Consider the following 57,671-nt stretch of genomic DNA (forward strand, 5'->3'; position numbering starts at 1 on the left):
GGCCACGAGCCCCGCCCCGCCCGCGCCCGGCCCCGCGCCCGCTGCCGTGTCCCCGGTCGCGCGCCCTTCGCTCGCGGCACTCACCGCCGCCACCGACCCCTCACCCCAGCTCGAGGAGACACCATGAACCGCACGCGCACCACGCTGGTCGCACTCATCGCCGGGGCCGGCCTGGCGCTCGGCGCCTGCGCGCCCGGGAGCTCCAACGACAGCTCCGGGGAGTCCTCGGGACCCGCCCCGGGAGCGGTCAAGACCGACGCCGCCTCGCTCGGTGACGTCACCCTGACGGTCTGGGACCAGGAGGTGCGCGGCGGCCAGGAGAAACAGATGGCGACGCTCAACGCCGACTTCCAGAAGAAGTACCCCAACATCACGATCAAGCGCGTCTCACGCTCGTTCGACGACCTCGTCAAGACGCTGCGGCTCGCGCTCACCGGCGCCGACGCCCCCGACGTCGTCCAGGCCAACAACACCCGGTCGCAGATGGGGGAGTTCGTCAAGGCCGGGCAGCTCGTCAACCTCGACCCGTACGCCGCGGCCTACGGGTGGGACAAGCGCTACCCGCAGTCGGTGCGCAACGTCGCGTCGTACTCGCCAGACGGCAAGACCTTCGGCTCGGGCTCCCTCTTCGGCATGCCGCAGGTCGGCGAGGTCGTCGGCATCTTCTACAACGACGCCAAGCTCAAGACGCTCGGCCTCACCCCGCCGAAGACGTGGGCCGAGTTCGACGCGGCGCTCGCGACCGCGAAGACCAAGGGCGAGGTCCCGCTCGTCCTCGGCAACCTCGAGAAGTGGCCGGCGGGACACGTCTTCGGCGTCGTCCAGGGCCGTTTCACCAAGGCGGACGAGATCCGCAAGCTCGGCTTCGGCCAGCCCGGCGCCAGCTGGGTGACACCCGAGAACACGAAGGCAGCGACGACCCTCGTCTCCTACGTGGACAAGGGGTACTTCAACGCTGGCTTCAACGGGCAGGACTACGACCCGGCGTGGCAGAACTTCAGCAAGGGTCAGGGCCTCTTCCTCATCGCCGGATCGTGGCTGCAGGCCGACCTCTCCGCGGCGATGAAGACGGACGTGAAGTTCATGCTCCCGCCGGCGCCCGAGGCCGGTGGCTCCCCGGTGACGACCGGTGGTTCGGGTCTGCCGTTCGCGATCACGCAGAAGGCGAAGAACAAGGACGCCGCCGCGGCATACGTCAACTTCATCACCAGTCCCGAGGCGATGAAGGTGCTCGCCGACAACGGCAACCTCCCCGTCGTCGAGACCGCCGCGCAGAAGGCCCCGGACGCGCTCGGGACCGACGTGTTCACGGCGTTCGGCGCCGTCTCCGAGGACGACGGGCTCGTGCCCTACCTCGACTGGGCGACCCCGACGATGGGTGACACCCTCGGCGCGACCCTCCAGGACCTCCTCGCCAAGAAGGTCACCCCGGACAAGGCCCTCGAGACGCTGCAGAAGGACTACGGCGACTTCACCGCCCAGTGATGGCCGCCCGCGCCCGGCCCGCCGGCCCGCCGGGGGAGCCCCGGCGCATCGGCTACCTCTACGTCCTGCCGGCCTTCCTCGTGTATGCCGCGTTCGCCCTCTACCCGCTGCTCAAGGCCGTCTACCTGTCCCTCTTCGACTGGGACGGGTTGACGGTCGGCACGTGGGTGGGCCTGTCGAACTACCAGGCGGTGCTCACCGACGAGCGGCTGCGGGGAGCGTTCGCGCACGCCCTCGTCCTCATGGTGTTCTTCGCCGTGATCCCGCTCGTCGTCGGGCTCGTCCTCGCGTCGGTCCTGCACCGGGCGAGCGTGCGGGGACTCGGCTTCTTCCGCACCGTGGTCTTCCTGCCGCAGGTCGTGGCCATGGTCGTCATCGCCGTGGCGTGGCGCCGGATCTACGCGCCTGACGGGACCATCAACTCGGTGCTCACCGCCGTGGGGCTGGAGTCGTGGACGCGGGGATGGCTGGGGGAGTACGCGTTCGCGCTGCCCGCGGTCGGTCTCATCGGCACGTGGTTCGAGAGCGGGCTCGTCACGGTCCTGCTGCTCGCGGGGATGGCACGCATCCCGCGGGACCTCTTCGAGGCGGCGCGGCTCGACGGCGCCGGTGCGGTGCGCGAGTTCTTCGCGGTGACCCTGCCCTCCGTGCGCGGGGAGATCGCCGTTGCCCTGACGCTCACCGTCATCGCGGCGCTCAAGACCTTCGACCTCATCTACATGACGACGTCGGGCGGGCCGGGGTACACGACCACGGTGCCGAGCTACGAGGTCTACCGGCAGGCCTTCGAGCTCGGCCAGGTCGGGCTCGCCTGCACGATCGGCGTCTGCCTCACGGTCGTCATCTTCGCGATCAGCTTCGTCATCACCCGGGTCGGCGACAGGGTGGAGGGCTGATGCGCGTCTCGCGCTCGGAGCGGACGACGAACTACGTCATCCTCACGGCCTTCGCCGTCTTCGCGGTCTACCCCATCCTCAGCATCGTCGTGGCCGGGCTGCAGCCGGACGCCGCGGCGCCGGGTGGGCTGGGCAACCTCGCGCAGGCGTGGGAGATCGGTCGCTTCGGCAGCTACCTGCGCACGAGCGTCCTCGTGTCGGCGTTCGTCGTCTCGGTGAGCACCGTGCTGTCGATCCTCGCGGGGTTCGCGTTCGGCACGATGCGGTTCCGGGGAGCCGACGCGCTCTTCTACCTCATGCTCATCGGGATCATGATGCCCGCGGAGGCGATCGTCGTCCCGTTGTTCTTCGACCTGCGCGCGGTGGGCCTCACCGACACCTTCTGGGCCATCGCCCTGCCGCAGGTGGCCCAGTCGGTGGCCTTCGGCACCTTCTGGCTGCGGGCAGCCTTCCGGTCGAGCTCGCGCTCGGTCGTCGAGGCGGCCCGACTCGACGGCGCCTCGACCGGTCGCATCCTGTGGCAGGTGCTGGTCCCGCTGGCGCGGCCCGCGATCGTCACCCTCGTCGTCCTCACGTTCATGTGGACGTGGAACGAGTTCCTCATCCCGCTCGTCATGGTGCCGACGAACGAGGCGCTGCGCACGGCCCCGCTCGGCCTCGGCTTCTTCTCGGGCCAGTACACCCAGGGCTACGCCCTCCTCGCCGCAGGGGCGACGATCGTCGCCCTCCCCGTGGTCGTCGTCTACCTCTTCCTGCAGCGGCACTTCATCGCGGGGATGCTCGAGGGCGCGGTCAAGGACTGACGCGGCGGCGCCAGTCGGGCCAGCGGCTACGGTGCTGTCTGTGCCCAAGGACCTCAGGCTGCCCTTCGACCCCATCGCCCGCGCGGGTGAGCTGTGGCGGGCGAGATGGGGCGAGTCGAGCCAGTCCGGGGCGATGGTCACCGCGACGTCGATCATGCGGGTCCAGCAGCTGCTCCTCGGCGAGTTCGACGCCATCGCCGGGCGCCACGGGCTGACCTTCGCGCGCTATGAGGCTCTGGTCCTGCTCGCCTTCAGCCGTGAGGGCCGGCTCTCGATGGGGCGGATCGGCGAGCGCCTCATGGTGCACCCCACGAGCGCCACTCACATCGTCCAGCGGCTCGCGGCCCAGGGCTTCGTCGACCGCGTCGCCAACCCCGACGACCGCCGCGGGGCCCTCGCTGTGATCACCGACACCGGCCGGGAGGCGATGGAGGCGACCACGGCCGACCTCGAGGCCGCGCAGTTCGGGCTCGGGATGCTGTCGAGCGAGGACCAGGGGAGGCTGTTCTCCCTGCTCAGGGACGTGCGGGTGGCGGCCGACGACTTCGTCGAGGACCCGGGAACCGGCGGGCGCTGACCCGCGCACAGGTGCGGCTGGCACGCTCGGTCGACCGGGACGCGACGGACCGCGATTTGGCCCCGGCCGCCCTCCTTTGTCATGGTGGAAGCAGTCCGTGACCGAAACGAGACCTTTCGTCACGTCCCCCTGGACCAACAAAAGGACCCCTGCATGCCCACGCTCGCCAAGCGGGTCGTTGGTGCCCTCCTCGCCCTCCTGGGCCTGGTCGTCACCGTCATCGGCCTCTGGTACGCCGTCCACCTCGGTGGCAGCGGAACCGCGACCTTCTCCTCCTCTCCCTCGGGCACCGCCCCGGTGCTCGTCCCCCAGACCGTGCTCAACCGGGTCGACGGCGTCGTCACGGTGACGGCCACGCCGCGCCGTGGCGGGACCGTCTGGCTCGCTGCCACCACCCCGTCCGACGCCGAGGCCGTCCTCGGCGCGACCGCCCACACGACCGTCACCGGTGTCGACACCCGCCCGTGGGAGCTGCTGAGCACGACGGCCGGCACCGGCGCCGCCCCGGCCCTCTCCGGCACCGATGTGTGGCGCAACACCGAGACCGGCACCGGCGCCGTCTCGATGACCATCGAGCAGGCCAACGCACCCGAGTCGGTCATCGCCCAGGCGACCGTCGGCCAGATCGAGACGATCGAGCTCACCTGGGAGCGCAAGTCCTGGTTCGTCCAGTCCGTCATCGCCGCCCTCGTCGGCCTGTTCCTGCTGCTGAGCGGACTCAGCCTGCTCTGGAGCTCGCGTGGCACCCGTCGCCGTGACGGTGACCCCGCCGACGAGGACGCAGCCGAGGTCGAGCCGGAACCCCAGCCGGTCCCGCGCCCGGCGATCCCCGAGCAGGAGAACGCATGAACCGCCGCACCTTCACCACGACCCTCGTCGCGCTGACCGCCGCCGTGAGCCTCACCGGCTGCGGCGTGGGTGACAGCATCGTCGGCCTGCGGGATGCCCCCGCCGAGCGGACCGACACCGCCCCCCTCAACGTCGACGGCGCCGAGAAGGTCGCCGCCCGCGTGCTCGACGCCGCCACCGCGGCCCGCGGCGCCGCGGGTGCAGCGGCCGCCAAGGCCCAGCCGGCCGCGCTTGCCGGTGCCGCGTTGTCCCAGGCGCAGGCGGCCACCAAGCTCGGCGCGGTCAGCGCCTCGGACCCGCTCCAGCGGGCCAGCGACCCCCAGGTCGTCGCGATCTCGCGCGGTAGCGCGTGGCCGCGGGCGATCCTCGTCGGCACGCTCGACCAGGCCAGCAGGACCCAGACCCTGCACGTCCTCATGTCGTCGGCGGCCGCCGACCCGTTCAAGGTCCACGCCTCCGTCCCGATGCTGCCGGGCACGAGCGTTCCGGCCATGGGCGACCTCGCCACGGGTGCACCGCTCGTCTCTGCGACGGACAAGGCAGGGGCGCCGCTGTCCCCGGCGGAGGCCCTCGCCGCGTATGCCGTGGGGCTCAACCACCCCAAGCCGGTCCCCTCCAAGGCCGTCGCCACCACGGATGCCTACGCCACCGCGCTGCGCACGTCCACGGCGGCGCAGGTCAAGGCGCTGGGGAGCCTGGCCTACTTCAGCCAGAGGCACGCCCCGGTGGCCAAGCACACCATCGCCTTCCGCCTGGCGGACGGCGGAACGGTGACCTTCGGGCAGCTCACCCGCCGGGACGTCATCTCGACGAGCCCCGCGGCCCAGTCGCTCACCATCCCGGCGAACTACAGCAAGCTCGTGGGCAAGACGACGGCGACGAACAACATCGTCATCGACAGCCTCGAGAGCGTCGTCATGGTCGTCCCCGCCACGGGGCCCGCCACCACCGTGGGCGCCGACGAGCAGATCGTCGCCGGCTCGGCCACGTAGGCCCTGCCTCCGAGCCCGAGCCCGAGCCCGAGCCCGAGCCGGAGACCGAGCCCGTCCTCGACCCGGCCGCCCGCCCTCCGGCGCGCGGCCGGGTCCGCGTTTGAGAGGATCAGGCCATGAGCTCCACCCCGACACCTCCCGCGGGCATCCGCGGCGCCATCGACCTGTCCGCCCTCAGCGCGAAGCCCGGCCCTGCGGCGAGCGCCCCCGCCCCGACACCCGGTGTCGCGGCGGGTGGCGCCGATGCGTCGCCGCTGCCGCAGGGCCTGCTCGTCGAGGTCACCGACGCGACCTTCTCCGAGGTGATGAACCGCACGCTCCAGGTGCCGGCCGTCCTCGTCCTCTGGTCCTCGGCGCACGAGCAGACCGTGGGGCTCGCCGAGCGGGTGGCCGGTGTCGCCGCCGGGCTCGAGGGCCGGGTCTTCGTCGTCTCCGCCGACGTCCAGACCTCCCCGGGCATCCTCCAGGCGTTCCAGCCGGTCATCGTCCAGGCGTTCGGGCAGCTCACCGTCCCGGTGACGTTCGGCCTCCTCCAGGGCCAGCCCGTGCCGCTCTTCCCGGGGCTGCCGCCGAACGAGGAGATCAAGGCCGTGCTCGACCAGCTCGTCCAGGCCGCCGTGCAGAACGGCGTCACCGGTCGCGTCGAGCTCGGGCCCGCCAGTGCCGCGGGCGCGGACGCTGACGCCGCGATGCCGGCCCTCCCGCCCCTGCACGAGGAGGCCTACGACGCGATCGAGCGCGGGGACTTCGCCGCCGCCGTGACGGCATACGAGAAGGCGCTCGCCGCCGACCCCAAGGACCACGACGCGGAGCTCGGTCTGGCGCAGGTACGGCTGATGCAGCGCACGACCGGTGTCGACCCGCAGGCGGTCCGGGCCGCGGCCGCGGCCGCGCCCGAGGACGTCGACGCCCAGATCGCGGTCGCGGACCTCGACGTGCTCGGCGGTCACGTCGCCGACGCGTTCACGCGTCTCATCGACACCGTCAGGGCGACCGAGGGTGCGGATCGCGACCGGGCCCGCACGCACCTGCTCGAGCTGTTCAGCGTCGTCGGCAACCACGACGAGCGTGTGCGCAAGGGTCGCACCGCTCTCATGAACGCCCTCTTCTGAGGTGCCGCCCAAGCTGCTCGACGACCACGTCCGCTTCCGGTTCACCGGGGCGGGCGACGTCGTCTCCGTCCACCTCGACTGCGACCCCGTCATCCCCGGCGAGCGCGAGCTCACCCGCGTCGAGGGGACGTGGGAGCTCGCGCTCCCGCGACCCGATCTCCAGCGCATCGAGTACCGCTTCACCGTTGCCCGCACCGTCGCCGACGCCGCCGTCACCGAGACCATCCTCGACCCCGACAACCCCGTGACCGTCGAGACCGCGTTCGGCTCGCGTTCCGTGATGGAGATGCCGGGGTATGCCGTCCCGTCCTGGCTGTCGGCACCTGCCGTCCCGGGTGGGTTCACCCCGATGATCCTCGAGGGCGAGACCACGCACGAGGTGCCGGTGACCGTGTGGGAACCGGACGGGACCGCGGGGCAGGCCCTGCCGCTGCTGCTCGTCCACGACGGCCCCGAGTACGACCAGCTGGCCTCGATCACCCAGTTCTCCGCGGCCAAGATCGCGTCGGGTGAGCTGCCTCCCCACCGGGTGGCGCTCGCTCACCCGGTCCTGCGAGACGCGTGGTACTCCGGCTCGCCCAAGTACCTCAGGACCATTGCGCAACAGGGCCTGTGGCGTCTCCACGAGCACGCTCCCATCTCCGGGCCGGTGGTCGTCATGGGCGCCAGCCTCGGTGGGCTGACCGCGCTTCTCGTGGGCATGCTCGACGCCGACGAGATCGGCGGGGTGTTCTCGCAGTCGGGGTCCTTCTTCCAGGCCAGGCACGACGGCCAGGAGAGCTCCTACAAGTACTTCGGGCGGATCTCGCGCCGCGTCCAGGAGATCATCGACACCCGTGAGGCGACCCGCCCACTGCGCATCGGCCTCACCTGCGGGTCACTCGAGGAGAACGCCGCCAACAACCGCGACATGGCTGCCGCGCTGCGGCGCGCGGGTCACCACGTCACTCACGTGGAGGTGCCCGACCTGCACAACTACACCGCGTGGCGCGACGCGCTGGACCCCCATCTCACCCAGGTGTTGCGCGACCTGTGGGGGGACGCGCAAGGATAGGGCGCATGCCGCACGCCGAGGTCAGACTCCCGGTGCCGGGCCACGACGCCGAGCTCACCGTGGTGCGGCACGGCCACTACGGTCGGCCGTTGCTCGCGTTCCCGAGCGAGGGAGGCAGCGCCGCGGACTTCGAGGGCCAGGGAATGCTCGACGCCGTGCGCGACCTCGTCGACGACGGCCGGGTCAGCGTCTTCGCGGTCGACGCGATGGACGGCTTCACCTGGTCCGACACCACGATCCCGACCGACGAGCGGGCGGCGCGTCACGGGACCTACCAGGCCTGGCTCGACCAGGCGGTCGTGCCGTGGATCGCCGAGCAGAGCGGCGGCTCCCTCGACCTGATGACCTTCGGGGTCTCGCTCGGGGCGTACCACGCGGTGCAGTTCGCCTTCCAGCGCGCCGACGTCGCCACCCTGGCCATGGGGTTCTCCGGCAACTACGACCCGACCACGTGGAACTCGTGGGGTGACGTCGGTGACGCGACCTACTTCGCCAACCCGGCGGCATACGTGAGCAACCTGCACGGCGACCACCTCGAGTGGCTCCGATCGCGGCTGTCGGTCCTGCTCGTCGTGGGGGAGGGGCCGTTCGAGGTCTCTCCGACGCAGTCGCTGCCGTCCACCCGTGCGTTCGCGCACCTGTTGGAGCAGAAGGGAATTCGCCACGAGCTCGACGTCTGGGGCCAGGAGAGCGCGCACGACTGGCCGTGGTGGCAGCGACAGCTCGCGCACCACCTCCCCCGTTTCGTCTGACCCGTCCGACCGCTCGCAGCACCCGACGAAGGGATCTTCATGGCAGCGCAGACCGACCACCTCATCGGCCTCCTTCTCGGAGCGGAGGACGACTGGCCCACCGCGTTCGAGGCCCTGGCCCGCCGTCTCGGGGTGATCCGCACACCTGATGGGCTGGACCACCGGGTGAGCACCGAGCGGATGTCGATCGAGCCGTTCAACCTGCGCGACCGGCCGCGCCAGGACCTCGTCATCGACCGGCTCGCGCACTGGTACTACCACCCGCGCGAGTGGCTCAAGAAGGCCTCGCTCATGGACGACGTGTACCTGCTCAACAGCCCGTTCACGTTCCAGTCGATGGAGAAGCACTCCGCCTACTGCGCGCTGATGCGCCTCGGGATGCACGTCCCCGACACCGTGCTCGTGCCCTACAAGAACCCCGTCGACAACGCCCGCTGGGCGTACACGTCGAGCCGCTACAACCGCGGCTTCGACCTTGACGCCATCGCCGACCAGGTCGGGTACCCGATGTTCATGAAGCCGTTCGACGGCGGCGCGTGGCGCGGGGTCTCGATGATCAAGGACCGCGAGGCGCTGCACCGGGCCTACGACGAGTCCGGCGAGATGCTCATGCACCTGCAGAAGGCGGTCGACGGCTTCGAGGTCTTCGCCCGCGCCCTGACGATCGGGCCCGAGACGATGGTGATGAAGTTCCAGCCGGACGAGCCGATGCACAACCGGTATGCCGTCGACCACGGCTTCCTCGCCGAGGAGACCGGGCGCGAGACGATCACCATCGCGCAGACCGTCAACGCCTTCTTCCGGTGGGAGTTCAACTCCTGCGAGATGCTCGTCAAGGACGGGGTCGTCTACCCGATCGACTACGCGAACGCCTGTCCCGACGTCGCGGTCACCTCGCTGCACTACTACTTCCCGTTCGCGATGAAGGCGCTGCTGCGGTGGTCGGTCTTCTGCGCCGTCACCGGCCGCAAGGCCCGCACCCAGGTCGACACCGGGCCGTGGTTCGACGTCGCCGACGACCCCGAGCTCGACTACCAGGGCAAGCTCGCCGCCTACCAGGGCCTGTCGGACGAGTACTTCGACACCGACCGGTACGCGGAGTTCTGCTCCACGTCGCTGCCGCACGTCGACGAGATGGTGCACGAGTGGATCGGGTCCGACGAGTTCCGGACGATGCTGCAGACCACGATCCACCAGACGTACCCGCCGCACGAGTGGGAGAAGTTCGAGGGCCACTTCGGCGGTCTCCTCGGCATGTGGCTCAGCGACGAGCAACACCGGCTCTCGTCGAGCGCGCACGCCTGACCCGAACCCGACCCCGACCCTGACCCCCAACGCGAGCCGGTTTCACGCAGCGGCGAGCAGGCTGCGCACCCTCGCGACCAGCGCGGCGGGCCGGGCGAGGTCGCTCCACGTGACCCGCACGACCCGGAACCCCGCGTCGCGCAGGCGTTCCTCGCGCCGCTTCTCCTCCATGAGGGCGCGTCGTCCGTCCAGACCGTCGTACTTCACGGCCCCGTCGAACTCCACGACGACGCGGTCGCCGACGAGCAGGTCGACCCGACCGATGAAGCCCTCGTCGTCGCTGAGCGAGACCTGCGAGCGGACCTCCAGGCCGGCGGCTCGCAGGATGAGGCGCGTGCGCGTCTCGCCGGGAGACTCGCACGCGGGGTCAACCGCTGTGATCGCCGCCCGTGCCTGCCCCGCGCCGTAGCGCAGCCTGCAGTCCTCGAGCGCCGCCACCAGCGTGGCCGACGACGTGAGTCGACGATGGACGGCCGCGTCCATGGCGACCACGCCCGCCTCGAAGCCGCTGGCGGCGGCGGTGAGGACGCACGCGTCGGCGACGCCCACCGCCCGGACCAGCGGGTCCTCGGCGAGCCGGCGCTGGGCCGGGGTGGCCACGTGCACGTGCAGCCCCGCTCGCCTCTTGCTCGTGCCGACCGGTGCGACGACGTCGACCACGTCCTCGTCGACACCGTGGAGCGGGAGCGCGTGCGTCGCCAGGGCGGCGTGGTGGGAGGCGAGCCAGCGCGGGTGGTCGAGGAGGACGCCGCGGACCTCCAGCGCGTAGCGGTCGTGCCGGGCGGTCGCCGCCCACGTCGCCTCGCGCACGTAGATGCCGGGCCGAAGGCGGCGGAGCGCTCCCGAGCGCAGGGTGGCGTCGAGCACGCTGGGCGCCACGTGAGCGGCCAGGGCGAGCGGGCGCGTGACGAGGCCGCGGTGCTCTGCGGCGATCCGGTCGAGGGGCGGGGGCAGGTCACTCAGCTCGTTCATGGACCGAGGGTGCCGCAGTCGGCGTGCGCCGGCCGCGAGTTCTCCACAGGGCTCGGCTCGCGAGCCGGGTGTGACCTCCCGAGCCTCGTCGATGGGGCTCGGGAGACGAGGAGTGGCTCGCGAGCCGGGGTCAGGCACCGAGGGCGGCGCCGACGACGTCCTTGGCCTCGGCCTGGACCTGCGCGAGGTGCTCGGCACCGCGGAAGGACTCGGCGTAGATCTTGTAGACGTCCTCGGTGCCGCTCGGTCGCGCGGCGAACCAGGCGGACTCGGTGACGACCTTGAGGCCGCCGATCGCGGCGCCGTTGCCGGGTGCCTCGGTGAGCTTGGCCGTGATCGGCTCTCCCGCAAGGCTCTCGGCCGTGACGGCGTCGGGCGTGAGCGCGCCGAGTCGGGCCTTCTGCTCCCGGTCGGCGGGGGCGTCGATCCGCGCGTATGCCGGCGTGCCGTGCTTCGCGGTCAGCTCGCCGTAGTGCTGGCTGGGGCTCTTGCCGGTCGTCGCGAGGATCTCGGAGGCGAGCAGCGCGAGGATGATGCCGTCCTTGTCGGTCGTCCACACCGAGCCGTCCATGCGGAGGAACGACGCTCCGGCCGACTCCTCGCCGCCGAACGGACCGGACCCGTCGAGCAGGCCGGGCACGAACCACTTGAAGCCCACGGGGACCTCGACGAGGCGGCGGCCGAGGTCGGCGGCGACGCGGTCGATCATCGAGCTCGACACGAGGGTCTTGCCGACGAAGCCGTCGTCGCGCCACTGCGGGCGGGCGCCGCCGTAGAGGTACTGGATCGCCACCGCGAGGTAGTGGTTGGGGTTCATCAGGCCCGCGTCGGGGGTGACGATGCCGTGCCGGTCGGAGTCGGCGTCGTTGCCCGTCGCGATGTCGTACTCGTCCTTGCGGCGGATGAGTGAGGCCATCGCCGAGGGGGAGGAGCAGTCCATCCGGATCTTGCCGTCCCAGTCGAGCGTCATGAAGCGCCAGGTGGCGTCGACGAGCGGGTTGACGACGGTGAGGTCGAGGCCGTGGCGGTCGGCGATCGCGCCCCAGTAGTCGACGGCCGCGCCGCCCAGAGGGTCGGCGCCGATCCGGATGCCGGCGTCCCTGATCGCGGCGAGGTCCACCACGGACGGGAGGTCGTCGACGTAGGTCCCCATGAAGTCGTAGGTCTGCACGCCGGCCCGCGCCCGGGCGAACGGGATGCGCTTGACGTCGGTGAGACCGCCGCGGATGAGCTCGTTGGCCCGGGACGCGATCGTCTTCGTCGCGTCCGAGTCCGCCGGGCCTCCGTGCGGCGGGTTGTACTTGAAGCCGCCGTCGCTGGGCGGGTTGTGCGACGGGGTGACGACGATGCCGTCGGCGAGACCGGCACCGGCCGGCATACCGTCGACGCCGGTGACCTTGCCACGGTTGGCGACGAGGATCGCGTGCGACACCGCCGGGGTCGGCGTGTAGCGGTCCGCGGAGTCCACGAGCACGGTGACGTCGTTGGCGACGAGCACCTCGAGGGCCGAGGCCCACGCCGGCTCGGACAGTCCGTGGGTGTCGCGCCCGATGAAGAGGGGACCGTCGAAGCCCTGCGAGCGCCGGTAGTCGACGATCGCCTGGGTCGTCGCGAGGATGTGGTCCTCGTTGAACGCCGTCCGCAGCGACGAGCCCCGGTGACCGGACGTGCCGAAGGCGACCTGCTGGTCGACGTCGTCCGGGTCCGGCTTGTCCGTGTAGTACGCCGTGACGAGGTGCGCCACGTCGACGAGGTCGGTGGGCTGGGCGAGCTGGCCGGCACGTTCGTGGGTCATGACCCGACCTCCTCTTCGCTCACGCTCGCATCGAGTGCACGGTCCTGCGCGGGTGCCAGGTAGACGGCGGTGAGACCGGCGAGCCGGACGGTGACGTGGAACGGCTGGTTGTTCCAGCCCTCCTCGACGGCGTCGAAGACCAGGTCAGCCTGGCTCGGCGTGCTGTGCTGGTCGTACCCACTCGTGTCGAGGATGACCCGCCACTGCCCGCCGAAGGGGACACCGACCCGCAGCCACTCCTTGGAGTCGCCACCGAAGTTCACGACGCACGCGACGACGTCGCCCGACTCCCGGGCGGGGTCCTCGATGCGGACGAACGAGTAGGTGTTGCCGCCGTTGTCGTCGGCGTCGAGCCACTCGAACCCGGCCGGCTCGGAGTCGAGGGTCCACAGCGCCGGATGGGCGCGGTAGACGCGGTTGAGCTCCTTGACGAGGTTGTGGACCCGGTAGTGGGCGGGCTGGTCGAGCAGCCACCAGTCGAGGGACTTCCCGTCGGCCCACTCGCTCGGCTGGGCGAACTCGGAGCCCATGAAGACCAACTGCTTCCCGGGGTGGGCCCACATGTACGCGAGGAACGCCCGGACCGTGGCGAGCTGGTCGGTCCGGTTGCCCGGGGCCTTGTTGACGAGCGATCCCTTGCCGTGGACGACCTCGTCGTGGCTGATCGGCAGGACGTAGTTCTCGCTGAACGCGTACATCAGCGCGAAGGTGAGGAGGTGGTGGTGGTACTGGCGGTCGATGGGCCGCTCGCCGAGGTAGCGCAGCGAGTCGTTCATCCAGCCCATGTTCCACTTCAGCCCGAAGCCGAGGCCTCCCTCGCTCGTCGCCTTGGTGACGCCGGGCCAGGAGGTGGACTCCTCGGCGATCGTGACGATGCCGGGTACCCGCTTGTAGGCCGTGGCGTTGGTCTCCTGGAGCAGCCCGATGGCCTCGAGGTTCTCGCGTCCGCCGTGGACGTTGGGGAGCCACTCGCCGTCCTTGCGCGAGTAGTCGAGGTAGAGCATCGAGGCGACCGCGTCGACGCGCAGCCCGTCGATGTGGAACTCCTCGAGCCAGTACAGCGCGTTGGCGACGAGGAAGTTGCGCACCTCGAGCCGGCCGAAGTCGAAGATGTGGGTGCCCCAGTCGGGCTGGTCGCCGCGGCGCGGGTCCGGGTGCTCGTAGAGCGGCAGCCCGTCGAAGCGGGCCAGCGCCCACTCGTCGCGCGGGAAGTGGCCGGGCACCCAGTCGAGGATGACCCCGACCCCGGCCTGGTGCAGCCGGTCGACGAGGTGCTTGAAGTCGTCGGGGGTGCCGAAGCGCGACGTCGGTGCGTAGTAACCGGTCACCTGGTAGCCCCACGACGGGCCGTAGGGGTGCTCCATGACGGGCATGAGCTCGACGTGGGTGAAACCGAGGTCGACGACGTAGTTGACGAGGTGCTCGGCCATCTCGCGGTAGGTCAGGCCCTGCCGCCACGAGCCGAGGTGGACCTCGTAGACGCTCATCGGGCCGGTGTGCGGGTTGCGTGCGCTGCGACTCTCCATCCACGTGGTGTCGGCCCACGTGTGCTCGGCCTCGTCGACGACCGAGCCGGTGCGGGGCGGGAGCTCGGTGCGGCGGGCCATCGGGTCGGCCTTGGTGCGCACGACGTCGTCGGCGCCGCGGATCTCGTACTTGTAGACGTCGCCGGCACCGAGTCCCGGCACGAACAGCTCCCACACGCCGCTGGCCCCGATGAGCCGCATCGGGTGGACTCGGCCGTCCCAGCCGTTGAAGTCACCGACGACGCGCACCGCCTTGGCGCGGGGCGCCCAGACCGCGAACGAGGTGCCGCGCACCGTGCCCATCGGGCCGGTGTACTCGTGCACGCGGGCGCCGAGGACCTTCCAGAGCTCCTCGTGCCGGCCCTCGTTGACGAGGTGGAGGTCCATCTGGCCGAGCGTCGGGGCGAACCGGTAGGGGTCGTCCTGCAGGTGCTCGATGCCGTCGCCCCAGGCGACGAGCAGCCGGTAGTCCATCGTCGCGGTCGCACCGGCGCGCACCGCGGTCCAGACGCCCTCGGCCTCGTGCTCGAGGGTGAGCTCCTCACCGTCCTCGAAGCGCGCGCGCACCGACGAGGCCATGGGGCGCAGGACGCGCACCCTCAGCCCGTCGTCCTCGAGGTGCTGGCCGAGGAGGTCGTGGGGCTGCTGGTGGCGGCCCTGGATGAGGGCGCTGATCGCGCCGCTGACTTCGTGCGCGGGTGTGGGGCTCACTCTGCGTCCTCCTGTGGTGCGGTCGTCGTGGTCTCGAACCCCGATGCCAGGCGCTCGATGGCGGCCAGCGGGATGTCGACCCACGACGGTCGGTTGCGGACTTCGTAGACGACCTCGTACATCGCCTTGTCGAGCTCGAAGGCGGCGAGGAGCGCGGGGCGGCTGCGCGGGTCCTCACCGGAGGTGGCGGCGTAGCCGTCGAGGAAGGCGGACTGGGCGCTGGTCACCCAGTCCCGCGCGGACACGTCCGGCGCGTCGCTCGCGTGCTCGACCGCGCCGCCGGCGTAGTCGAAGCTGCGGAGCATCCCCGCGATGTCGCGGATCCACTGGTCGGGCTGGGTGCGCTCGGAGAGCGGCCGCAGCGGCTCGCCCTCGAAGTCGAGCAGGACCCACCCGCCGTCGGGCGTGTGGAGCACCTGCCCGAGATGGTAGTCGCCATGGATCCGTTGCAGCGCAGGCCAGTTCACGTGCTCGGCGGCGTCGAAGATCGCCGCGACCGCGTCGTCGTGGTCGTGCAGCGCCGCCACCTCGGACCCGGCCGAGGCATAGCGCTCGCGCATGCCGTCGAGGATTTCGCGGACGGTGTCGGTTCCGACGGGCGTGGTGCCGAGGGCGGTCGCGAGCATCGAGTGGACCTCGGCCGTCGCCTCGCCGAGCGCGCGCGCCGGAGCGGTGAAGTCCTCGCCCGAGCGCAGCGCGGCCAGCGCGACGCGCCAGGCGTCCTCGACGCCGGGCAGGAACTCCTGCGCGAAGGCGAAGTGCCCGTATGCCGTGCGCTCACCCTCCGCGCCCGCCTCACCGTCACCGTCCGGCTCGGGCCACTGCCCGGCGACCGACCCGACGACGGCGGGGACCCGACGGGAGCCGGCCTCGACGAGGGCGGACTGGAGGACGACGTCGGGGTTCTCGCCGGCCGACAGCATCCGGAACACCTTGACGATGACCGGGACCGGCTCGCCGGCGGCGTCGACGCAGTCGAGGATGACCGAGGTGTTGGACTGCTCGCCGGAGAGGACCTTGCTGGAGCGGACCGTCACGGCCCGCGTCCACGTGCGTCCCGGCTGCGCGACGACGGTGTCGTCGAAGGCGTCGCTCGCGGCGGTGGACTCGGCGCGCACCCGGCCCTGGACGAGCTCGAGCAGCTGCGCGGCATAAACGGGGTCGTGGGGTGCGTCGTAGACCCAGCGGCGGCCGAGCACCGAGTGCTCCATCACCCCGACGAGCGCATGCTCGAGCTCGGGCACCGGTGCGCCGCGGTAGGTGAGCGGGACCTGGTAGACGACCGGCGCCGGCCCGGAGTCGTCGGAGACGATGAGCGTCTCGACGCCCACCTCGCCGGCGGGGTCGCCGAGCCTCCACGACGCGAGGCGACGCACCGACGGCGAGGTGCCCTTGCCGGCATACCAACGCTGTGAGGCCATCCACGCCTGGACGAGCTCGGGCTTCGTCGGCGTGAGGGTGGCCCCCTTGTGCAGCTCAGCCACGGGTCTCCGCACCGACCCGCAGCCAGAAGAAGTCGCGGCTGCCCATCGTGAAGGTGACCCGCCCGTCCTCGGCGACCCACGGGAAGCCGGCCCCGCCGAAGAGGTCGAACAGCTCGCGCTGGCCCAGCGCCGCGGGCAGCTCGATGGTGCCGGCCTGGGGCTTGTCGGAGAGGTTGTTGACGCAGAGGAGGGTCTCGCCGGGGTGGTCCCGGTCGCCGCCCCAGGCACGTGTGTAGGCGAGGATCGACTCGTTGTCGGTCGAGGCGATGGTGAGGTCCCCGAGCCCGAACGCCGGGTGCAGCCGCCGGACATTGAGCATGCCGCGCAGCCAGTGCAGCAGCGAGTGGCCGGTCGCCATCTGCGCCTCGACGTTGACGCCGTTGTAGTTGTAGACGAGCGAGGAGATCACCGGCAGGTAGAGCTTGCCCGGGTCGGCCGCGGAGAAGCCGGCGTTGCGGTCGGGGGTCCACTGCATCGGCGTGCGCACGGCGTCACGGTCGTTGAGCCAGATGTTGTCGCCCATGCCGATCTCGTCGCCGTAGTAGAGGCACGGCGATCCCGGCAGCGAGAGCACGAGCGCGTGGATGAGCTCGATCTCGGGGCGGGAGTTGTCGAGCAGGGGAGCGAGCCGGCGCCGGATGCCGACGTTGGCGCGCATGCGCGGGTCGGGGGCGTACCAGCCGTACATCACGGCCCGCTGCTCCGGCGTCACCATCTCGAGGGTGAGCTCGTCGTGGTTGCGCAGGAACGTGCCCCACTGGGTGCCCTTGGGGATGTCCGGGGTCGCGGCGAGGACGTCGATGATCGGCTGCGCGGTCTGCTCGCGCAGGGAGTAGTAGAGCATCGGCATCACGGGGAAGTGGAACGCCATCTGGCACTCCGGCGCCTCCTCGGTGCCGAAGTAGTCGACGACGTCGGTCGGCGGCTGGTTCGCCTCGGCGAGCAGGATGCGGCCGGGGTACTCCTCGTCGACCATCTTGCGCAGCCGGGCGAGGAACTCGTGCGTCCGGGGGTGGTTCTCGCCGTTGTGGCCCTCCTCCTCGTAGAGGTAGGGGACGGCGTCGAGGCGGAACCCGTCGATGCCCATGTCCATCCAGAAGCGGACGACCTCGAACATCGCCTCGTGGACGGCGGGGTTCTCGAAGTTGAGGTCCGGCTGGTGCCCGAAGAAGCGGTGCCAGAAGAACTGGCGCCGGATCGGGTCGAAGGTCCAGTTGGAGGTCTCGGTGTCGATGAAGATGATGCGGGCGTCGGTGTACTTGTCGTCGGTGTCGGACCAGACGTAGAAGTCGCCGTACGGCCCCTCGGGGTCGCTGCGCGAGGCCTGGAACCACGCGTGCTGGTCGCTCGTGTGGTTCATGACGAAGTCCGTGATGATCCGGATGCCGCGGGCGTGCGCCTCGGTGACGAGCTGCTGGAACTCCGGCAGCGTCCCGAACTCCGGCAGCACCTGGGTGTAGTCGGCGATGTCGTAGCCGCCGTCGCGCAGCGGGCTGGCGTAGAACGGGGGGAGCCACAGGCAGTCGACGCCGAGCCACTGGAGGTAGTCCAGGCGGTTGATGACGCCCTGGAAGTCGCCGGCGCCGGAGCCGTTGGAGTCTCCGAAGGCCCGCACGAGCACCTCGTAGAAGACGGCGGTCTTGAACCACTCGGGGTCGTGCTTGAGCCCCGGCTGGTGCAGTCCGAGTCCTTGGGTCGCCGTCACGTTTCTCAGTACCTCTTCAGCTCGATGATGTGGACCGGCTCGTGGTCGGGACCCAGGTGGACCATGCTCTCGCGCAGGAAGTCCCACCACTGGTCGGTGATGAGGTCGTGCGCGCGGAACCCCTCGTCGGGGTGCAGCCCGAGGGCGGGCATGTCGAAGACGACGCGGCTCCAGCGGGTGCTGTGCGGGTCGAGGTTGGCGATGACGATGACGACGTCCTCGTGGGCCGGGGCTCCGGTGCCGGCGTCGGCGGGAACCACCCGGCGCTTGCTGAACGCCATGATGTTCTCGTCGTCGACGTGGTGGAACGTCACGTTGCGCAGCCACTGCAGCGCCGGGTGGGCGCGGCGGATCTCGTTGAGGCGCCGGAGGTACCAGGCGAGGGACTGGCCCTCGCGGGAGCCGCCGGGCTCGAAGTCCTCCCAGTGGCGGTTCTTGTACTGGTACTTCTCGTTGTCGATCTGCTCCTCGGCCCCGGGCCGGGCGACGTGCTCCATGAGCTCGTAGCCGGCGTAGATGCCGTAGGTGGGGACGAGCGTCCCGGCCAGCGCGGCACGGAGCTTCCACGCCGCCGGGCCGCCGAACTGCATGTAGGGCGTGAGGATGTCGTGGGTCGTCGGCCAGAACGACGGGCGCATGTAGTGCGCGGTCTCGGTGGCGAGCTCCTCGACGTACTCCTGCAGCTCGGGCTTGGTGTTGCGCCACGCGTAGTAGGTGTAGCTCTGCTGGAAGCCGACCTTGCCGAGGGTGCGCATCATCGCCGGCTTCGTGAACGCCTCGCTCAGCCAGATGATCTCGGGGTGGTTGCGGGCCACGTCCTGGATGAGCCACTGCCAGAACTCGACCGGCTTGGTGTGCGGGTTGTCGACCCGGAAGAGCGTGACCCCGTGGTCGATCCAGACCTGCACCATGCGGCGCACCTCGGCGTAGGCGCCGGCCGGGTCGTTGTCGAAGTTCATCGGGTAGATGTCCTGGTACTTCTTCGGCGGGTTCTCCGCGAACGCGATGGTCCCGTCGGCGCGCGTGGTGAACCACTCGGGGTGCTCGACGACCCAGGGGTGGTCGGGCGAGCACTGGAGCGCGATGTCCAGGGCGACCTCGAGCCCGAGCCCGCGTGCCTGCTCGACGAAGAAGTCGAAGTCGTCGAAGGTGCCGAGGTCGGGGTGGATGGCGTCGTGGCCGCCGTCGGGGGAGCCGATCGCGTAGGGGCTGCCCGGGTCCTCGGGGCTCGCGTCGAGCGTGTTGTTGGGGCCCTTCTTGGCGGCCTGCCCGATCGGGTGGATCGGGGTGAGGTAGATGACGTCGAAGCCCATGCCCGCCACGGCCTTGAGCCGCTGGGCGGCCGTGCGCAGCGTCCCGGAGCGCCACGTGTGCGTCTCCTCGTCGTAGACGGCGCCCTCGCTGCGGGGGAAGAACTCGTACCAGGCACCGCACAGGGCGAGCTCCCGCTCGACGAGCAGGGGGTATGCCGTGCTCGCGCTCACGAGGTCACGCACCGGGGTGCCCAGCAACTCGTCGTGGACCGGTCCGTGGGTGATGGCCGACAGGCGCACCTGCGGCGGGCGGGTCTCGTCGCGCAGGGCGGCGACCCCCTCGCGCAGGACGGCGGCTCCGGCGGCGCTGCGCTCGGGGGTCGCGGCGGCGCGCTCGAGGAAGAGCGCGCCCTCGGCGAGCATGAGGTCGGTGTCGACGTCGGCACGGACCTTGATCGTGGCGTCGTGCTCCCACGTGCCGAACGGATCGGACCATCCCTCGACGCGGAACGTCCACATGCCGGGACGATCCGCACGGACCGTCGCCTCCCACAGGTCGAGCCCGACGTTGGTGCAGACCATCGTCGCGACGTGGTCGACGCCGTCGGGATCGGTGAGGACGACGGACGCGCCGACGGCGTCGTGGCCCTCGCGCAGGACGGTCGCGGTGACGACGAAATCCTCTCCGACCACGGACTTCGTGGGTCGGGCACCTCCGTCGACGAGGGGCTCGACGTCGAGGACGGGGATCCGGCCGATGGGGGACTGGGGGGCGGTGCTGAGCGGCGTCGCGGTCACAGGGCGACGCTACCGGTCAGCCGCCCTCGCGGACGACTTGTCGGGTTCGCGGAACTCGAGGGGGTAAACGTTTTCGCGGAGACGGCCACGTGACCTTAGGATGCGCGTCGTGAAGGCCATCCGTCGCTTCAGCGTCCGCCCCGTCCTCCCTGCCAGCATCGCCCCGCTCGGCGATCTCGCGATGAACCTGCGCTGGAGCTGGCACCCGCCCCTGCGCGACATCTTCGAGAGCATCGACCCCGAGCGCTGGCTGTCCGTCGGGGCCGACCCCGTCGCGATGCTCTCCGCCACCCCGGTGGAGGAGCTCGACGCCCTCGCCGCCGACGAGGGCTTCGTCGCCCGCGTCGCCGAGGCCGAGCAGGGCCTCGAGCGCTACCTCGCCGAGGACCGCTGGTACCAGCAGTGGGCCTCGGAGCAGGGTGAGGACGGTGCGCCTGCGGCGATCGCCTACTTCAGCCCGGAGTACGGCATCGCCGCCGCGCTGCCCCAGTACTCCGGTGGCCTCGGCATCCTCGCCGGCGACCACCTCAAGGCGGCCTCGGACATCGGCGTGCCGATCGTCGGCGTCGGACTGTTCTACAAGACCGGCTACTTCCGGCAGAGCCTCAACCACGACGGCTGGCAGACCGAGACCTACCCGGTGCTCGACCCCGACGGCCTGCCCCTCTCGCTGCTGCGCGAGGAGGACGGCACGGCGAGCGTCGTCGTCATCGACCTGCCGGGCGGCCGTGAGCTGCGCGCCCAGGTGTGGCGCGCCCAGGTCGGCCGCGTCCCGCTGCTCCTGCTCGACTCCGACATCCCCGGCAACGACGACGGCGCCCGCGCCGTCACCGAGCGCCTCTACGGCGGCGGCGGCGAGCAGCGCCTCCAGCAGGAGATGCTCCTCGGCATCGGCGGCGTGCGCGCCCTGCGCCTCTGGTCGCGACTCACTGGTGCCCCGACGCCGGACGTCTACCACTCCAACGAGGGCCACGCCGGCTTCCTCGCCGTCGAACGGATCAGCGAGCTCGTCACCGGCGAGGGACTGTCCTTCGACGCGGCCCTCGAGGCCGTGCGCGCCGCGACCGTCTTCACGACGCACACGCCCGTGCCCGCCGGCATCGACCGCTTCGAGCGCCGCCTCATCGAGATCTACTTCGGCGGCGACCTCGCTCCCGCCGGTGTGCCGATCGACAGCCTGCTCGAGCTCGGCAAGGAGACCTACGAGGGCGGCGATTCGTCCATGTTCAACATGGCCGTCCTGGGCCTGCGGATCGCCCAGCGCGCCAACGGCGTCTCCAAGCTCCACGGGGTCGTCAGCCGCGACATGTTCGACGGGCTCTTCCCCGGGTTCGACGCCGACGAGGTGCCGATCACGAGCATCACGAACGGCGTCCACGGGCCGACCTGGGTGGACCGCAAGGTCTACGAGATGGCCCGCCGGCACAGCGACATCACCGACCTCGACTCACGCGAGTCGTGGGAGGCCATGGCCGAGATCCCGCGCGACGAGGTGTGGGCGACCAAGCGCGAGCTGCGCCAGCAGCTCGTCACCGAGGCCCGGGCCCGCGTGCGCGCCTCGTGGATCGAGCGCGGTGCGTCCCCGGCCGAGCTCGGCTGGACCAACGAGATCCTCGACCCCGACGTCCTCACGATCGGCTTCGCCCGTCGCGTCCCGACCTACAAGCGGCTCACGCTCATGCTGAGCGACCCGGCCCGTCTCAAGAAGCTGCTGCTCGACCCGGAGCGCCCGGTCCAGATCGTCATCGCCGGCAAGTCGCACCCCGCCGACGAGACCGGCAAGCAGCTCATCCAGCAGATGGTGAAGTTCACCGACGACCCCGAGGTGCGTCACCGCATCGCGTTCCTGCCCAACTACGACATCGCGATGGCGCAGCACCTCTACCCGGGCTGCGACGTCTGGCTCAACAACCCCCTGCGCCCGTTCGAGGCGTCGGGCACGTCCGGCATGAAGGCCGCCCTCAACGGCGCCCTCAACCTCTCGATCCTCGACGGCTGGTGGGACGAGTGGTTCGACGGCAACAACGGCTGGGCCATCCCGACCGCCGACGGCGTCGAGGACCCGGACCGTCGTGACGACATCGAGGCCAACGCGCTCTACGACCTCATCGAGAACCAGGTCGCGCCGCGCTTCTACGACGTCGACGACGCGAAGCTGCCGCAGAACTGGCTCGCGATGGTCATGCACACGGTCTCGACCCTCGGCCCCAAGGTCCGGGCCAGCCGCATGGTGCGCGAGTACACCGAGCGCCTCTACGTCCCCGCGGCGCGGTCCGGCTGGGCCCTGCGCGACGGCGACTTCGCCGGCGCACGTGACCTCGCGGCATACAAGTCGAAGGTGCGCGCGGGCTGGGACCAGGTGCACGTCGACCACGTCGAGTCCTCGGGCGTCGGTGACAGTCCCGAGATCGGCGAGACGCTGCACGTCGGCGCCTATGTCTCGCTCGGCGCCCTGTCGCCCGACGACGTCGAGGTGCAGGTCGCGCACGGCCGCACCAACCACCGCGGCGACGACCTCCACGACGTCACCACGCTCGCGCTCGAGCACACCGAGACCTACGAGCAGGGGCGCCACAAGTTCGCCGGCGACCTCAAGCTCAAGACCAGCGGAGCGTTCGGCTACACGGTGCGCGTCCTCCCCAAGCACCCCGGGCTGGCCTCGCCCGCCTCGCTCGGCCTCGTCGCCAACGCCTGACCCCCCACTGATTGCGCATTCCGGTCGGAAAGACGCGACTGATTGCGCATTCCGGTCACGCCAGCGGGCTGTCAGCCCGCCGCGTCCGACCGGAATGCGCAATCAGTCGCACCTGGTGGCGCGTGGGGGTGCTCAGCATCGGGTGGCTGCCGTGCGCGCTCCGGTCGAAGGACGGCTCGCGTCAGCCCAAGCACCCCGGGCTGGCCTCGCCCGCCTCGCTCGGCCTCGTCGCCAACGCCTGACTCCCCACTGATTGCGCCTTCCGGTCGGAAAGACGCGACTGATTGCGCATTCCGGTCACGCCAGCGGGCTGTCAGCCCGCCGCGTCCGACCGGAATGCGCCATCAGTCGCACACCTGGTGGCGCGTGGGGGGTGGTCAGCATCGGGTGGCGCACTGCGCGCCGCGGCGACGGTCCACGTTCGGCGGGCCCCAGGAAATGGGCAATTCGCCCAGAGACACGGGCGCGGACCGTGGCTATCGTGGCGTGATCACGGGCTCGGGGGCCTGTGGACAACTCGATGGCGACGAGTGCGGCTTCTGCTTCCATGAAGGCGGCGGGTGCCCCTGCGAGACGGTGGCGTGCGACGGGGCGCGTCGCACGGAGGAGGTCACATGGACGCGGTCCGGACGGTCGAGGCCGAGGTTCGTGAGCTGATACGCCGCTCCGGGCTGGACCCGGCCCGGGAGCCGACTGCGGTGCAGCGGCTGGTGCGTGATGCCGTGGCCGACTACGACCAGCGCTCGATGCACGGCGGCATGCCCGTCCTCGGTGACGTGGCCGGGGCCGAGAAGTCGGTCTGGGACACGGTCGCCGGCTTCGGTCCGTTGCAGCAGTACTTCGACGACCCCACCGTCGAGGAGCTGTGGATCAACGAGCCGACCCGTGTGTTCATCGCGCGCGGGGGAGTCGCCGAGCTGACGACGACCCTGCTGACCCACGACGAGGTCCGCGACCTGGTCGAACGCATGCTCAAGTCATCCGGTCGGCGGGTGGACCTTTCCAGCCCGTTCGTCGATGCCGTGCTGCCCGACGGCTCCCGCCTGCACGTCGTCATCCCGGACATCACCAGGGAGCACTGGCACGTCAACGTGCGCAAGTTCATCGTCAAGGCCGACAGTCTCGAGGACCTCGTGCGGCTCGGGACGCTCACCCGCCAGGCGGCGACGTTCCTCGAGGCCGCCGTCGCGTCGGGGCTCAACGTGCTCGTCGCCGGCGGAACCCAGGCCGGGAAGACGACGATGCTCAACTGCCTGGCGGCGGCCATCCCCGCCCGGGAGCGGGTCGTGACCTGCGAGGAGGTCTTCGAGCTGAAGATCCCGCTGCGCGACGTCGCCTCGATGCAGTGCCGACAGCCGTCGCTCGAAGGGACGGGTGAGGTGCCGCTGCGCCGGCTGGTCAAGGAGGCCCTGCGGATGAGGCCGTCCCGGATCATCGTCGGTGAGGTCCGCCAGGCGGAGAGTCTCGACCTCCTCATCGCCCTCAACTCGGGCCTACCGGGCATGTGCACGATCCACGCCAACAGCGCCCGTGAGGCGATCACCAAGATGTGTACGTTGCCGCTGCTCGCGGGTGAGAACGTCGGCAGTCGGTTCGTCGTCCCCACCGTCGCCGGGTCGATCGACATCGTCGTCCACGAGGCGCTGGAGCGCGACGGCACCCGACGGGTGCGGGAGATCGCCGCCGTACCCGGTCGGGTGGAGGGCGACGTGGTCGAGATCGCCGACCTGTTCGTCCACCGTGGTGGTGAGCTCGCGAGGGCGGACGGCTACCCGCCGCACCGCGAACGGTTCGAGCGGGCGGGTTACGACCTGCCGGCGCTGTTGGCCCAGGGAGCGGCGTGACCGGCGTGGTCCCGGGCCTCATGTTCGGCACCGGTCTCTTCCTCATCTGGTGGAGCTTCTGGGAGCGCGAGCCACCTCCGCAGCGACCCAGCCAGCCGCCGAGGCTCGTCCGTCTCCTGCGAGACGACCTGGTGCAGGCCGGATACCCGTCGGTCACACCGCGGGCGCTTCTCGTGGGCTGCCTCACGGCGTTCCTCCTCGTCTTCCTCTTCGTGTACGCCGTCGTGGGCGTTCCCGCGATCGGCTTCTGCTTCGCCACGATGGCGGCGTGGGCCCCGTACGCGTGGGTCCGGATGCGCGCCCGTCGGCGGCGAGGGCGGCTGCGTGACCTCTGGCCGGATGCCGTCGACAACATCACGTCGGCGGTTCGGGCCGGGATGTCGTTGCCCGAGGCGGTGTCGCAGCTCGGTCATCGCGGACCCGAGGAGCTGCGTCCGGCCTTCGCCGCGTTCGCCCAGGACTACCGCATCACCGGGCGGTTCCACGACTGCCTCGACCGGCTCAAGGAGAGGCTCAGCGACCCCGTCGCGGACCGCCTCGTCGAGTCGCTGCGGATCGCTCGCGAGGTGGGTGGGAGCGACCTCGGCAGGCTGCTGCGCACCCTGTCGCTGTTCCTGCGGGAGGACTCGCGCACCCGTTCCGAGCTCGAGACCCGTCAGGCGTGGACGGTCAACGCGGCGCGGCTCGCGGTCGCCGCCCCGTGGATCGTCCTCGCCATGTTGTCGAGCAGACCCGAGTCCGTGCAGGCGTACTCCTCGACCACCGGCGCCCTCGTGCTCCTGTCCGGGGCGGTCCTCACGGGCATCGCCTACTGGCTCATGGTCCGGATCGGACGGCTCCCCGAGGACGAACGGGTGCTCCGATGACCGACCTCGCGCGGTCGGGCGCCATCCTCGGCTTCCTCGTCGGCGCAGGTCTCCTGCTGGTGTGGGTCGGTCTGCCCCGCCACCGCCGACCCGGTCTGGCCGACCGGGTCCTGCCCTACCTCGCGGACACGCCGCGACCGTCGAGCCTCCTCGCCGGCGATCGCCCCAGCACCGGGATCGTCGCGACCCTGTTGGCGCCCGTCGTCCGGGAGCTGTCCGGCCACGTCGAACGTCTCATGGGCGGCAGCGCGTCGGTGCGACGCCGGCTGCTGCGTGCCGGCCTGTCGCAGGACGTGGACCGTTTCCGCGCGCAGCAGGTGGTGTGGGGTGTGAGCGGCGGCCTCGTCCTGCTGGGCGTCGGCACCGTCTCCGCCGTCACCCGAGGGTCCAGCCCCTTCCTCGTCGTGCTCCTCACCGGCATCGGTGTGATCGCCGGTGTCACCGGTGCCGACTGGTTCCTCACCCACCGGGCCGCGAGGCGTGAGCAGCGCATGCTCGCCGAGTTCCCCACCGTCGCAGAGCTGCTCGCACTGGCGGTCGGCGCCGGCGAGGGTGCCGTGGGCGCACTCGAGCGCGTCTGCCGTCTCTCTCGCGGTGCCCTGTCCGACGAGCTCCGCCGCTGCCTGGCCGACGCGCGGGCCGGGGCCAACCTCCCCATGGCCCTCCAGGGACTGGCCGACCGCACCGGGCTGATCAGCCTGACGCGGTTCGTCGACGGGATCGTCATCGCCGTCGAGCGTGGCACCCCGCTGGCCGACGTCCTCCGCGCCCAGGCGCAGGACGTCCGGGAGGAAGGTCGCCGCTCGATCATGGAGGCGGGGGGCAGGAAGGAGATCGCGATGATGGTCCCGGTCGTCTTCCTCGTGCTCCCGGTCACCGTCCTCTTCGCCGTCTACCCGGGCTTCTCGTTCCTCAACTTCACGATGTGACACCACGGAAAGGGCCACCGCCATGCACCTCCTCCATCGCTCCCTCCTCCGGGCGCAGCTCGCGGCCGCGGGCCTCATCGTCGACGCGGGTCGCCGCCGGGAGCGCGGCGACGTCCCCGGGTGGGTCCTCATCACGCTCATGACCGCCGGTCTCGTCGCGGTGCTCTGGACAGTGGCCGAGGACCAGCTGCAGGCGATGTTCCAGCGCGCCATGAACAGCGTCAGCCGCTGACGTGGCCCGGCTCGTCCGCCGGGACGAGCGCGGGTCGGCCGTGGCGGAGTACGTCATGGTCTCGGGGCTCGTCGTGCTCCTGTTCATGGCGGTGTTCCAGCTCGGGCTCGTCCTGCACGTCCGCAACACCCTCATCTCTTGCGCGAGCGAGGGTGCCCGCCTGGGGGCCCGGGCCGACGCAGAGCCCGGACTGGGTGCCGCCCGGGCGCGCGAGCTCATCGAGGCGTCGCTGTCCGACGGCTACGCCGACGACGTCACCGTCGGCACCGGTGTCGTCGGGGGAGTCCAGGTGGTCGAGGTCCGCGTGCGCTCTCCCTTCCCGGTGGTCGGCCTGCTCGGGCCCGACGGGCAGCTCGACGTCACCGGCCGTGCGTTCCTGGAGCGCCAGTGACCGTGCGGCGGCAGTGGCTGCGGTCGCGCGGCGAGGAGGGGAGCGCCATCGTCGAGTTCGTCTTCCTCGGCGTCCTCCTGCTCGTCCCGATGGTCTACCTCGTCATGTCCGTGGGTCGCGTCCAGGCCGGTTCGTATGCCGTGACCACCGCCGCGCGCGAGGCCGGGCGGGCGTTCGTGACGGCGGAGTCCGGCGAGGACGCCGCCGGTCGTGCCGAGTCCGCAGCGGCGATCGCGTTCGCTGACCAGGGGTTCGCCGGACTGGGGTCGCTGCAGGTCTCCTGCGGAGCCTCGCCGTGCCTCACCCCGGACGCCCGGGTCGAGACCACGGCCCGGGTCAGGGTGCCGCTGCCCCTCGTCCCCGCCTTCGCCCGGGACGTCGTGCCCCTGGAGATCCCGCTGTCGGCAAGCCACCTGTCCACGGTCGACCGGTTCCGAGCCGCTTCATGACCGGCGTCCGCGGCGCAGCACGAAACCGGTTGTGGGGCAACGGCTCCCGCCTCGACGAGGAGGGGCGCGTTGCACTGCTCGTCCTCGTCTTCTCGATGATCTGCGTCCTCCTCGTCAGTGGGGTCGTCGCCGTGACGTCGGTCCACCTGTCCCGGATGAAGCTGCTCGACGTGGCCGACGGCGCAGCCCTGGCGGCTGCGAACGCCCTGGACGACACGGCATACCGAGGCGGTGTCGGTGAGGCGGTCCCGCTGAGCGACGCCACGGTGGCGCAGGCGGCCCGCGACTACGTCGGGAGCCGGCCGATGCCCTCCGGCATGACGCGGTGGGGGCTCGCGGCGGGCACCGGCACTCCCGACGGCGAGCTCGCCGTCGTGCACATGACGTGCGTCGCCGACGTCCCGCTCGTCGGCTGGCTGCTCGGCGACGGCGTGACGATCGACGTCGTCTCCCGGGCCCGCTCGAACCTCGAGTGACCAGGCGAGTGCAGGTCGCGCACCACCGCGACCCACCACCGCGGAGACGACCTCCACGCCGTCGCCGGCCCCGCACCCGGGGCTGGCCCCAGCCGGCTCGCTCGGCCACGTCGCCCACGCCTGGCCGGACCGGGACCGAGACCCCGGCAGTGCTGAGGGACGGCCCCTGTCCCGAGTGCGGGCACCGGCTCGGTGTCCACGAGGACGGCCAGGCTCGACGGATCGCGTCGGCCCTGAGCCCCGGTGCCACCATCTCGCGGGGACAGCCGCCCGCAGGCAGCGCACTCGCGAAGCTGCTGGACAGGCTCGGGTGACCCTCGACCCCCTCGACCCCCTCGACCCCCTCGACCCCCTCGACCCTCGGACCTACGCCAGCGCGCGGTCAGGAACGGGCGCGACGGGCGACGGCGTGCTGGACGCAGGTGCGTGCCGTCGGTCGTGCCTCGAGCCGTGGCGCACCGATCGGTTCGTGGCAGACCTCGCACACGCCGTACGTCCCCGACTGAACCCGCGCGATGGCGGCGTCGATCTCCGCCAGGTGCTCGCGGGCCTGGTCGGTCAGCGCCTGGAGCTGGGAGCGCTCGTAGGCGATCGTCTGCCCCTCGGGGTCGTGCTCGTCGTCGGCGTTGGAGTCGCGTGACGCCGCGACGAGGGCGTCCATGTCCTCGGCCATGCGGGCGATCCGGTCCTGCAGGGCGGTTCGCTCCTCGTCGAGGCGCGCCCCGGTGTCGTCCGGGGGAGTCGATGACGTCATGGCCCAGTCAAGCAGAGATCGCGCGGACTCAGGTCGCGTCGGTCACGGCATACGTGCGCAGGCTGAGAGGGGCCATGGTGACGACCTCCCCGGCACCGATGGTCCCACCGTGCTGCGGTCGCTCCCACACGCTGTCCCAGAGCAGCCGGTAGGCGGACAGGCCGGGCGCCGTGGGGAGGCGCACCTGCCGTTCGTACAGGTCGCCGTGGAGCACGACGAGCACGGACTCGTGCCCGAGCCAGGCGCCGTTGACGAGCATCTGGAGCGTGCGGTTCTCGGGCGAGGACCAGTCGTGCATCGGGTGCCCGTTGGCGCCGAACCAGGCCAGGTCGATCGAACCGTCCTCGTGGACCTCGCGTCCCTCTGCCCAGGTGCGTTGGCGCAGGGCGGGGTGCTCGCGCCGGATCCCGATGAGGTGCCTCGTCGTCGCGAGCAGGTCCTCCTGCCACGGCTCGAGGTCCCAGTCGAACCACGTCGTCTCGTTGTTCTGGTTGTAGGGGTTGTTGTTGCCGCCCTGGCTGCGGCCGAGCTCGTCACCGGCGTTGATCATCGGGATGCCGGACGAGAGGAGCAGCGTGCCGAGGAGGTTGCGCATGGAGCGTCGCCGCAGCGCCAGCACCCGCTCGTCGTCGGTCGGTCCCTCGACCCCGTGGTTCCACGAGCGGTTCCCGTCCGAGCCGTCGCGGTTGTCCTCGCCGTTGCGCTCGTTGTGCTTCGAGTCGTATGCCGTGAGGTCCGCGAGCGTGAACCCGTCGTGCGCGGCCACGAAGTTCACCGACGCCGTCGGGCCCCGGTCCCGCGTGCCGAACAGGTCGCGCGAGCCGGCGAGCCGGGTGGCGAGGTCCTGCACGCCGTGCGAGACCTGCCCCGGCGTCGACGGCCGGTGGTCGCCGAGCCAGAAGTCGCGCACGGAGTCGCGGAACCGGTCGTTCCACTCCGAGAACGGTGGCGGGAACTGGCCGGTGCGCCAGCCGTGCAGGCCGACGTCCCACGGCTCGACGATGAGCTTGGTGCGCGAGAGGAGGGGGTCGGTGCGCAGCCCGACGAGGAACGGGTGGTCGGGGTCGAACTCGTCGGTGCGCCCGCGCCCGAGGGCGACCGCGAGGTCGAACCGGAAGCCGTCGACGTGGCACTCCTGGACCCAGTAGCGCAGCGAGTCCAGGGCGAGCCGAACCATCACCGGGTGGCGCAGGTCGAGCGTGTTGCCCGTACCCGTGACGTCGATGTCGCGCCCGCGCTCGTCGAGGCGGTAGTAGGCACGGTTGTCCAGGCCCCGGAACGACAGGGTGGGGCCGGTGACGTCCTGCTCGGCGGTGTGGTTGTAGACGACGTCGAGGATGACCTCGAGGCCGGCGGCGTGGAGCAGCTTGACCATGCCCTTGAACTCGTCGACGGCGCCCTGCGGGTCGTCGGCGGCGGCGTAGCCGGCGTGCGGGGCGAAGAAGCCGAGCGTGTTGTAGCCCCAGTGGTTGGTCAGGCCCCTCTGCACCAAGGACGGCTCCGAGGTGAACGAGTGCACGGGGAGCAGCTCGACGGCGGTGACGCCGAGCCCGGTGAGGTGGGCGAGGGTCGCGGGGTGGGCCATGCCGGCATACGTCCCGCGCAGCTCCTCCGGCACAGCAGGGAGTTGCTGGGTGAGGTTGCGGACATGGGTCTCGTAGATCACGGACTCGCTGCGCGTCACGGCCGGGGGGGCGTCGTCGCCCCAGTCGAAGGAGTCGTCGATGACGACCGATCGCGGCATGTCGGCGGCGGAGTCGGAGTCGGACGGCGCGGAGCCGTCACCACGCCAGCCGTGCTCGTCCACGACGTGGCCGTAGACGCTGGGTCCCCATCGGACCTCGCCCTCGATGGCCTTGGCGTAGGGGTCCATGAGCAGCTGCGCGGGGTTGTGCCGCAGGCCCCGCTCGGGGTCCCAGGCGCCGCCGACGCGGAACCCGTAGCGCTGGCCGACGCCCACGTCGGGCACGAACCCGAACCACCACCCGAAGGCGTGGTCGAGCAGGGGCACGCGACGCTCGGTCGTCCCGGCGTCGTCGCCCTCGTCGAACAGGCAGAGCTCGACCGAGCCGGCGTGGCCGGCATAGACGCAGACCTCGATCCCGCCGTCGAGGACGGTGACGCCGGGCGGGGGCGGAAGGTCCGGCGCGACCCGCAGGGAGGGCGCGGTGGTGGCGGACGTCGACGGCGGCATGGGCGCAGCCTATTGACGCGTGCGCGCTGGTGCGCACGGTGACCGGCTCCCGCGCGCGTCGGATCGCTCGCATGACAAGGTGGTGGCATGAGTGATCCCACCTCCCTCCCCAGCTTCCCGCCGCCCGCAGACGAGCACCCGCTGCGCGGTCGCGTCCTCGACGTCCTCGTCGACATGGGCGCCCAGCCCAACCTCGACACCGACGGCGACGTGGCCTACCAGGCCAACGAGCAGACGATCTTCGTGCGCGTCACCGAGGGCGAGCTCCCCGTCATGCGCATCTTCGGCCAGTGGACCCTCCCCGACGAGGTCGCCAGCGACACCGCCAAGGTCTCGGCCACGTGCAACGAGGTCAACCTGTCGCTCAACTGCGTCAAGACCGGGGTCGCCAACAACACCCTCGTCGTCACGAGCGAGCACCTCGTCGTCCCCGGTGCCGAGGTCGCGACGCTCGTCCAGGTGAGCACCTCGATCATCCTCTCCGCGGTCCAGCTGTGGCACGAGCGCGCCCTCGGCCTCGAGCCCGGCCAGGGCCAGTCCGACCAGTCCGGCCCGCCCCAGGACGAGGCCGGCCCGGAGGCCAACGGCTCCACCCCGGGCCAGGGCAGCTGATGTCCCAGGTCGTGCGGTTGGAGGTCGAGGACGGGATCGGCGTCATCCGCCTCGACCGCCCGCCGATGAACGCGCTCAACGACGAGATGCAGCACGGTCTCATCGCCGCCTCCCAGGAGGCCACCGAGCGCAAGGACGTCGCCGCGGTCATCGTCTACGGCGGCGCCAAGGTCTTCGCCGCCGGCGCCGACATCAAGCAGATGGTCGACATGTCCTACACCGACATGGCCGACCACTCGCTGCTGCTCCAGGACTTCACCCGCGCGCTGGCCCGCATCCCCAAGCCGACGGTGGCCGCCATCACCGGCTACGCCCTGGGCGGCGGGTGCGAGGTCGCCCTCGCGTGCGACTTCCGGATCGCCGCCCGCGGCGCCAGGCTGGGCCAGCCGGAAATCCTCCTCGGCATCATTCCGGGGGCCGGCGGCACGCAGCGCCTGGCCCGCCTCGTCGGTCCAGCCCGGGCCAAGGACATCATCTTCACGGGTCGCTTCGTCGATGCCGACGAGGCGCTCGCGATCGGCCTCGTCGACCAGGTGGTCGACCTCGAGGACGGGCCGCACGACGGGGCCGACCCGGTGCTCGCCGCCGCCAGGCGGATGATGAAGCGGTATGCCGGTGGGCCGGCCTACGCGGTCCGCGCGGCCAAGGAGGCCATCGACTCGGGGCTCGAGGTCGACCTCCAGAGCGGGCTCGAGATCGAGCGGATGCTCTTCACCTCGCTGTTCGCCACGAGGGACCGCGAGACCGGGATGCGCTCCTTCGTCGAGAACGGTCCCGGCAAGGCGACGTTCGAGGGAGCCTGACCGGGCGGCTCAACCCGTGAGGACCTCGTCGACGAACGTGCTCAGACCCTCGACGTCCTCGTAGAGGTGCGAGGTGATCCCGAGGATCTCGGCGGTCGCGATGTTCTGGCGGGAGGCGTCGACGTAGGCGATCTCGCTGAACATCAGGTGGTGGCGCAGCGCCGCCCGGCTGAACGCGTCGGGGTCTGGCTTGGCGAGGCCGAGGTCGGCGCTGCTCACGACCCCGTCCACCTCGTCGACGAGGCCGAGCCGCTCGAGGTCGTCGTGGAGCCGGCTCGTGGCGTTGGTGAGCAGGATGACGCGGGCCATCGTGCGGGCCCGTCGCACCACCTCGAGGACGTCGGGGTCGACGCGCCCCGCGGGGAGCATCCACTCGGTCACCGCGTCCCGGGCCACGTCGCCGTGCTCGACCGCGAGCGCCGCGACGACGGAGTCCCGCCACGTCCGGTCGTCGACCGCCCCGGTCAGGGCGGGGACGAAGCGGGCCGGGTCGTAGGCGGCCCGGGTGAGCACCCCCGGCGGCAGGCCGTAGGTCGTCTCGACCGTCGCGGCGTGGGACGCGTCCCAGTGGCGCAGCACCCCGTCGAGGTCGAGCAGCAGGACCTTGATCACGCGGCCGGTCTCCTCACCTCGGGTGCTCGGGTGTTCCCTCGATGTTCTCTCACTGGCGGATCGGTGTGGGGCTGGGCGTCAGGGCGGTTTCTGTGCCCACCGTCACGCCCGCACGATTCTCCGGAGCGCAGGCACCCGGCATACGCTCGGGTGCAGTCGTGAGACCCCATGGATCCACCCCCCGAGAGATGAGGACGAGGCACGCATGAACATCGTCGTCTGCGTCAAGTACGTGCCTGACGCACAGTCCGACCGTTCCTTCAACGAGGCCGACAGCACCACGGACCGCGCCGGCGTCGAGGGGCTCCTGTCCGAGCTCGACGAGTACGCCGTCGAGGAGGCGCTCAAGCTCGCGGAGGCCGGCGAGGGTGAGGTCACCGTCCTCACCGTCGGGCCGGAGAAGGCGGTCGACGCCCTCAAGAAGGCGCTGCAGATGGGCGCCGACAAGGCCGTCCACGTCAGCGACGAGGCCATCCACGGCTCCGACGCGCCGGCCACCTCGCTGGTGCTCGCCGAGGCGATCAAGAAGGCCTCCGGCGGCGGTGCCCCCGACCTCGTCATCACCGGCATGTCCTCGACCGACGGCGTCATGGGCGTCGTGCCCGCGATGGTCGCCGAGCGCCTCGGCCTCCCGCAGGTCACCTACGCCTCGGAGCTGACCATCGACGGTCAGACGGTGCGGATCCGTCGCGACGGCGACGTCGCGTCCGAGACGATCGAGTCGGCGCTCCCGGCGCTGGTCTCGGTCACCGACCAGATCAACGAGCCGCGCTACCCCTCGTTCAAGGGGATCATGGCCGCGAAGAAGAAGCCGGTCGAGACGTGGACCCTCGCGGACCTCGGCATCGAGCCCGGGCGCGTCGGCCTGGATGCCGCGTGGACGAGGGTCACCTCCTTCACCAAGCGCCCGCCGCGTGAGCAGGGCCAGCTCGTCACCGACGAGGGCGACGGTGGCACCAAGCTCGCCGAGTTCCTGTCCGCCCAGAAGTTCCTCTGAGGAGAATCACCCATGGCTGAAGTTCTCGTCCTCGTCGACCACGCCGGCGGCAAGGTTCGCAAGTCGACCGCCGAGCTGCTGACCCTGGCCCGTCGCCTCGGCGAGCCCTCCGCGGTGCACATCGGCCCCGGCGCCGAGACCGCGCAGGTCACCCTCGCCAAGTACGGCGCCGCCAAGGTCTACGTCTACGACGCCCCCGACGCCCTCGAGTACCTCGTCGCCCCGCAGGCCGAGATCCTCGCGTCGCTCGTCGAGAGGACCTCTCCCGTCGCGGTGCTCATCCCGAGCAACGCCGCCGGCAAGGAGATCGCCGCCCGGCTCGCCATCCGCACCGAGTCGGGTCTCATCACCGACGCCGTCGACGTCCGCGCCGGTGGCGAGGGTGTCGAGACGACGCAGTCGGTCTTCGCCGGCTCGTACTCCGTCACCTCCACCATCACGAAGGGCTCGGCCATCGTCGCCGTCAAGCCCAACTCCGCCCCGATCGAGGCCTCGCCCGCGGCCGGCACCATCGAGAAGGTCGAGCTGACCCTCTCCGACGCCGCCAAGGCGGTCAGGGTCGTCGAGTCCAGCCCCAAGGCGGCGACCGGTCGCCCGGAGCTCACCGAGGCGGCGATCGTCGTCTCCGGCGGCCGTGGCACCGGTGGTGACTTCGGCCCCGTCGAGGCGTTCGCCGACAGCCTCGGAGCGGCGGTGGGTGCGAGCCGCGCCGCCGTCGACGCCGGCTGGTACCCGCACAGCAACCAGGTCGGCCAGACCGGCAAGCAGGTCTCGCCGCAGCTCTACGTCGCGGCCGGCATCTCCGGGGCGATCCAGCACCGCGCCGGCATGCAGACGTCCAAGACGATCGTCGCGGTCAACAAGGACGAGGAGGCCCCGATCTTCGAGCTCGTCGACTTCGGTGTCGTCGGTGACCTCTTCACCGTCCTTCCGCAGGCGACCGAGGCCGTGAAGAAGGCCAAGGGCTGAGCACGCCCCTCCGAGCGGAGGTGACGCGAGGGTCCGGAGGCTTCTGAAGCCTCCGGACCCTCACGTTTCGCCCATGGGGAGCAAAGGCCGGGGCGAACGTAGAATTCGCGGGTGAGCGCGTACCTGGACCATGCCGCGACGACCCCCATGCGGGCGTCGGCACGCGACGCGTGGCTCGAGCAGTCCGAGCGGGGCGGCAACCCGTCGTCGCTGCACACCTCCGGCCGGGCCGCCCGTGCCGTCGTCGAGGAGTCCCGCGAGGAGATCGCCGGCGCCCTCGGCGCGCGGCCCTCGGAGGTCGTCTTCACCTCCGGCGGCACCGAGGCCGACAACCTCGCCATCAAGGGCACGTATGCCGCCCGCAGCCACTCCGCGGACGCGCACCGCATCGTCGTCAGCGGCATCGAGCACCATGCCGTCCTCGACCCCGTCCAGCACCTCGTCAGGCGTGGGGGCGCCGAGGTCACCTGGCTCGAGCCGGACCGGTGCGGGCACATCGCGGTCGACGACCTGCGTGCCGCGCTCGCCCCCGGTTCCGGTGCCGCACCCGCGCTGGCGAGCGTCATGTGGGCCAACAACGAGGTGGGGACCGTCCAGCCGGTCGCCGACCTCGCCGCCGTCGCCCGCGAGGCCGGCGTGCCGTTCCACACCGACGCCGTCCAGGCGGTCGGCCAGCTGCCCGTCGACTTCTCGGCCAGCGGCGCCGACCTCATGACCGTCTCGGCCCACAAGGTCGGCGGCCCCGTCGGCGTCGGCGCCCTCCTGGCCCGTCGCGACGCCCGGATGGTCCCCCTCGTCCACGGCGGCGGGCAGGAGCGGCAGGTGCGCTCGGGCACCCTGGACGCGGCCGGCATACGCGCGTTCGCGGTGGCGCTCACCGAAGCCGTCGCGCAGCAGGAGGCCTCCGCGGCCCGGCTCGCCGGCCTGCGCGACCGACTCGTCGCCGGGGCGCTCGGGCTCGACCTCGGTGTCACGGTGAGCGGCTGCTGGACCGAGGGCGAGCTGCTCGACCGGCTGCCCGGCAACGCCCACCTCCTCGTGCCCGGGTGCGAGGGCGACTCGCTGCTCTACCTGCTCGACGCCGCCGGGGTCGAGTGCTCCACCGGGTCCGCGTGCCAGGCCGGTGTCCCGCAGCCGAGCCACGTGCTGCTCGCCATGGGCTACGCCGAGGCGGAGGCGCGCGGTGCACTGCGGCTCTCGCTCGGCCACACGTCCACCGAGGCGGACGTCGACGCGTTCCTCGCCGCCCTGCCGGCGGTCGTCGAGCGCGCCCGACGTGCGAGCGGAGCAGCCTGATGCGCGTCGTCGCCGCGATGAGCGGGGGGGTCGACTCCGCGGTCGCCGCGGCCCGGATGCTCGACGCCGGGCACGAGGTCGTCGGCGTCCACCTGGCCCTCTCGCGCTCGGCCGCGACCCTGCGGGAGTCCGCGCGCGGGTGCTGCACCATCGAGGACGCGGGCGACGCGCGCCGGGTCGCCGACCGGCTCGGCATCCCGTTCTACGTGTGGGACATGGCCGAGCGGTTCCAGCGCGACGTCATGGACGACTTCGTCGCGGAGTACGCCGCCGGTCGCACGCCCAACCCGTGCCTGCGCTGCAACGAGTCGATCAAGTTCGCGGCCCTGCTCGACCGCGCCGTCGCCCTCGGCTTCGACGCGGTCGCGACCGGGCACTACGCCCAGGTCGTCGAGCGGGCCGGTGCCGACGGGTCGGTGGTGCGCGAGCTGCACCGCGCGGTCGACCCGGCCAAGGACCAGTCGTACGTGCTCGGGGTGCTCGACGCCGACCAGCTGGCGCGGGCGTTCTTCCCGCTCGGCGACACCGCCAAGCCGCAGATCCGCGAGGAGGCTGCGGCGAGGGGGTTCTCCGTGGCGAAGAAGCCGGACTCCTACGACATCTGCTTCATCCCCGACGGCGACACCCGCGGGTGGCTGACCTCCCGGCTCGGCGAGCAGCCCGGCGACCTCGTCGACGTCGCGAGCGGCGAGGTCGTGGGGGCGCATGCGGGGGCGTACGGGTTCACGGTCGGGCAGCGACGCGCCCTCGGGCTCGACCGCTCGGCGCTCGACGGGGACCCCCGCTACGTCGTCGGCGTCGACGCCCCGACCAACCGCGTCCTCATCGGCACCCAGGACCTGCTCGGGGTCGACGTCATCCGGGCCGACCACGCCCGGTGGTGCGGCCCGGCGCCGACCGGCGAGGTCCGGCTGGGGGCGCAGGTGCGTGCGCACGGTGAGGAGTACGCCGCGTCGGTCCACGTCGATGTGGACCTCGCGGAGGTCGTGCACGTCCGGCTCGACGAGCGCGTCCGGGGGGTCGCGCCCGGCCAGTCGGTCGTCCTCTACGACGGGACCCGGGTCGTCGGGTCGGCGACCATCGCGTCGACCGACCAGTCGGGCCGGGAGCACTCCGTGGCCGTCCGTCCCGGCGGAACAGTTGAGCATTCAAGCACGTTGGTACCAGGTGGATAGTCCCGCACCGGGGACACGAGCGAAGGAGCCGTCATGCCTGCTGTGACCGTCGACAACATCCTCACCCTCCCGCGTGTCGGCGTGCCGGAGGCCGCGGCGCCGAGCCGGCCCGTGCTCGGGGTGACGACGGCGCCGCAGGGTTTCGAGGGCGAGGGCTTCCCCGTGCGCCGGGCGTTCGCGGGAGTCGACCTCGCGGCGCTCGACCCGTTCATCCACATGGACCAGATGGGCGAGGTGGAGTACGCACCGGGCGAGCCCAAGGGCACCTCGTGGCACCCGCACCGCGGCTTCGAGACGGTGACCTACATCATCGACGGCAGCTTCGTGCACCGTGACTCGCACGGGGGTGGTGGGCGCATCACCGACGGCGACACCCAGTGGATGACCGCGGGGTCCGGCCTGCTCCACATCGAGACCCCGCCGGAGTCGCTCGTCGTCAGTGGTGGCCTCTTCCACGGCCTCCAGCTGTGGGTCAACCTGCCGAGGACGATGAAGATGTCGCCGCCCCGCTACCAGGACATCCGTGGTGGCGAGGTCGCGCTGCTCTCGAGCCCGGACGGTGGCGCGCTCCTCCGCGTCATCGCCGGTGACCTCGACGGCCACGCGGGCCCGGGCATCACCCACACGCCGATCAGCATCGTCCACGCGACCGTGGCGCCCGGCGCCCGCGTCCGGCTGCCCTGGAACCCGGGCTACAACGCCCTCGTCTACGCCCTCAGCGGTCGCGGCACCGTGGGCGCCGAACGCCGGCCGCTGCGCATGGGCCAGTTGGCCGTCCTCGGGGCCGGGGACGTCATCGAGGTCGGTGCGGATGACAGCCAGGAGAGCCGCAGCCCCAGCCTCGACCTCTACGTCATGGGAGGGCGACCCATCCGCGAACCGGTCGCCGCCTACGGCCCGTTCGTCATGAACACCCGCGCCGAGCTGGTGCAGGCGTTCGAGGACTTCCAGGCCGGGCGTCTCGGGACCATCCCGTCCGAGCCGCACCCCGGCCACGACGTCCTCTGACCGCCCTCCCGCCCGTGGGGGGGCGGGTGCGTGCGTCCGCAGAGGTGGTCGCGTTCTCGACCAGGGTTGCGGACGCAGCCCGTATGCCGGGTGCGCGCGTCCGCAGAGGTGGTCGCGTTCTCGACCAGGGGTGCGGACGCTGGGGAAGCGGAGGGGGAGCGAGGGCGGGTGGGGGCTACGTGAGGAGGACGTGGGCGAGCGCGCGGACGGCGGCGTCGGCGTGGGTCTCGGGCAGGCCGGCGTAGCCGATGACGAGCCCGCGTCGCGTCGCCTCGACGCAGTAGGCCGAGAGCGGGTTGACGAGGACGCCGCGGCCCAGCAGCGCCGTCGACACCTCGTGGTCGTCGACGTCGTCGGGCAGGAGCAGCACGAGGTGGAGGCCCGCGTCGACGCCGCTGAGCCGGTGCTCGGGGAGGTGGCGGGCCAGGGCGGCGACGACGCGGCTGCGGCGGCCGGCATACGTCCGCGCCGCCCGGGCGTGGTGCGCGGACAGGGCGCCGCTGGCGATGAACTCGGCCACCGCGGCGCCGGTCATCTCGTTGACGAGGAGGCTGCGCCGGTCGAGCTCGCCCCGGATCGCCTCGTGGAGGTGGCGGGGTGGCAGCAGCCACGAGACGCGCAGGGTGGGTACGAGGATCTTCGAGGCCGTGCCGACGTAGAGGACGTGGTCGTCGGCACCCTCGAGCGACCGGAGCGCCGGCAGCGGGGAGACGTCGTAGCGGAACTCCCCGTCGTAGTCGTCCTCGATGACGAGCCCGCCGTCGCGCCGGGCCCAGTCGAGGAGGGCGGTGCGGCGGGCGACCGGCATCCGCGCCCCCAGCGGGTACTGGTGCGACGGCGTGACGTACACCGCGGCGTCGGTGCGGCCGAGCAGGGCGGGGTCGAGGCCGTCATCGTCCACGGCCACCGCCCGGATGCGCACACCGCCGTCCGAGAACGCCGTCCACGCCTCGACGTACCCCGGGTCCTCGAGGGCGACGGTGCGCCCGATGAGCCCCAGGGCGGCGGGCAGCGCCTGCAGGGTCGCGCTCACCCCGGGCGTGACGAGCAGCTCCTCGGGGTCGACCGCGATCCCGCGGCTGCGGCGGATGTGGTCGGCGAGGACGTGTCGCAGCCGGGCGTGGTCCGGCGCCTGGCTGAGGTCGATGGTCGGGACCTTCGAGGCGGCGACCCGCCACGCCCGCCGCCACGCGGCCCGGTCGAGGAAGCCGATGTCGGGAAGCCCGGGCCGCAGGTCGAAGCGGGCCTCGCGCGGCGGGGGTCGCCGCCGTGGTGTCGGGCACGGCTCCATGGGCTCGACGGAGGAGAGGGCGCCCGCCCGGGCCGCCCGGTCGGCGAGCGGCGCGACCACCGCGCCCGAACCCGGCCGCGTCTCGATGAAGCCGGCCGCCGACAGCTCGTCGTAGGCCGCGACGACGGGTCCGCGCGAGATCGTCAGCGCGGTCGCGAGCACCCGGGTCGAGGGGAGCGGGTCTCCCGGGCGGAGCCGGCCCTCGCGCAGCTCGGTGACGACCGCGTCGGCGATGCGGTGTCGCAGCGGACGGTCGGAGGGCTCGAGCCGCAGCGGGAGGCCGGCGGCACGCGGGACCCGGGGCATCCGACCAGAATACCGGTCCTGGCGATCGGCCCATAGTGGATCTCGGCAATGATCCAGTTGCGCACCGACGATGGACGCGTGACCGACCTCAGCCTGCACCGACACCAGGAGCGCGGCTCCACCGAGCGCGCCGCCCTCGACGCCCTCCTCGACGACGTCCTCGCGGGGACGCTGAGCACCGTCGTCGACGGGAAGCCGTGGGTGGTGCCCATGATCTTCGCCCGCGACGGGGACCGCATCCTCCTGCACGGCTCGACCGGCGCCGGGGCGCTGCGCCACGTCGCCGCCGGTGCGCCCGCGGCCTTGGCCGTCATCGCGGTCGACGCGCTCGTCGTCGGTCCGACGACCTTCGACTCGTCCGCGAACTACCGCTCGGCGGTCGTGCACGGCCACCTCACGCCCCTTCGGGACGTGGACCGGACCATCGCCCTCGACGTGCTCTCGGAGCGGATCCTGCCCGGGCGCACGGCCGAGGTCCGCCCCATGACGCGGCAGGAGCAGTCCAGGACCCTGGCCATGGCGCTGCCCATCGCCGAGGGTGGCTTCATGGTCAAGACCCGCACCGGCACGGCGAGCGCCCCCACCGAGCCCACCGACGCCTGGCACGGCCTCGTCGAGCTGCGGACCGTCGCCCTCGAGCCCGAGCCCGCCCCCACCTCGACCGCTCAGGAGGTGCCGCGGTCGGTGAGGGACTTCGCGGGTGCGAGAGTTCTCGCGTGACCCATGTCTCCGGAGTCGGATCCTGGCCGGGCGAGTCGACCCGGGAGGCCGTCGTCGCCGTGCGCGACCTCCTCGGCGACGCCGACGGGCTCGGGGTGCCACACCTCCCGGAGCTGCCCGCCCGCGGTCCCGGTACCGACCTCATCGGCCGGTCCGCGGCCCTGCTCGCCGACCTCTCCGTCGACCTCCAGCCCTCCGGCTGGCGCTTCACCGACCGACCCGGTCGCGACCTCGCGCGGGCCCGCTCGTTCCTGCGCCGTGACCTCGACGAGCTGGCCGAGGCCTACGACGGGTATGCCGGCCCGCTCAAGATCCAGGTCGCCGGCCCGTGGACCCTCGCGGGCTCGATCGAGCTCAACCGCGGCGAGCGCTCCCTCTCCGACGCGGGCGCCCGCCGTGACGTCGTCGCCTCGCTCGCCGAGGGCGTCCGCCGCCACGTGCTCGAGGTGCAGCGGCTCGTCCCCGGCGCGGTGCTGACCGTCCAGCTCGACGAGCCCTCGGTGGTCGCCGTCCTGCGCGGCGACCTCCCCACCGCGTCCGGCTACGGTCGCGTGCGGCCGGTCGGCCGCGTCGAGGTGGCACGCGGCATACGCGAGGTGCGGGAGGCCCACGAGGGCGACGTCGTCCTGCACTCCTGCCACCCCGACGCCCCCGTTCAGGTGCTCGCCGCCACCGGCGCCAGCGCGCTCTCCCTCGACCTCACCGCGGCGTCGCCGCCACGCTGGGAGGCCATCGCGGCGGCCGTCGAGTCCGGTGTGGGGCTCTGGGCCGGCGTCGTGCCGGTCGCGGCGGTCACGGACTCCGCCGGTGCGGTGCGCGACGCGACGGCGCGGGTCGTCGACGGCTTCGCCCGGGTGGGACTCCCGGTCTCCTCGCTCGCCGACGTCACGATCACTCCGGCCTGCGGGATGCCCGCGCTCACACCGCAGGGGGCCGTCGGCGTTCTCCGGGTGGCCATCGACACCGCGCGCGAGCTGACGGAGAAGGAGCTGGGCTGATGTCACCCGTTCCCCGCATCCCCTGGCAGGCGAAGTACCTCGCCCTCGTCTTCATCTGGGGGTCGAGCTTCCTGCTCATGAAGGTCGGGCTCGAGTCGCTGTCGGCGGTCCAGATCGCCGCCCTGCGGCTGGTCACCGGAGCCGTGACGATCCTCGCCCTGCTGTTCCTGCGCGGCGGGTCGCTGCCGCGGGAGCGTTGGGTGTGGGGGCACCTCGTCGTCACCGGGCTGCTGCTCGGCACCATCCCGTTCACCCTGTTCGCGCTGTCCGAGACCCGGGTGAGCTCCGCGCTCGCCGGCATCGGCAACGCGACCACGCCCATCGCCACGGTGCTCGCGACGATGGCGTTCCTGCCCGGGGCCCGCGCGACCCGCTCGAAGGTCGTGGCCGTGGTCGTCGGGTTCGTCGGCGTCGTGACGATCATGCAGCCGTGGACGAGCGCCCGGCCCGACCTCGCCGGCTTCGGGATGGCCCTGCTCGGCGGTGCCTGCTACGGCGTCGGGTGGACCTACAACCGGCGCTTCCTCGCCCGCGCCGACCTCGGCGGGCTGAGCCAGCCCGCGGCGACCCTGCTCATGGGGACCGTGGCCATGGTCCCGGTGACCCTCGTGTGGGGCGCGGTCCAGCCCGGGGGGCTCGCGTCGATCTGGGCCTACGACCGGGCCCGGCTCGGCACGTCGCAGATCGAGGCCGGGAGCGCCGGTGGCGGCTGGGTCTGGCTGCCGCTGCTGTGCATCCTCGCGCTCGGGGTGGTCGGCACCGGCGCGGCCTACATCCTCCAGTTCGACGTCGTCCGTGGCGCCGGACCCATCATCGGCTCGACGATCACCTACCTCATCCCCATCGTCTCGGTGCTCCTCGGCGTCCTCGTCCTCGGGGAGGCGCTCGGACTGTTCGAGGTCGTCGGCTTCGTCATCGTCCTGGCCGCGGCCGCCGTGATCAACGCCCCGTCGCGGCGGCTGGCCGCACCGGCTCCCGAGGCGGCGCCGGCGGTGCCTCGCACCTGACGCCGCCCGCCGCGTGCGGTGTCGGCTATCCGGGGTCCTCCACCTCGCCGTGGCCCCGGATCCCCGACACCCGGCGCGTTCCGGGACGGTCGGGGACGGGCGTCAGCCCGCTGCCGGGGGTCGCACCTCGCGGCGCAGGATCTTGCCGGTGGGGCCCTTGGGGAGCTCGTCGAGCAGCCACACCGTGCGGGGGTACTTGTAGGCGGCGATGCGCTCCTTCGTGAACTCGATGATGTCCTCGGCCGTGGCCGTCGACCCCTCGCGCAGCGCCACGCCGGCGCCCACCTGCTCGCCGTAGAGCTCGTCGGGGACGGCCACGACGGCCACCTCGAGGACGTCGGGGTGCTGGTAGATGACCTCCTCGACCTCGCGCGGGTACACGTTCATGCCGCCACGCAGGATCATGTCCTTCTTGCGGTCGACGATCGTGTAGTAGCCCTCCTCGTCGCGGGTGGCCATGTCGCCGGTGCGGAACCACCCGTCGGGGATCGCCTCCGCCGTCGCCTCCGGGTTCTGCCAGTAGCCCTTCATGACGTTGTCGCCGCGGATGGCGATCTCGCCGACGGTGCCGTCCGGGACCTCCTTGCCGTCCTCGTCGATGACGCGCATCTCGCATCCGGGGATGGCCAGACCGATGGTGCCCGGCTTGCGCTCGCGGGTGGGCATGTTGAAGGACGCGACCGGTGAGGTCTCGGACAGGCCGTAGCCCTCGAGGATGACGCACCCGAACTTCTCCTCGAACGCCTTCATCACCTCGAGCGGCATGGCCGACCCACCCGAGGCGCAGGTGCGCAGCGACGACGCGTCGAGGCTGTCGGCGTCCGGGTGGTTGAGGATCGCGGCATACATCGTCGGCACCCCCTGCATGATCGTCACCTTCTCGTCGCCGATGACCTTGATCGCGGCGGCCGGGTCGAACCTGGGGATGAGCGCGAGCGAGGCGCCGACCCGCACGGCGGCGTTGAGCCCGACGACCAGTCCGAAGACGTGGAAGAGCGGCAGGCAGCCCATGATGACGTCGTCCGGGGTGACCTCCTGGATGTCCTCGGCGCAGCGCTTCGCGTTGAGGTTGACGTTGTCGTGGGTGAGCTCGGCACCCTTCGGGCGGCCGGTCGTGCCCGAGGTGTAGAGGATGATCGCGGTGTCGTCGCCCTCGCGCTCGGTGGGCTCGGCGATGGGTTCGCCCCCGTCGAAGCTGCCCTCGACCGGACCCATGGGCCCGCACTCGACGATCCGTGTCCCCGAGTTCTCGGCGCCCTTGGTGGCCTCGCTGACGAAGTCGGGCCAGACGAAGGCGACCTTGGCGCCCGAGTTGGTGAAGAAGAAGTCGATCTCCCCGGCCTTGAGCAGCGGGTTCATCGGGACGACGACGCCGCCCGCGAGCAGCGTCCCGAAGAACGCGACGGGGAACGCGGGGACGTTGGGGAGGATGAGCGCGACGCGGTCACCCGGCTCGATCCCGTTGGCGCGCAGGGCTCCGGCGAGCTTGGCCGCCATGCCGTGGAGCTGCTGGTAGGTGATGTCCTGCCCGGCCACCTTGAGCGCCGGGCGGTCCGGCATCGACGTGGCGGTGCGGACGAGGTTCGAGGCGAGGTTGGACTCTGCGCTGCCCATGGTGACTGGCTCCTTTGCCGTGGCGGGGTCGCCGCCATTCTGGTCCGTGGGACGGCTCCGTGGGGGGCGGTCACCCTGAAAGACTCCTGTACGTGCTCACCATCGACTCCTACCTCACCTTCTGCGACGAGGCCCTCGATGCGTATGCCGGCATCGTGCGTCAGCTCGGTGACCCTCTCGTCAACGCGACGGTCCCGGGCGTCGAGGGGTCCAACTCGGCGTTCGCCCTCGTCTCGCACGTCGTCGGCGTCATGGGCCGGTGGGGCCGCACGGTCAACCGTGGGATCGTCGTCCCCCGCGACCGGGACGAGGAGTTCACGGCGACCGGGACCGTCGACGCGGCGCTCGCGCTCCTGGACTTCGGCCGCGCCCGGCTGCACGAGGATGCCCTCGCGGCCGTCGTCGACGCGCCGCCCGCCAACCCGCCGGCCGGGCGCGACGACGGGTACGCCACGCAGGGCGAGGTCCTCATGCACGTCCACCAGGAGCTCGTCCAGCACCTCGGTCAGCTCGAGGTCACCCGCGACGTCCTCCTTGCCGCCGCGCGCCAGGACTGATCCGCCCTAGGATCGACGATCATGACGAGGATGTCGCCCGCGGCGGCCACGACGGCCTTCCTGACCGTCAACGGGGTGAGCGTGCCCCTCGGGGACTCCGCCACCCCGCACACGACGACGCTCGACTGGCTGCGCGACCGGGGTCTCACCGGCAGCAAGGAGGGCTGCGCCGAGGGGGAGTGCGGCGCCTGCGCGGTCATGGTGGCCCGGGCCGGCACCGACGGGACCGCGACCGAGTGGGTGGCCGTGAACTCCTGCCTCGTGCCCGTCGCTGCCCTGGACGGTCAGGAGGTCGTCACGGTCGAAGGGCTCGGCGCCCCCGACCGGCTGCACCCCGTGCAGCAGGAGCTCGCCGACCGCGGAGGGTCGCAGTGCGGCTACTGCACCCCGGGCTTCGTCTGCTCGATGGCGGCGGAGTTCTACCGGGCCGGCCGCACGGCCGCCGGGCCGGAGCACGCGTCCGAGCCGGACGTCACTGCCGACCACGAGCACGGCCCGAACGGGTTCGACCTGGCCGCACTGTCGGGCAACCTGTGCCGGTGCACGGGGTACCGGCCCATCCGCGACGCGGCATACGCCCTCGGCCTGCCGGAGGAGTCCGACCCCTTCGCGAAGCGGCGCCTCTCCGCCCCGACCCCGGCACGGCCCACCCGGCTCGTGGCCGACGGTGCCGAGTTCGTGCGCCCGTCCACCCTCGCGGAGACGGTGCAGCTCCTCGCCGACCACCCCGACGCGGTGGTCCTGGCCGGCTCCACCGACGTCGGCGTGGAGCTCAACCTCAAGGGGTCCCGCCCCCCGCTGCTCGTCGCCGTCGACCGGCTGCCCGAGCTGCGCGACCTCCGGGTCGCCGACGACGAGGTCCGGATCGGCGCCGCCCTCACCCTCACCGAGATCGAGCGGGGGCTGGGCGGGCGGGTGCCGCTCCTCGCGCGGCTGTTCCCCCAGTTCGCCTCCCCCCTCATCCGCAACGGCGCCACGCTCGGCGGCAACGTGGGCACCGCGTCGCCGATCGGCGACTGCGCGCCGGCGCTGCTGGCGCTCGACGCCTCTCTCGTGCTGTCCGGCCCGGGCGGCGAGCGCGTCGTGGCGCTGGCCGACTACTTCACCGGCTACCGCGAGAGCATCCGGCAACCCGGCGAGCTCATCCGCGAGGTCCGGGTCCCCCTGCCCCTCTCCGCGCTCGTCGCCTTCCACAAGGTCGCCAAACGGCGCTTCGACGACATCTCCAGCGTCGCCGTCGCCTTCGCCCTCGACGTCGTGGACGGCACCGTGACCCGGGCGAGGATTGGTCTCGGCGGTGTCGCGGCGACGCCGATCCGCGCTCTGCGCACCGAGGCGGCGCTCGAGGGCGCTCGCTGGACGCCCGAGACCGTGACCGCGGCCGCGAGCGTCCTTGCGACAGAGGGCACACCGCTGTCCGACCACCGGGCCAGCGACCGCTACCGCAGCGCCATGCTCGGCCAGTCGCTCCACAGGCTGTACGCCGAGCAGGGCACCATCTCGCGGGTCGCGCCGTGAGCCGGCTGTCCGAGCGTCCCGCCGCCGCCGTCGTCGGGCAGGCCGTGCGCCACGAGTCGGCGGCGCTGCACGTCACCGGCCGCGCCCTCTACACCGACGACCTGCACCCGCGCACGAAGGACGTGCTGCACGCGTGGCCGGTGCAGGCGCCCCACGCGCGAGCCCGCGTCACCGGGCTGCGGGTGCGGCCGGCATACGCCGTGCCGGGTGTCGTGCGGGTGCTCACGGCCGAGGACGTGCCCGGCATCAACGACGCGGGCGTCAAGCACGACGAGCCGCTCTTCCCGAGCGAGGTCTGCTTCCACGGCCACGCCGTCTGCTGGGTGCTCGGCGAGAGCCTGGAGGCCGCCCGCCGCGGCGCCGTCGCCGTCGAGGTCGACTACGAGCCGCTCCCGTCGATCATCACGCTGGCCGAGGCGATCGCAGCGGAGAGCTTCCAGGGGGCGCAGCCCACGGTCCAGCGGGGAGACGCGGAGGCAGCGCTCGCGCGGTCCTCGCACGTCTTCCACGGCGAGCTCGAGCTCGCCGGGCAGGAGCACTTCTACCTGGAGACGCACGCTGCCCTGGCGACGGTCGAGGACGACGGTCGCCTCTTCGTGCAGAGCAGCACGCAGCACCCGACCGAGACCCAGGAGATCGTGGCCCACGTCCTGGGGCTGCGCAACCACGAGGTCACCGTCCAGTGCCTGCGCATGGGCGGCGGCTTCGGCGGCAAGGAGATGCAGCCGCACGGGTATGCCGCGGTCGCGGCCCTGGGCGCCACGCTCACCGGGCGGCCGGTCCGGCTGAGGCTCAACCGCACCCAGGACCTCACGATGTCCGGCAAGCGGCACGGGTTCCATGCGCGGTGGCGTGTCGGCTTCGACGACGCGGGCCTGTTGCAGGCGCTCGAGGCGACCCTGACCTCCGACGGCGGCTGGAGCCTGGACCTCTCCGAGCCGGTGCTCGCCCGGGCCCTGTGCCACGTCGACAACAACTACTGGATCCCCGACGTGAGGGTGACGGGCAGGGTCGCCCGCACCCACAAGACGTCCCAGACCGCGTTCCGCGGCTTCGGCGGCCCGCAGGGGATGCTCGTCATCGAGGACATCCTCGGCCGGTGTGCCCCCCTGCTGGGCATCGAGCCGCACGAGCTCCGTCGCCGCAACTTCTACGAGGACGGCCAGACCACGCCGTACGGGCAGGTCATCACACAGGCCGAGCGCGTCCAGCGCGCCTGGGACCAGGTGGCCGAGGACGGGGACCTCGCCCGGCGCCGGGCCGAGATCGCCGAGTTCAACGCGACCCACGAGCACCTCAAGCGCTCGGTCGCCGTCACGCCGGTGAAGTTCGGGATCTCCTTCAACCTCACCGCGTTCAACCAGGCCGGTGCGCTGGTGCACGTCTACAAGGACGGGTCCGTCCTCGTCAACCACGGCGGCACCGAGATGGGACAGGGACTGCACACCAAGATGCTGCAGGTCGCGGCGACCACGTTGGGCGTCCTCCCGGAGATCGTCCGGCTCGCACCGACCCGCACCGACAAGGTCCCCAACACCTCGGCGACCGCGGCGTCGTCGGGCGCCGACCTCAACGGCGGGGCGGTCAAGGACGCGTGCGAACAGATCCGCGAGCGCCTCGCCCACGTGGCCGCCCAGCGGCTGGGGGTGCCCGCCCCGGACGTGCGCTTCTCGGGCGGGGTCGTCTCCGGTCTCGGCACCGAGCACACGCTGCCGTGGGCGGACCTCGTGCACTCGGCCTACTTCGCCCGGACCCAGCTCTTCGCCGCCGGTTACTACCGGACCGAGGGGCTGCACTGGAACTCCACGGTGATGCGGGGGAGCCCGTTCAAGTACTTCGCGCACGGGGTTGCCGCGACGGAGGTCGAGGTCGACGGGTTCACCGGTGCTCACCGCACCCTGCGCGTCGACATCGTGCACGACGTCGGCGACAGCCTCTCGCCGCTCGTCGACGTCGGGCAGATCGAGGGAGCCTACGTCCAGGGTGCCGGCTGGCTCACCCTCGAGGACCTGCGCTGGGACACCGGCGACGGTGAGCACCGTGGCCGCCTGGCCACCGCATCCGCCAGCACGTACAAGCTGCCGAGCTTCTCCGAGATGCCGCCGGTCCTCAACGTCACGCTGCTCGAGCGGGCACACGAGGAGGGCGCCGTGTACGGGTCCAAGGCAGTCGGTGAACCGCCACTCATGCTGGCCTTCGCGGTGCGCGAGGCGCTGCGTCAGGCGTGTGCGGCCTTCGGGCCCGAGGGCACCAGCGTCGACCTCGCGAGCCCGGCGACCCCCGAGGCGGTGTACTGGGCGCTGCAGGAGGCCCGGGCCGGGCACGACCCCGAGGTCGAGGCCGGACCCGGACCCACCCCCCCGGAGGCCGACCCGGCAGCGCCCACCCGGCACCCGGAGTCGGAGTCCGCACTGCAGCACCTGTCGGAGGCCTGAGCCGTGCGCTGGCTGCGAGCCGTCGAGCGGCTCCGCACGGACGGGGAACCAGGGGTGCTGGTGACCCTGACGGAGGTGCGGGGCCACGCACCTCGCGAGGCGGGCGCCAAGATGGTCGTGGGTCGGACGGGGACCTGGGACACGATCGGAGGGGGCAACCTCGAGGCCGCCGCCGTCGAACGGTCCCGGCAGATGCTCGACGAGGGACGCGCGACCCCGGAGACCTTCACGTCGTCGCTGTCCGACAAGGCACCGTTCCAGCACGGCATGCAGTGCTGCGGCGGGGAGGTGAGCGTGCTCCTCGAGCCGCTTCCGGTGGCACCGGTCGTCGCCATTTTCGGCATGGGCCACGTCGGCCACGAGCTCGCCCGCATCCTGGCCCGTCACGACCTCGACCTGCACCTCGTCGACACCCGGCCCGAGGCCCTGCGCGAGGACGTGCTCGCCCCTCTCGCCGATGCCGACGCGCGGGTTCACCCCCACCCCGTCCCGGTCCTGCCCGAGCTCGTCCTCGGGGAGCTCCCCTCGGGTACGCACGTGCTCGTCATGACGCACGACCACGCCGAGGACGCGGCGATCCTCGACGCGGCCCTGCGCACCGACGGTCTCGCCTCCGTCGGGCTCATCGGCTCCAGCGCCAAGTGGGCGCGGCTGCGGCGCCGGCTCCTCACGGAGGGAGGCCTCGCCGAGAGCGACGTCGCGCGGGTCACCACCCCGATCGGGCTCCCACAGCTCGCCGGCAAGGACCCGGCGACGATCGCGGTGGGCGTGGCCGCCGACCTGCTCATCCGGTTCACGGCCGCGTCGTCGGGGCCCTCTCGGGAGGGCGAGAGCCCGGCAGACGGGAGAACCACGGCAGATGTCTAGGGTTTGTCCAAGGTGTGGCCCTATCATGGGAGGGTGAACCACACCCTTGCCACGCCGACGATGGGGATGCTCGATGCGGTCCGGACCGCACCCTCGCTCCTGGCGGCGATCGACTTCATCGACCCGCTCGTGGCCTCCGTGCGCGACGACGGCGACGCGGCGACGGCGACCCTGCGCGATGCCATCGACGACGACACCGACCAGCTGACGGCGATCGCGGCGGTGCACGCAGCCGCAGCCGGGGGAGTTGACCTGGCTGGGGCGCTCGTGGTGCCGCTGCTGACCTCCCGGATGCCCTTCCTCCGCGAGCACGCGGCATGGGCACTGCGCCTGTCCACGCCGATGGCGGCGGCCGTCGCCCCGCTGCGCGCGGCGATGGAGGACGGCGGTTTCGTCGGGATGCTCGCCGAGGCCACGCTCGAGACGTGGGGACTGCCCGAGCCCGAGGCCGACGACGTCGTGAGTCCTCCTCGAGCGCGTCGCACCGACTCGGGCCGGGACGGCCTGACGGTCGCCCAGCTCTTCCTCCACGCCGACATCGACGGGAGCCTGCGCAACGCCGGGAAGGGCGACACGGGCGGGATCGCGACCCTGCTCGTCCACCTCGGGGACGCCCTCGTCGCGGAGCCCGGCGTCTCGCGGGTGCTGACGCTGTCGCGCAGCCACCACCAGGGTGAGCGGAGCCCCGACGACGCAGGGGCTCCCGGTCACCACTACCTCGGCGTTCCCCTGCCTGGCCCGGCGCTGCCGTCCGCCGACACCTGGCCCCTGCGGCTCGGGATCCGGCGCGGTCTCCGGCGAGCGCTCGTCGCGGCTGCGCCGGTCGACGTCCTGCACCTGCGGATGGCGGACGTGGGCTCGTGGGCGGCGTCCGAGGTGGCCCACGAGCTGGGCATCCCCACGGTGCTGACCCTGGCTCCGGACCCGCACGCGCTCATCGCCGCACGCGAGGCCTCCGGCGCGCTCACCCGGGCCACCTTCGGCGCGGCGGACCAGACGGAGCACCTCGTCTTCCGGGTGCGGCTCCTGCGCGACCTCGCGGACCAGGCGGCCCATCTCGTCGCCTTCCCCCGGCCACGGCTAGACCGCGACCTGCGCGAGCTCCTCCACCTCGACCCGGACGCGGGCGACCGGTCGCTCACGGTGGTCCCCGAGGGCATCGACCTCGCGCCGCTCGACCGCGCGGTCCGTGAGGTGGCGGACGCCGCTCGAGGTGATGCCGTCCCGGTGGCCACGGGTCGGGCACTCGCCGAGCTGGACGCACTGCTCGCGACCCTTCCCCCGGAACGCCGGCACCTGCCGCTCGCGATCACGGTCGGGCGGCTGCACCGGGTCAAGGGCATGGCCACCCTCGTGGAGGCGTGGGCGTCCGATCCTGCATCCGTCGAGGGCTGCAACCTGCTCGTCGTCGGAGGTGACCTGGACGACCCGACCACCGACGAGGCGGAGGAGCTCGCCCGCATCTGCGCGTCGGTCGCCCGCGTCGACGCCGCCGACCGTGGCCTGCTGCTGGCCGGTCACCGCCCGAACGGCGTGGTCGCCACCTGGCTGGCGGCGGTGCGGCTGGGACGGCCCGGGCTGAGCGCGCCGGGTGGGGTGTACGTCTCCGCCAGCCTCAAGGAGGAGTTCGGCATCGCCATCCTCGAGGCGATGGCCTCGGGGCTCGTCGTCGTCACCCCCCGGGAGGGCGGGCCGGCGACGTATGTCGAGCAGGGGGTGACCGGCCTGCTCGTCGACACGACCTCACCGACCGCCCTCGCGGGTGCGGTGGTCTCCGCGCTCGAGCTGGCTGCCGCTCCGGACGCCGCGGCACGCGCAGACCACGTCCGGAACCGGGTGGCCGAGGAGTTCGGCGTTGCCACGATGGCCTCGTCCCTCGCCGCGATCTACTCGGAGGTCTCCCGTGACGCTGCTCGTCATCAGCCCTGACTACGCCTCACACCTGCTTCCCCTCGCCACGTTGGGCACGGCGTGGAGCGCTGCCGGCGAACGGGTCGTCGTGGCCACCGGCCCCGCGACGGACGGCATCGTCCGCCGGTTCGGCTTCGAGCGTGAGGACCTCCAGCTGGGACGCGGGTCCAACCCCGGGGTGATCCGTGCCGAGGACCAGCCCCGCGGCGAGGACGAGGCCCTGCGCGGGTTCTTCGCCGCGACGAGGCTCGGGGCGGTCCCCACCCTGGCGTTCCAGGCGGACGCCCGCGGAGACGACCTGCTGTGGGAGCCGCTGCGGGTTGCGCGGGAGGTGCACCGCGTCGTGGAGCGGGTGCGACCCGACCACGTCATCGTCGACCACCTCGCCTTCAGTGCCCGGCTGGGGCTGACCGGGACGGGCGTGCGTCACGCCGACGTGGTCCTGGGCCACCCCTCGGCCCTGACCGTGGGCGACGAGGTGTACGGCCACCCGCCCGCGTGGCCGCGTCGCCTGCAGCCCGACCCGGACGCCCTCGCCGACCTGCGCCGCCGGTGCGAGCGCGTGCGCGACGCGTTCACCGAGCAGTGGAACGACGTGATGGCCCTCCTCGACCCGGCGGCACCGGCCAGCGAGGACGCCTTCGCCGAGACGGGTGACGTCCTCATGCTCAACTACCCCGGCGAGCTCCACCCGCCCGAGCGGACCGCGCTGCTGGGCCGGCACGCCTTCCTCGGCTCCGCGGTCCGCGCCGAACAGCCCGATCCGGAGGTGGACGCCTGGCTGGCCCGCGGGGGAGGGCCGGTCGTCTACGTCAGCCTCGGCAGCTTCCTCTCGGTGCGCTCGGACGTGCTGGCCCGGGTCGCCGAGGCGCTGCGCGGCATGGACGTCCGCGTGGCGCTGGCCGCCGGTTCCACGTCCCCCGACGCGCTGGGCCCGGTCCCCCGGTCCTGGCTGGTTCGTGCGGAGCTCCCGCAGGTCACGCTGCTGGGGCACGCCGTGCTGGCGGTCTCCCACGGGGGCAACAACACCGTCACGGAGGCGCTGACCGCCGGCGTCCCCCTGCTCCTCCTGCCGCTGTCGACCGACCAGTTCGCCGGCGCCGCGGCGCTCGAGACAGCCGGCCTGGGCGAGGCCCTCGACCCCAACGCCGCCACGGCGGAGGAGCTCCGGGCCGCGGCTGTCCGTCTGCTCGCGCTCGCGCCCGAGGCGTCGCACCGCCTCGCCCGGCTGTCCGAGGACCTCACGTGCACGCCGGGCGCCCATCGTGCACGCGCGGCGCTGGTCACCGAGGACGACGCGTCCACCGAGCACGCGCAGCAGGGCACCGGGGGCGCCCCCTGACCGCGGTCGCTCACCCCGCGCGGCACGGATCACCGGGGCCACGGTGTCGGTGGCGTGCGGCAGGATGAACGCGTGAGCGAGAGCGAGCTGATGACCGAGGGTGCGCCGGCCCCCGAGGAGGTCCGTCACGAGTGGACCGACCTCGCCGAGCAGGCGGCCACCCACCAGTTCGCCTACCACGTCAAGGACGCGCCGACGATCAGCGACGGTGAGTACGACGCGTTGATGAAGCGCCTCAACGCGCTCGAGGACGAGTGGCCCTCGCTGCGCACCCCCGACAGCCCGACCCAGAGCGTGGGCGGTGCGGTCTTCTCGACCGACTTCACCGCCGTCGACCACCTCGAGCGCATGCTCAGCCTCGACAACGCCTTCTCGCGCGAGGAGATGCTCGAGTGGGCCGCGCGGGTCGAGCGCGAGGCGGGTCAGGCCTTCCACTACCTGTGCGAGCTCAAGATCGACGGGCTCGCGATCAACCTGCTCTACGAGAAGGGCCGCCTCACCCGCGCCCTCACCCGCGGTGACGGCCGCACCGGTGAGGACGTGACCCTCAACGTCCGCACGATTCACGGCATACCGACCGAGCTGGAGGCGAGCCCGGGCCATCCCGTTCCGGACCTCGTCGAGGTGCGCGGCGAGGTCTTCTTCCCGATCGAGGCGTTCGCCGACCTCAATGCGTCGCTCGTCGAGGCGGGCAAGGCGCCGTTCGCCAACCCCCGCAACGCGGCGGCGGGGTCGCTGCGGATGAAGGACCCCCGCGTGACGGCGACGCGCCCGCTGCGGATGCTCGTCCACGGCATCGGCAAGCGCGAGGGCTTCGCCCTCACCCGGCAGAGTGCCGCCTACGAGTCGCTCAAGGCGTGGGGTATGCCGGTCTCGAGCCACTACCGGGTCGTCGACACGATCGAGGAGGTCAACGCGTTCATCGTCTCGACCGGGGAGCACCGGCACGACGTCGAGCACGAGATCGACGGTGTCGTCGTCAAGGTCGACGAGGTCTCGGTGCAGCGCCAGCTCGGCGCCACGTCCCGCGCCCCCCGTTGGGCCATCGCGTTCAAGTACCCGCCGGAGGAGGTCAACACCACGCTCCTCGACATCCAGGTCAACGTCGGTCGCACGGGCAGGGTGACGCCCTTCGGCGTCATGAAGCCCGTCGTCGTCGCGGGATCGACCGTCGAGCGGGCCACGCTGCACAACGCGACCGAGGTCGTGCGCAAGGGGCTGCTCATCGGTGACACCGTCGTGCTGCGCAAGGCGGGTGACGTCATCCCCGAGATCCTCGGGCCGGTGGTGGACCTGCGTGACGGCACCGAGCGCGCCTTCGTCATGCCCACCGAGTGCCCGTCGTGCGGCACGACGCTGGCGCCGGCGAGGGAGGGGGACAAGGACATCCGCTGCCCCAATTCGCGGTTCTGCCCGTCGCAGCTCGCCGAGCGGTTGTCCGGGCTCGCGGGCCGCGGGGCCTTCGACATCGAGGCCCTGGGGTGGGAGGGCGCCGTCGCGCTGCTCGAGTCGGGCGTGCTGTCCGACGAGTCGACACTCTTCGGGCTCACCGCCGCCGACATCGCCAGGGTCCCGCTCTACACCCGCGCGGCGAAGAAGACCGACCCTCCCGAGTCGGTCGTCGACGGCAGGGTCCTGTCCGCCAACGGCGCCAAGCTCGTCGCCAACCTCGAGTCGGCCAAGAGCAAGCCGCTCTGGCGTGTGCTCGTCGCCCTCTCGATCCGGCACGTCGGGCCGACGGCGGCCCGCGCCCTCGCCCAGCACTTCGGGTCGATGGCGGCGATCCGGGCCGCGAGCATCGAGGAGCTGTCCGGCGTCGAGGGCGTTGGCGGGGTCATCGCCGAGTCCGTCCGCGACTGGTTCGACCGCGAGGGCAACGAGTGGCACACCGACATCGTCGACCGCTGGGCCGCCGACGGCGTCGTCATGGAGGACGAGCGTGACGCGTCCGTCGAGCAGACCCTGGCCGGCCTGACCGTCGTCGTCACCGGGTCCCTCGACGGCTTCAGCCGCGACGAGGCGAAGGAGGCCATCCTCGCCCGGGGCGGCAAGGCCTCCGGGTCGGTCTCCAAGAAGACCGACTACGTCGTCGTCGGGCCCGGAGCGGGGTCCAAGGAGGACAAGGCCCGCGAGCTCGGTCTCACCATCCTCGACGAGGCCGGGTTCGCCACTCTGCTCGAGACCGGGGTCGCCCCTGCCGGCACGAGTGACGACGAGAGTGACGACGGCTGACCAGCCCGGTCGTGGGGGAGGGCTCCGTGGCCCGGGCCCAGGCCGCCTCTGAGGGGTCCGTTCAGCGCCGCGGGGGGCCCTGGCCCCAGTCCACCGAGTCCCCGAAGTCGGTCTCGATGAGCCCGGCCGGGCGGCCGAAGCGCTGCTGCGTCCCGTGGGCCACCGTTGCTGCCTGGTCGGAGTCCTCCCCGAACGTCGCGGCACTCGAGGACCGGATCTTGCCGGCGAGGTCCTCGTGGGCGGCGTGCACCGCCGCGATGACGAGTCCACCGAGAGCCTCGCCGCCGTCCGTGCAGGCAGCGTCGGTGATGGCGAGGTCGGCGACCGCGCCGCCGCCGGTCACGCTGACCCGCACTCCGTCGAGGTCGGCCTCCCCGGTGAGCCGGTCGATCGCTGCGCGCCACTCGAAGGCTGCCTTCGCCTGGGCCATGAGGCGGTGCAGGTCGCCGGCGGCCAGGGGCGTGTCCTCGAAGAGGTGCGGGTCGAGGTTGGTCATGGTCACCACGTCCCTTCCGGGCGCTCGGAGGTCGCAGGGGGCCCGTCGTCCGGGTCGTGCAGCAACGGGTTGTCGGCGACGACCTCGGCGTTGAGGGCCCCCGTGGTCGACGAGTCGGCGCCCCACATCTGGGCGGAGGACTGCGCCACCCGGCTCCGCACGTCCTCGTGGGCGGCGGTGACCGCGGCCAGGATCGCCCGAGCCGCCTCGCGTCCGCCGCGCTGGGCGACGACGTCGCTCACGGCGAGCCCCGTGAGGACCCCCTGCAGGTCCACCTCGGCCACGACGCGCCCGGCAGCGGAGGTTCCCCGTCCTCGCGTGCCGAGCACCTCGTCGCGCCAGGCGCCGACGCGGGCCGGGCGCTGCTCGGCCTCGCGGGTCTGGGCCTCGACCCGGGCGAGGATCTCTCGTTCGACGTCGTCGGTGGCGCTCATGGCATCATCCTGACATCCGTGCGGCCGATGGTCGCCGCCCGCCGTCCTGACGAATGAGGTTGACCCATGGCACCGGCCCCCGGTGGCTCGAACGACATCTACTTCGTCTCCCTGGCGTTGTTCGGTGTGGTCTGGGCGCTCTTCGCGATCCCGTTCGCGTACCACTGCGTGCGCGCGGCCGGATCCGGGAACGCGTGGCTCCCGTTCGAGCAGAAGCCCGGTGGGGGCTACACGTTCATGGCCCAGAACCGGTGGTTCGCCGCCTTCCGGGCGCCCACCCCGGAGCGGCGCACGACGACCGGACTCCTGGTCCGCTACGGCATCTGGCTCGCGGTCGTCGTCGCCCTCGCCGTGAGGCCGATCAACAACCTCACCCACATCCTCACGACCTGAGGACCCGAGGACCCGAGCCGGGTCGGTCAGTCGTCGGGGTCCTGGGTCGAGCTCTGGCCCGACTGGGTCCCCGCGTTGACGACGGAGTCACGCCACGGCAGGTCACCGGGGATGTCCCGCAGGCCGTCGAGCGGGCTCTGGGCATGGCTCGGGTTCGGTGGGGTCCACCCCTGCGGTGGCCGCCAGGGACCGATCGGCGTCGGAGCACCCGGCCCGCGCGAATGGAGCGGCTGGTAGAGGTTCGGGTTGGGGGTGATCCTGTCGAGGAAGCGCAGGATGTCGTCGCCGAAGCCCTTGAGGGCCCTGAGCAGGCTGGCGAGCTTGGTGCCCGACGTCGTCAGTGCGGAGATGTAGCGGGAGCACTTTCCGACGACGGAGGCGATGCGGGTCCCGATCTGCGCGACCACCCAGGGGATGAGCGTGCCGAGCGAGAGCACGGTCTGCGCCACCCAGCTGAGGATCGCGCCGACGAGCGAGGAGAGGACGTCGCGCAGGAAGCTGTGCACGAAGGAGACGATGGCGCCGACGACGACCATGGCCTCCTGGGCGCTCTCGCTGCTGCCCTTGAGCTGGCGCAGGGTCTCGATGCGCGCATCGGCCTGTGCCTTGTAGGACGAGATCGCGTCTCCGGACATCCACCCGATGAGGCTGTCGAGCGAGGACTGCCACGACTCGGCGAGCGGGTCCATCCCGGCGGCGATGTTGCCCCAGCTCTCACCCTTGGCGGCGACGGCCTCGGGGTTGCCCGTGACGTCGTCGAACCAGTCCTTGATGGGGTTGAGGTGGTCGATGGCCCAGCCGATCCCCGCGGCGAGCAGCGAGCCGAGCGGGTCGGCCACCGTGGCCGCGGCGTCGAGCGCCGTGGACACCCCGGAGAGGGCCGCGTCGACCCAGTTCCCTTGGCACAGTGCGGTGATCGTCGACGAGCCGCTGTCGAGGATCCCCGCTCCCGCGAGGATGCTGCGTTCGGACGGCGACGCGGCGTAGCTCGGACCGATGCCGGCCCCGCCGGCGCCGCCCCCTCCGGAGCCCCCGCTCGGCCCGGCGACCGGGATCGTCGGCTTGAGCAGGAACGCGGCCATGTCGTCGTCGGCGTCGTAGCGGTCGGCCATGTGGTCCAGGCCGTTCTCGACCTGGCCGGTGCCGGTGTGGGCTGCGGAGATCGCCTCCCAGACCGAG

Annotated in this window: 50 protein-coding genes (1 of these 50 running past the window's edge); 36 read left to right on the forward strand and 14 right to left on the reverse strand. The window is 72.1% G+C overall.

The features are described 5' to 3' along the window. The first annotated feature begins 123 nt into the window (after positions 1-123). The 10 genes from N801_RS02230 to N801_RS02275 all read left to right on the forward strand — a co-directional run bounded on the left by N801_RS02230 (position 124) and on the right by N801_RS02275 (position 9,825). Complete coding sequence (locus N801_RS02230) at positions 124-1,485, forward strand: extracellular solute-binding protein (protein ID WP_035932416.1); 1,362 nt, start codon at positions 124-126, stop codon at positions 1,483-1,485. Next, positions 1,485-2,381, forward strand: a complete 897-nt coding sequence (locus N801_RS02235; RefSeq protein WP_035932417.1) for a carbohydrate ABC transporter permease — start codon at positions 1,485-1,487, stop codon at positions 2,379-2,381. The genes N801_RS02230 and N801_RS02235 overlap by 1 nt, the downstream gene beginning before the upstream one ends. Next, the gene (locus N801_RS02240; protein WP_035932418.1) at positions 2,381-3,184 is read left to right on the forward strand and encodes a carbohydrate ABC transporter permease; all 804 of its coding nucleotides are present in this window, start codon (positions 2,381-2,383) and stop codon (positions 3,182-3,184) included. Before N801_RS02235 ends, N801_RS02240 begins: the two co-directional genes overlap by 1 nt. 40 nt (positions 3,185-3,224) lie before the next feature. Then, positions 3,225-3,761 (forward strand): MarR family winged helix-turn-helix transcriptional regulator, encoded by a 537-nt coding sequence (locus tag N801_RS02245; protein ID WP_035932588.1) that lies wholly within the window; start codon positions 3,225-3,227, stop codon positions 3,759-3,761. A gap of 153 nt (positions 3,762-3,914) precedes the next feature. Continuing rightward, positions 3,915-4,610: a hypothetical protein gene (locus N801_RS02250; RefSeq protein ID WP_035932420.1), complete on the forward strand. Its 696-nt coding sequence runs from the start codon at positions 3,915-3,917 to the stop codon at positions 4,608-4,610. Continuing rightward, positions 4,607-5,602, forward strand: coding sequence for a DUF8094 domain-containing protein (locus tag N801_RS02255; protein WP_035932422.1), 996 nt, complete (start codon positions 4,607-4,609; stop codon positions 5,600-5,602). The genes N801_RS02250 and N801_RS02255 overlap by 4 nt, the downstream gene beginning before the upstream one ends. A gap of 116 nt (positions 5,603-5,718) precedes the next feature. Beyond that, positions 5,719-6,714, forward strand: a complete 996-nt coding sequence (locus N801_RS02260) for a tetratricopeptide repeat protein (protein ID WP_035932425.1) — start codon at positions 5,719-5,721, stop codon at positions 6,712-6,714. A 1-nt stretch (position 6,715) separates the two neighbouring features. After that, a complete protein-coding gene (locus N801_RS19500) occupies positions 6,716-7,768 on the forward strand; it encodes an alpha/beta hydrolase (protein WP_052112515.1) in 1,053 nt (350 codons plus the stop codon). A 5-nt stretch (positions 7,769-7,773) separates the two neighbouring features. Then, positions 7,774-8,520 (forward strand): esterase family protein, encoded by a 747-nt coding sequence (locus N801_RS02270; RefSeq protein WP_035932427.1) that lies wholly within the window; start codon positions 7,774-7,776, stop codon positions 8,518-8,520. 39 nt (positions 8,521-8,559) lie between these two features. Continuing rightward, positions 8,560-9,825 carry an ATP-grasp domain-containing protein gene (locus N801_RS02275; protein WP_035932429.1) on the forward strand — a complete coding sequence of 422 codons (1,266 nt, stop codon included), beginning with the start codon at positions 8,560-8,562 and terminating at the stop codon, positions 9,823-9,825. A gap of 42 nt (positions 9,826-9,867) precedes the next feature. Here the strand turns inward: N801_RS02275 and N801_RS19505 are convergent, their stop codons facing one another. The 6 genes from N801_RS19505 to N801_RS02305 all read right to left on the reverse strand — a co-directional run bounded on the left by N801_RS19505 (position 9,868) and on the right by N801_RS02305 (position 20,069). Continuing rightward, on the reverse strand, positions 9,868-10,797 hold the full coding sequence (locus tag N801_RS19505; protein WP_052112516.1) for a putative endonuclease domain-containing protein: 930 nt from the start codon (positions 10,795-10,797) through the stop codon (positions 9,868-9,870). A gap of 130 nt (positions 10,798-10,927) precedes the next feature. Then, the gene (pgm, locus tag N801_RS02285; RefSeq protein WP_035932431.1) at positions 10,928-12,592 is read right to left on the reverse strand and encodes a phosphoglucomutase (alpha-D-glucose-1,6-bisphosphate-dependent); all 1,665 of its coding nucleotides are present in this window, start codon (positions 12,590-12,592) and stop codon (positions 10,928-10,930) included. Further along, on the reverse strand, positions 12,589-14,829 hold the full coding sequence (gene glgB, locus N801_RS02290) for a 1,4-alpha-glucan branching protein GlgB (protein WP_052112517.1): 2,241 nt from the start codon (positions 14,827-14,829) through the stop codon (positions 12,589-12,591). The genes pgm and glgB overlap by 4 nt, the downstream gene beginning before the upstream one ends. Further along, the gene (locus tag N801_RS02295; RefSeq protein WP_052112518.1) at positions 14,826-16,313 is read right to left on the reverse strand and encodes a maltokinase N-terminal cap-like domain-containing protein; all 1,488 of its coding nucleotides are present in this window, start codon (positions 16,311-16,313) and stop codon (positions 14,826-14,828) included. Before N801_RS02295 ends, glgB begins: the two co-directional genes overlap by 4 nt. Then, entirely contained in the window at positions 16,306-18,018 is a 1,713-nt protein-coding gene (gene treS / locus N801_RS02300; RefSeq protein ID WP_035932433.1) for a maltose alpha-D-glucosyltransferase, read from the reverse strand. Before treS ends, N801_RS02295 begins: the two co-directional genes overlap by 8 nt. 5 nt (positions 18,019-18,023) lie before the next feature. Further along, positions 18,024-20,069, reverse strand: a complete 2,046-nt coding sequence (locus N801_RS02305) for an alpha-1,4-glucan--maltose-1-phosphate maltosyltransferase (protein ID WP_035932435.1) — start codon at positions 20,067-20,069, stop codon at positions 18,024-18,026. A 109-nt stretch (positions 20,070-20,178) separates the two neighbouring features. On the opposite strand from N801_RS02305, the gene glgP reads away from it, so the two are divergent. From glgP to N801_RS02345, 8 genes are all read left to right on the forward strand, one after another. Then, positions 20,179-22,764, forward strand: a complete 2,586-nt coding sequence (gene glgP, locus N801_RS02310; RefSeq protein WP_035932600.1) for an alpha-glucan family phosphorylase — start codon at positions 20,179-20,181, stop codon at positions 22,762-22,764. Positions 22,765-23,378: 614 nt separating this feature from the next. Next, positions 23,379-24,608 (forward strand): TadA family conjugal transfer-associated ATPase, encoded by a 1,230-nt coding sequence (locus N801_RS02315; protein ID WP_035932438.1) that lies wholly within the window; start codon positions 23,379-23,381, stop codon positions 24,606-24,608. Further along, positions 24,605-25,474 (forward strand): type II secretion system F family protein, encoded by an 870-nt coding sequence (locus N801_RS02320; protein WP_035932440.1) that lies wholly within the window; start codon positions 24,605-24,607, stop codon positions 25,472-25,474. The genes N801_RS02315 and N801_RS02320 overlap by 4 nt, the downstream gene beginning before the upstream one ends. Then, entirely contained in the window at positions 25,471-26,403 is a 933-nt protein-coding gene (locus N801_RS02325; protein WP_035932443.1) for a type II secretion system F family protein, read from the forward strand. Before N801_RS02320 ends, N801_RS02325 begins: the two co-directional genes overlap by 4 nt. Positions 26,404-26,425: 22 nt before the next feature. Further along, positions 26,426-26,635, forward strand: coding sequence for a hypothetical protein (locus tag N801_RS02330; RefSeq protein ID WP_035932444.1), 210 nt, complete (start codon positions 26,426-26,428; stop codon positions 26,633-26,635). Between the two features lies 1 nt (position 26,636). Further along, positions 26,637-27,026, forward strand: a complete 390-nt coding sequence (locus N801_RS02335) for a TadE family protein (protein ID WP_035932446.1) — start codon at positions 26,637-26,639, stop codon at positions 27,024-27,026. Next, complete coding sequence (locus N801_RS02340; RefSeq protein ID WP_156996416.1) at positions 27,023-27,475, forward strand: TadE family protein; 453 nt, start codon at positions 27,023-27,025, stop codon at positions 27,473-27,475. The genes N801_RS02335 and N801_RS02340 overlap by 4 nt, the downstream gene beginning before the upstream one ends. Next, positions 27,472-27,951 carry a pilus assembly protein TadG-related protein gene (locus tag N801_RS02345; RefSeq protein WP_035932449.1) on the forward strand — a complete coding sequence of 160 codons (480 nt, stop codon included), beginning with the start codon at positions 27,472-27,474 and terminating at the stop codon, positions 27,949-27,951. The genes N801_RS02340 and N801_RS02345 overlap by 4 nt, the downstream gene beginning before the upstream one ends. Positions 27,952-28,333: 382 nt before the next feature. On the opposite strand, the gene N801_RS02350 is transcribed toward N801_RS02345, so the two are convergent. Beyond that, positions 28,334-28,705 (reverse strand): TraR/DksA family transcriptional regulator, encoded by a 372-nt coding sequence (locus tag N801_RS02350; RefSeq protein WP_035932451.1) that lies wholly within the window; start codon positions 28,703-28,705, stop codon positions 28,334-28,336. A gap of 28 nt (positions 28,706-28,733) precedes the next feature. Beyond that, positions 28,734-30,899 (reverse strand): glycogen debranching protein GlgX, encoded by a 2,166-nt coding sequence (gene glgX / locus N801_RS02355; RefSeq protein ID WP_052112520.1) that lies wholly within the window; start codon positions 30,897-30,899, stop codon positions 28,734-28,736. An 87-nt stretch (positions 30,900-30,986) separates the two neighbouring features. Here glgX and N801_RS02360 point away from each other — a divergent pair, with 87 nt between their 5' ends. Next, on the forward strand, positions 30,987-31,511 hold the full coding sequence (locus N801_RS02360) for a T3SS (YopN, CesT) and YbjN peptide-binding chaperone 1 (protein ID WP_035932453.1): 525 nt from the start codon (positions 30,987-30,989) through the stop codon (positions 31,509-31,511). Next, on the forward strand, positions 31,511-32,314 hold the full coding sequence (locus N801_RS02365; RefSeq protein WP_035932456.1) for an enoyl-CoA hydratase/isomerase family protein: 804 nt from the start codon (positions 31,511-31,513) through the stop codon (positions 32,312-32,314). The genes N801_RS02360 and N801_RS02365 overlap by 1 nt, the downstream gene beginning before the upstream one ends. A gap of 9 nt (positions 32,315-32,323) precedes the next feature. Here the strand turns inward: N801_RS02365 and N801_RS02370 are convergent, their stop codons facing one another. Next, positions 32,324-32,926: an HAD family hydrolase gene (locus N801_RS02370; RefSeq protein ID WP_035932459.1), complete on the reverse strand. Its 603-nt coding sequence runs from the start codon at positions 32,924-32,926 to the stop codon at positions 32,324-32,326. Between the two features lie 205 nt (positions 32,927-33,131). On the opposite strand from N801_RS02370, the gene N801_RS02375 reads away from it, so the two are divergent. The 5 genes from N801_RS02375 to N801_RS02395 all read left to right on the forward strand — a co-directional run bounded on the left by N801_RS02375 (position 33,132) and on the right by N801_RS02395 (position 38,371). After that, positions 33,132-33,923 (forward strand): electron transfer flavoprotein subunit beta/FixA family protein, encoded by a 792-nt coding sequence (locus tag N801_RS02375; RefSeq protein ID WP_035932461.1) that lies wholly within the window; start codon positions 33,132-33,134, stop codon positions 33,921-33,923. A gap of 12 nt (positions 33,924-33,935) precedes the next feature. Beyond that, complete coding sequence (locus N801_RS02380) at positions 33,936-34,892, forward strand: electron transfer flavoprotein subunit alpha/FixB family protein (RefSeq protein ID WP_035932463.1); 957 nt, start codon at positions 33,936-33,938, stop codon at positions 34,890-34,892. Positions 34,893-35,003: 111 nt separating this feature from the next. Further along, on the forward strand, positions 35,004-36,188 hold the full coding sequence (locus tag N801_RS02385) for a cysteine desulfurase family protein (RefSeq protein WP_084108075.1): 1,185 nt from the start codon (positions 35,004-35,006) through the stop codon (positions 36,186-36,188). Then, complete coding sequence (gene mnmA / locus N801_RS02390; protein ID WP_035932464.1) at positions 36,188-37,363, forward strand: tRNA 2-thiouridine(34) synthase MnmA; 1,176 nt, start codon at positions 36,188-36,190, stop codon at positions 37,361-37,363. The genes N801_RS02385 and mnmA overlap by 1 nt, the downstream gene beginning before the upstream one ends. A 33-nt stretch (positions 37,364-37,396) precedes the next feature. Next, positions 37,397-38,371, forward strand: coding sequence for a pirin family protein (locus N801_RS02395; protein ID WP_035932465.1), 975 nt, complete (start codon positions 37,397-37,399; stop codon positions 38,369-38,371). A gap of 175 nt (positions 38,372-38,546) precedes the next feature. On the opposite strand, the gene pdxR is transcribed toward N801_RS02395, so the two are convergent. Further along, positions 38,547-39,968, reverse strand: a complete 1,422-nt coding sequence (pdxR, locus tag N801_RS02400) for a MocR-like pyridoxine biosynthesis transcription factor PdxR (protein ID WP_035932466.1) — start codon at positions 39,966-39,968, stop codon at positions 38,547-38,549. A 78-nt stretch (positions 39,969-40,046) separates the two neighbouring features. Between pdxR and N801_RS02405 the strand changes: the two genes are divergently transcribed. Genes N801_RS02405 through N801_RS02415 form a run of 3 tightly spaced genes read left to right on the forward strand, consistent with a single transcriptional unit; the run spans position 40,047 to position 42,693 of the window. Beyond that, complete coding sequence (locus N801_RS02405; RefSeq protein ID WP_211254657.1) at positions 40,047-40,688, forward strand: pyridoxamine 5'-phosphate oxidase family protein; 642 nt, start codon at positions 40,047-40,049, stop codon at positions 40,686-40,688. After that, positions 40,685-41,686 (forward strand): uroporphyrinogen decarboxylase/cobalamine-independent methonine synthase family protein, encoded by a 1,002-nt coding sequence (locus N801_RS02410; protein ID WP_035932467.1) that lies wholly within the window; start codon positions 40,685-40,687, stop codon positions 41,684-41,686. Before N801_RS02405 ends, N801_RS02410 begins: the two co-directional genes overlap by 4 nt. Further along, a complete protein-coding gene (locus N801_RS02415; RefSeq protein ID WP_052112522.1) occupies positions 41,686-42,693 on the forward strand; it encodes a DMT family transporter in 1,008 nt (335 codons plus the stop codon). The genes N801_RS02410 and N801_RS02415 overlap by 1 nt, the downstream gene beginning before the upstream one ends. A 102-nt stretch (positions 42,694-42,795) precedes the next feature. Here the strand turns inward: N801_RS02415 and N801_RS02420 are convergent, their stop codons facing one another. Beyond that, a complete protein-coding gene (locus tag N801_RS02420) occupies positions 42,796-44,307 on the reverse strand; it encodes a long-chain-fatty-acid--CoA ligase (protein WP_035932469.1) in 1,512 nt (503 codons plus the stop codon). Between the two features lie 92 nt (positions 44,308-44,399). Between N801_RS02420 and N801_RS02425 the strand changes: the two genes are divergently transcribed. The 7 genes from N801_RS02425 (at position 44,400) to ligA (ending at position 55,169) form a co-directional block, all read left to right on the forward strand. Further along, positions 44,400-44,864, forward strand: coding sequence for a mycothiol transferase (locus N801_RS02425; protein WP_035932470.1), 465 nt, complete (start codon positions 44,400-44,402; stop codon positions 44,862-44,864). 21 nt (positions 44,865-44,885) lie between these two features. After that, complete coding sequence (locus tag N801_RS02430; protein ID WP_084108079.1) at positions 44,886-46,382, forward strand: xanthine dehydrogenase small subunit; 1,497 nt, start codon at positions 44,886-44,888, stop codon at positions 46,380-46,382. Next, the gene (xdhB, locus tag N801_RS02435; protein WP_035932472.1) at positions 46,379-48,817 is read left to right on the forward strand and encodes a xanthine dehydrogenase molybdopterin binding subunit; all 2,439 of its coding nucleotides are present in this window, start codon (positions 46,379-46,381) and stop codon (positions 48,815-48,817) included. Before N801_RS02430 ends, xdhB begins: the two co-directional genes overlap by 4 nt. 3 nt (positions 48,818-48,820) lie before the next feature. Continuing rightward, a complete protein-coding gene (gene xdhC / locus N801_RS02440) occupies positions 48,821-49,684 on the forward strand; it encodes a xanthine dehydrogenase accessory protein XdhC (protein WP_035932473.1) in 864 nt (287 codons plus the stop codon). Positions 49,685-49,717: 33 nt separating this feature from the next. Further along, positions 49,718-51,613, forward strand: a complete 1,896-nt coding sequence (locus N801_RS21680) for a glycosyltransferase (RefSeq protein ID WP_052112523.1) — start codon at positions 49,718-49,720, stop codon at positions 51,611-51,613. Next, positions 51,588-52,937 (forward strand): nucleotide disphospho-sugar-binding domain-containing protein, encoded by a 1,350-nt coding sequence (locus N801_RS02450; protein WP_052112524.1) that lies wholly within the window; start codon positions 51,588-51,590, stop codon positions 52,935-52,937. Before N801_RS21680 ends, N801_RS02450 begins: the two co-directional genes overlap by 26 nt. Before the next feature lie 90 nt (positions 52,938-53,027). Continuing rightward, a complete protein-coding gene (gene ligA / locus N801_RS02455; RefSeq protein WP_052112531.1) occupies positions 53,028-55,169 on the forward strand; it encodes an NAD-dependent DNA ligase LigA in 2,142 nt (713 codons plus the stop codon). Between the two features lie 61 nt (positions 55,170-55,230). Here ligA and N801_RS02460 read toward each other — a convergent pair whose 3' ends face one another. Further along, entirely contained in the window at positions 55,231-55,665 is a 435-nt protein-coding gene (locus N801_RS02460; RefSeq protein WP_035932475.1) for a YbaB/EbfC family nucleoid-associated protein, read from the reverse strand. A gap of 2 nt (positions 55,666-55,667) precedes the next feature. Further along, positions 55,668-56,099: a hypothetical protein gene (locus N801_RS02465; RefSeq protein ID WP_035932478.1), complete on the reverse strand. Its 432-nt coding sequence runs from the start codon at positions 56,097-56,099 to the stop codon at positions 55,668-55,670. Positions 56,100-56,165: 66 nt separating this feature from the next. Here N801_RS02465 and N801_RS02470 point away from each other — a divergent pair, with 66 nt between their 5' ends. Next, positions 56,166-56,492, forward strand: a complete 327-nt coding sequence (locus N801_RS02470; protein WP_035932480.1) for a hypothetical protein — start codon at positions 56,166-56,168, stop codon at positions 56,490-56,492. Positions 56,493-56,518: 26 nt separating this feature from the next. On the opposite strand, the gene N801_RS02475 is transcribed toward N801_RS02470, so the two are convergent. Next, positions 56,519-57,671, reverse strand: the 3' portion of a protein-coding gene (locus tag N801_RS02475; RefSeq protein ID WP_156996418.1) for a hypothetical protein. Its footprint extends 167 nt past the window's final position; only the last 1,153 of its 1,320 coding nucleotides appear in the window; its start codon lies beyond the right edge, outside the window; its stop codon occupies positions 56,519-56,521.

Origin of the sequence: Knoellia aerolata DSM 18566, assembly GCF_000768695.1 — a bacterium.
Lineage (GTDB): Bacteria > Actinomycetota > Actinomycetes > Actinomycetales > Dermatophilaceae > Knoellia > Knoellia aerolata.

Bases quoted from the DNA above. Each gene is read 5' to 3' on its own strand.
- N801_RS02230 (WP_035932416.1), top strand. From the start codon at position 124: ATGAACCGCACGCGCACCACGCTGGTCGCACTCATCGCCGGGGCCGGC.
- N801_RS02235 (WP_035932417.1), top strand. From the start codon at position 1,485: ATGGCCGCCCGCGCCCGGCCCGCCGGCCCGCCGGGGGAGCCCCGGCGC.
- N801_RS02240 (WP_035932418.1), top strand. From the start codon at position 2,381: ATGCGCGTCTCGCGCTCGGAGCGGACGACGAACTACGTCATCCTCACG.
- N801_RS02250 (WP_035932420.1), top strand. From the start codon at position 3,915: ATGCCCACGCTCGCCAAGCGGGTCGTTGGTGCCCTCCTCGCCCTCCTG.
- N801_RS02255 (WP_035932422.1), top strand. From the start codon at position 4,607: ATGAACCGCCGCACCTTCACCACGACCCTCGTCGCGCTGACCGCCGCC.
- N801_RS02260 (WP_035932425.1), top strand. From the start codon at position 5,719: ATGAGCTCCACCCCGACACCTCCCGCGGGCATCCGCGGCGCCATCGAC.
- N801_RS02270 (WP_035932427.1), top strand. From the start codon at position 7,774: ATGCCGCACGCCGAGGTCAGACTCCCGGTGCCGGGCCACGACGCCGAG.
- N801_RS02275 (WP_035932429.1), top strand. From the start codon at position 8,560: ATGGCAGCGCAGACCGACCACCTCATCGGCCTCCTTCTCGGAGCGGAG.
- N801_RS19505 (WP_052112516.1), bottom strand. From the start codon at position 10,797: ATGAACGAGCTGAGTGACCTGCCCCCGCCCCTCGACCGGATCGCCGCA.
- pgm (WP_035932431.1), bottom strand. From the start codon at position 12,592: ATGACCCACGAACGTGCCGGCCAGCTCGCCCAGCCCACCGACCTCGTC.
- N801_RS02315 (WP_035932438.1), top strand. From the start codon at position 23,379: ATGGACGCGGTCCGGACGGTCGAGGCCGAGGTTCGTGAGCTGATACGC.
- N801_RS02325 (WP_035932443.1), top strand. From the start codon at position 25,471: ATGACCGACCTCGCGCGGTCGGGCGCCATCCTCGGCTTCCTCGTCGGC.
- N801_RS02330 (WP_035932444.1), top strand. From the start codon at position 26,426: ATGCACCTCCTCCATCGCTCCCTCCTCCGGGCGCAGCTCGCGGCCGCG.
- N801_RS02345 (WP_035932449.1), top strand. From the start codon at position 27,472: ATGACCGGCGTCCGCGGCGCAGCACGAAACCGGTTGTGGGGCAACGGC.
- N801_RS02350 (WP_035932451.1), bottom strand. From the start codon at position 28,705: ATGACGTCATCGACTCCCCCGGACGACACCGGGGCGCGCCTCGACGAG.
- glgX (WP_052112520.1), bottom strand. From the start codon at position 30,899: ATGCCGCCGTCGACGTCCGCCACCACCGCGCCCTCCCTGCGGGTCGCG.
- N801_RS02360 (WP_035932453.1), top strand. From the start codon at position 30,987: ATGAGTGATCCCACCTCCCTCCCCAGCTTCCCGCCGCCCGCAGACGAG.
- N801_RS02365 (WP_035932456.1), top strand. From the start codon at position 31,511: ATGTCCCAGGTCGTGCGGTTGGAGGTCGAGGACGGGATCGGCGTCATC.
- N801_RS02375 (WP_035932461.1), top strand. From the start codon at position 33,132: ATGAACATCGTCGTCTGCGTCAAGTACGTGCCTGACGCACAGTCCGAC.
- N801_RS02380 (WP_035932463.1), top strand. From the start codon at position 33,936: ATGGCTGAAGTTCTCGTCCTCGTCGACCACGCCGGCGGCAAGGTTCGC.
- mnmA (WP_035932464.1), top strand. From the start codon at position 36,188: ATGCGCGTCGTCGCCGCGATGAGCGGGGGGGTCGACTCCGCGGTCGCC.
- N801_RS02395 (WP_035932465.1), top strand. From the start codon at position 37,397: ATGCCTGCTGTGACCGTCGACAACATCCTCACCCTCCCGCGTGTCGGC.
- pdxR (WP_035932466.1), bottom strand. From the start codon at position 39,968: ATGCCCCGGGTCCCGCGTGCCGCCGGCCTCCCGCTGCGGCTCGAGCCC.
- N801_RS02415 (WP_052112522.1), top strand. From the start codon at position 41,686: ATGTCACCCGTTCCCCGCATCCCCTGGCAGGCGAAGTACCTCGCCCTC.
- N801_RS02420 (WP_035932469.1), bottom strand. From the start codon at position 44,307: ATGGGCAGCGCAGAGTCCAACCTCGCCTCGAACCTCGTCCGCACCGCC.
- N801_RS02430 (WP_084108079.1), top strand. From the start codon at position 44,886: ATGACGAGGATGTCGCCCGCGGCGGCCACGACGGCCTTCCTGACCGTC.
- ligA (WP_052112531.1), top strand. From the start codon at position 53,028: ATGACCGAGGGTGCGCCGGCCCCCGAGGAGGTCCGTCACGAGTGGACC.
- N801_RS02460 (WP_035932475.1), bottom strand. From the start codon at position 55,665: ATGACCAACCTCGACCCGCACCTCTTCGAGGACACGCCCCTGGCCGCC.
- N801_RS02465 (WP_035932478.1), bottom strand. From the start codon at position 56,099: ATGAGCGCCACCGACGACGTCGAACGAGAGATCCTCGCCCGGGTCGAG.
- N801_RS02470 (WP_035932480.1), top strand. From the start codon at position 56,166: ATGGCACCGGCCCCCGGTGGCTCGAACGACATCTACTTCGTCTCCCTG.